The sequence below is a fragment of the Corynebacterium sp. NPDC104732 genome, from assembly GCF_055583565.1.
Genome location: NZ_JBVJNS010000001.1, coordinates 1 through 57037, shown reverse-complemented (window position 1 = coordinate 57037; position 57037 = coordinate 1). Strand labels below are relative to the sequence as shown.

At 60.6% G+C, this 57037-nt stretch carries 54 protein-coding genes, 1 tRNA gene and 2 pseudogenes (1 of these 57 cut by a window edge); 35 read left to right on the top strand and 22 right to left on the bottom strand.

Going from position 1 to position 57037, the window contains the following annotated elements; all coding sequences use genetic code 11:
- The 9 genes from ACZ6ZO_RS00285 to ACZ6ZO_RS00245 form a co-directional block, all read left to right on the top strand.
- Nucleotides 1-1985 carry the 3' portion of a DEAD/DEAH box helicase gene (locus ACZ6ZO_RS00285; protein WP_465289746.1) on the top strand. It extends 781 nt beyond the left edge of the window, so 1985 of the gene's 2766 nt are visible here — the last part of the coding sequence; its start codon lies beyond the left edge, outside the window; its stop codon occupies nt 1983-1985.
- Nucleotides 1986-1989: 4 nt separating this feature from the next.
- Nucleotides 1990-3042, top strand: coding sequence for a M24 family metallopeptidase (locus ACZ6ZO_RS00280; RefSeq protein WP_465289744.1), 1053 nt, complete (start codon nt 1990-1992; stop codon nt 3040-3042).
- 7 nt (nt 3043-3049) lie between these two features.
- Nucleotides 3050-3757 (top strand): SDR family oxidoreductase, encoded by a 708-nt coding sequence (locus ACZ6ZO_RS00275; RefSeq protein WP_182386109.1) that lies wholly within the window; start codon nt 3050-3052, stop codon nt 3755-3757.
- A gap of 10 nt (nt 3758-3767) precedes the next feature.
- On the top strand, nt 3768-5030 hold the full coding sequence (cbiE, locus tag ACZ6ZO_RS00270; protein ID WP_465289742.1) for a precorrin-6y C5,15-methyltransferase (decarboxylating) subunit CbiE: 1263 nt from the start codon (nt 3768-3770) through the stop codon (nt 5028-5030).
- Nucleotides 5031-5038: 8 nt separating this feature from the next.
- The gene (gene cobM, locus ACZ6ZO_RS00265; RefSeq protein ID WP_465289740.1) at nt 5039-5812 is read left to right on the top strand and encodes a precorrin-4 C(11)-methyltransferase; all 774 of its coding nucleotides are present in this window, start codon (nt 5039-5041) and stop codon (nt 5810-5812) included.
- Nucleotides 5800-6537: a cobalt-precorrin-6A reductase gene (locus ACZ6ZO_RS00260; protein WP_465289738.1), complete on the top strand. Its 738-nt coding sequence runs from the start codon at nt 5800-5802 to the stop codon at nt 6535-6537. Before cobM ends, ACZ6ZO_RS00260 begins: the two co-directional genes overlap by 13 nt.
- Nucleotides 6538-6672: 135 nt before the next feature.
- The gene (locus ACZ6ZO_RS00255; protein ID WP_182386105.1) at nt 6673-7416 is read left to right on the top strand and encodes a cyclase family protein; all 744 of its coding nucleotides are present in this window, start codon (nt 6673-6675) and stop codon (nt 7414-7416) included.
- 35 nt (nt 7417-7451) lie between these two features.
- Complete coding sequence (locus ACZ6ZO_RS00250; RefSeq protein ID WP_407926253.1) at nt 7452-7769, top strand: type II toxin-antitoxin system RelE/ParE family toxin; 318 nt, start codon at nt 7452-7454, stop codon at nt 7767-7769.
- Nucleotides 7770-7782: 13 nt separating this feature from the next.
- Nucleotides 7783-8058 (top strand): HigA family addiction module antitoxin, encoded by a 276-nt coding sequence (locus ACZ6ZO_RS00245; protein WP_182386103.1) that lies wholly within the window; start codon nt 7783-7785, stop codon nt 8056-8058.
- Here the strand turns inward: ACZ6ZO_RS00245 and cobJ are convergent.
- From cobJ to ACZ6ZO_RS00225, 4 genes and pseudogenes are all read right to left on the bottom strand, one after another.
- Entirely contained in the window at nt 8055-9527 is a 1473-nt protein-coding gene (gene cobJ / locus ACZ6ZO_RS00240; protein ID WP_465289735.1) for a precorrin-3B C(17)-methyltransferase, read from the bottom strand. The genes ACZ6ZO_RS00245 and cobJ overlap by 4 nt on opposite strands.
- Nucleotides 9524-10171 carry a precorrin-8X methylmutase gene (locus tag ACZ6ZO_RS00235; RefSeq protein WP_465289733.1) on the bottom strand — a complete coding sequence of 216 codons (648 nt, stop codon included), beginning with the start codon at nt 10169-10171 and terminating at the stop codon, nt 9524-9526. Before ACZ6ZO_RS00235 ends, cobJ begins: the two co-directional genes overlap by 4 nt.
- 942 nt (nt 10172-11113) lie before the next feature.
- Nucleotides 11114-11362, bottom strand: a pseudogene (locus ACZ6ZO_RS00230) (precorrin-3B synthase); the annotation flags it as partial.
- Between the two features lie 5 nt (nt 11363-11367).
- Entirely contained in the window at nt 11368-11568 is a 201-nt protein-coding gene (locus ACZ6ZO_RS00225; protein WP_182386099.1) for a hypothetical protein, read from the bottom strand.
- Nucleotides 11569-11591: 23 nt separating this feature from the next.
- Between ACZ6ZO_RS00225 and ACZ6ZO_RS00220 the strand changes: the two genes are divergently transcribed.
- From ACZ6ZO_RS00220 to ACZ6ZO_RS00190, 7 genes are all read left to right on the top strand, one after another.
- Nucleotides 11592-12842: a lipase family protein gene (locus ACZ6ZO_RS00220; protein ID WP_465289731.1), complete on the top strand. Its 1251-nt coding sequence runs from the start codon at nt 11592-11594 to the stop codon at nt 12840-12842.
- A 20-nt stretch (nt 12843-12862) separates the two neighbouring features.
- On the top strand, nt 12863-13078 hold the full coding sequence (locus ACZ6ZO_RS00215) for a helix-turn-helix domain-containing protein (RefSeq protein ID WP_182386097.1): 216 nt from the start codon (nt 12863-12865) through the stop codon (nt 13076-13078).
- A 55-nt stretch (nt 13079-13133) separates the two neighbouring features.
- Nucleotides 13134-13529, top strand: a complete 396-nt coding sequence (locus ACZ6ZO_RS00210) for a HipA domain-containing protein (RefSeq protein ID WP_465289729.1) — start codon at nt 13134-13136, stop codon at nt 13527-13529.
- Between the two features lie 172 nt (nt 13530-13701).
- Nucleotides 13702-17265, top strand: coding sequence for a cobaltochelatase subunit CobN (cobN, locus tag ACZ6ZO_RS00205; RefSeq protein WP_465289727.1), 3564 nt, complete (start codon nt 13702-13704; stop codon nt 17263-17265).
- A gap of 306 nt (nt 17266-17571) precedes the next feature.
- A complete protein-coding gene (locus tag ACZ6ZO_RS00200; RefSeq protein WP_182386094.1) occupies nt 17572-18066 on the top strand; it encodes an FxsA family protein in 495 nt (164 codons plus the stop codon).
- A complete protein-coding gene (lnt, locus tag ACZ6ZO_RS00195) occupies nt 18063-19517 on the top strand; it encodes an apolipoprotein N-acyltransferase (RefSeq protein ID WP_465289725.1) in 1455 nt (484 codons plus the stop codon). The genes ACZ6ZO_RS00200 and lnt overlap by 4 nt, the downstream gene beginning before the upstream one ends.
- A gap of 45 nt (nt 19518-19562) precedes the next feature.
- Entirely contained in the window at nt 19563-20366 is an 804-nt protein-coding gene (locus tag ACZ6ZO_RS00190; protein ID WP_465289723.1) for a polyprenol monophosphomannose synthase, read from the top strand.
- Nucleotides 20367-20414: 48 nt separating this feature from the next.
- Here ACZ6ZO_RS00190 and ACZ6ZO_RS00185 read toward each other — a convergent pair whose 3' ends face one another.
- A complete protein-coding gene (locus tag ACZ6ZO_RS00185; protein WP_182386091.1) occupies nt 20415-20798 on the bottom strand; it encodes an RNA polymerase-binding protein RbpA in 384 nt (127 codons plus the stop codon).
- Nucleotides 20799-20936: 138 nt separating this feature from the next.
- On the opposite strand from ACZ6ZO_RS00185, the gene ACZ6ZO_RS00180 reads away from it, so the two are divergent.
- From ACZ6ZO_RS00180 to ACZ6ZO_RS00170, 3 genes are read left to right on the top strand one after another with little or no spacing between them, the layout of a single operon-like run.
- Nucleotides 20937-21296: a hypothetical protein gene (locus ACZ6ZO_RS00180; RefSeq protein WP_182386090.1), complete on the top strand. Its 360-nt coding sequence runs from the start codon at nt 20937-20939 to the stop codon at nt 21294-21296.
- A gap of 12 nt (nt 21297-21308) precedes the next feature.
- The gene (locus ACZ6ZO_RS00175; protein ID WP_182386089.1) at nt 21309-22007 is read left to right on the top strand and encodes a YceI family protein; all 699 of its coding nucleotides are present in this window, start codon (nt 21309-21311) and stop codon (nt 22005-22007) included.
- On the top strand, nt 22008-22172 hold the full coding sequence (locus ACZ6ZO_RS00170; RefSeq protein ID WP_182386088.1) for a hypothetical protein: 165 nt from the start codon (nt 22008-22010) through the stop codon (nt 22170-22172).
- A gap of 394 nt (nt 22173-22566) precedes the next feature.
- Here the strand turns inward: ACZ6ZO_RS00170 and soxR are convergent, their stop codons facing one another.
- Complete coding sequence (soxR, locus tag ACZ6ZO_RS00165) at nt 22567-23004, bottom strand: redox-sensitive transcriptional activator SoxR (RefSeq protein WP_182387202.1); 438 nt, start codon at nt 23002-23004, stop codon at nt 22567-22569.
- Between the two features lie 121 nt (nt 23005-23125).
- Entirely contained in the window at nt 23126-24490 is a 1365-nt protein-coding gene (locus ACZ6ZO_RS00160; RefSeq protein ID WP_465289720.1) for an amidase, read from the bottom strand.
- A gap of 136 nt (nt 24491-24626) precedes the next feature.
- Here ACZ6ZO_RS00160 and ACZ6ZO_RS00155 point away from each other — a divergent pair, with 136 nt between their 5' ends.
- Nucleotides 24627-26000, top strand: coding sequence for an MFS transporter (locus tag ACZ6ZO_RS00155; protein ID WP_465289718.1), 1374 nt, complete (start codon nt 24627-24629; stop codon nt 25998-26000).
- A gap of 78 nt (nt 26001-26078) precedes the next feature.
- Nucleotides 26079-27227 (top strand): annotated as a pseudogene (gene chrA, locus ACZ6ZO_RS00150) (chromate efflux transporter); the annotation flags it as partial.
- Between the two features lie 7 nt (nt 27228-27234).
- Here chrA and ACZ6ZO_RS00145 read toward each other — a convergent pair.
- Complete coding sequence (locus ACZ6ZO_RS00145; RefSeq protein ID WP_465289716.1) at nt 27235-28545, bottom strand: class I SAM-dependent methyltransferase; 1311 nt, start codon at nt 28543-28545, stop codon at nt 27235-27237.
- A 199-nt stretch (nt 28546-28744) separates the two neighbouring features.
- Here ACZ6ZO_RS00145 and ACZ6ZO_RS00140 point away from each other — a divergent pair, with 199 nt between their 5' ends.
- A complete protein-coding gene (locus tag ACZ6ZO_RS00140; protein ID WP_465289714.1) occupies nt 28745-30073 on the top strand; it encodes an NAD(P)/FAD-dependent oxidoreductase in 1329 nt (442 codons plus the stop codon).
- A 54-nt stretch (nt 30074-30127) separates the two neighbouring features.
- Nucleotides 30128-30955 (top strand): bifunctional hydroxymethylpyrimidine kinase/phosphomethylpyrimidine kinase, encoded by an 828-nt coding sequence (gene thiD / locus ACZ6ZO_RS00135; protein ID WP_465289712.1) that lies wholly within the window; start codon nt 30128-30130, stop codon nt 30953-30955.
- On the opposite strand, the gene ACZ6ZO_RS00130 is transcribed toward thiD, so the two are convergent.
- Both ACZ6ZO_RS00130 and ACZ6ZO_RS00125 read right to left on the bottom strand, forming a co-directional pair.
- Nucleotides 30920-31504 carry a class I SAM-dependent methyltransferase gene (locus ACZ6ZO_RS00130; RefSeq protein ID WP_182386081.1) on the bottom strand — a complete coding sequence of 195 codons (585 nt, stop codon included), beginning with the start codon at nt 31502-31504 and terminating at the stop codon, nt 30920-30922. The two genes, thiD and ACZ6ZO_RS00130, sit on opposite strands and share 36 nt — an antisense overlap.
- 10 nt (nt 31505-31514) lie before the next feature.
- Nucleotides 31515-31955 carry a PaaI family thioesterase gene (locus tag ACZ6ZO_RS00125; RefSeq protein ID WP_465289710.1) on the bottom strand — a complete coding sequence of 147 codons (441 nt, stop codon included), beginning with the start codon at nt 31953-31955 and terminating at the stop codon, nt 31515-31517.
- Nucleotides 31956-32017: 62 nt separating this feature from the next.
- On the opposite strand from ACZ6ZO_RS00125, the gene gndA reads away from it, so the two are divergent.
- The 6 genes from gndA to ACZ6ZO_RS00095 are packed head-to-tail and all read left to right on the top strand — an operon-like array spanning nt 32018 to nt 39415.
- Nucleotides 32018-33472 (top strand): NADP-dependent phosphogluconate dehydrogenase, encoded by a 1455-nt coding sequence (gene gndA / locus ACZ6ZO_RS00120; protein ID WP_465289708.1) that lies wholly within the window; start codon nt 32018-32020, stop codon nt 33470-33472.
- Between the two features lie 6 nt (nt 33473-33478).
- A complete protein-coding gene (locus ACZ6ZO_RS00115) occupies nt 33479-34762 on the top strand; it encodes a DEAD/DEAH box helicase (RefSeq protein ID WP_465289706.1) in 1284 nt (427 codons plus the stop codon).
- 6 nt (nt 34763-34768) lie between these two features.
- The gene (locus ACZ6ZO_RS00110; protein ID WP_465289704.1) at nt 34769-36151 is read left to right on the top strand and encodes a hemolysin family protein; all 1383 of its coding nucleotides are present in this window, start codon (nt 34769-34771) and stop codon (nt 36149-36151) included.
- Nucleotides 36148-37206 carry a hemolysin family protein gene (locus ACZ6ZO_RS00105; RefSeq protein ID WP_465289702.1) on the top strand — a complete coding sequence of 353 codons (1059 nt, stop codon included), beginning with the start codon at nt 36148-36150 and terminating at the stop codon, nt 37204-37206. Before ACZ6ZO_RS00110 ends, ACZ6ZO_RS00105 begins: the two co-directional genes overlap by 4 nt.
- Complete coding sequence (locus ACZ6ZO_RS00100; protein WP_465289700.1) at nt 37199-38083, top strand: 3-methyladenine DNA glycosylase; 885 nt, start codon at nt 37199-37201, stop codon at nt 38081-38083. Before ACZ6ZO_RS00105 ends, ACZ6ZO_RS00100 begins: the two co-directional genes overlap by 8 nt.
- A gap of 3 nt (nt 38084-38086) precedes the next feature.
- The gene (locus ACZ6ZO_RS00095; RefSeq protein WP_465289698.1) at nt 38087-39415 is read left to right on the top strand and encodes a vWA domain-containing protein; all 1329 of its coding nucleotides are present in this window, start codon (nt 38087-38089) and stop codon (nt 39413-39415) included.
- A 98-nt stretch (nt 39416-39513) separates the two neighbouring features.
- Here the strand turns inward: ACZ6ZO_RS00095 and ACZ6ZO_RS00090 are convergent, their stop codons facing one another.
- The 5 genes from ACZ6ZO_RS00090 to secA2 form a co-directional block, all read right to left on the bottom strand.
- The gene (locus ACZ6ZO_RS00090; protein WP_465289696.1) at nt 39514-40068 is read right to left on the bottom strand and encodes a MerR family transcriptional regulator; all 555 of its coding nucleotides are present in this window, start codon (nt 40066-40068) and stop codon (nt 39514-39516) included.
- Between the two features lie 172 nt (nt 40069-40240).
- Nucleotides 40241-40783, bottom strand: coding sequence for a bifunctional nuclease family protein (locus ACZ6ZO_RS00085; protein WP_182386071.1), 543 nt, complete (start codon nt 40781-40783; stop codon nt 40241-40243).
- A 5-nt stretch (nt 40784-40788) separates the two neighbouring features.
- The gene (gene ftsR / locus ACZ6ZO_RS00080; protein ID WP_232843281.1) at nt 40789-41520 is read right to left on the bottom strand and encodes a transcriptional regulator FtsR; all 732 of its coding nucleotides are present in this window, start codon (nt 41518-41520) and stop codon (nt 40789-40791) included.
- Nucleotides 41521-41609: 89 nt separating this feature from the next.
- Complete coding sequence (odhI, locus tag ACZ6ZO_RS00075; RefSeq protein WP_182386069.1) at nt 41610-42041, bottom strand: oxoglutarate dehydrogenase inhibitor Odhl; 432 nt, start codon at nt 42039-42041, stop codon at nt 41610-41612.
- 123 nt (nt 42042-42164) lie between these two features.
- Nucleotides 42165-44447, bottom strand: coding sequence for an accessory Sec system translocase SecA2 (gene secA2 / locus ACZ6ZO_RS00070; RefSeq protein ID WP_465289693.1), 2283 nt, complete (start codon nt 44445-44447; stop codon nt 42165-42167).
- A 93-nt stretch (nt 44448-44540) separates the two neighbouring features.
- Between secA2 and ACZ6ZO_RS00065 the strand changes: the two genes are divergently transcribed.
- The 5 genes from ACZ6ZO_RS00065 (at nt 44541) to ACZ6ZO_RS00045 (ending at nt 48168) form a co-directional block, all read left to right on the top strand.
- Nucleotides 44541-45698, top strand: a complete 1158-nt coding sequence (locus ACZ6ZO_RS00065; protein WP_465289691.1) for a bifunctional alpha/beta hydrolase/OsmC family protein — start codon at nt 44541-44543, stop codon at nt 45696-45698.
- Nucleotides 45695-46075 (top strand): YchJ family protein, encoded by a 381-nt coding sequence (locus ACZ6ZO_RS00060; protein WP_182386064.1) that lies wholly within the window; start codon nt 45695-45697, stop codon nt 46073-46075. Before ACZ6ZO_RS00065 ends, ACZ6ZO_RS00060 begins: the two co-directional genes overlap by 4 nt.
- A 3-nt stretch (nt 46076-46078) precedes the next feature.
- Nucleotides 46079-47023: a TIGR00730 family Rossman fold protein gene (locus ACZ6ZO_RS00055; protein WP_232843280.1), complete on the top strand. Its 945-nt coding sequence runs from the start codon at nt 46079-46081 to the stop codon at nt 47021-47023.
- A 64-nt stretch (nt 47024-47087) separates the two neighbouring features.
- Nucleotides 47088-47161, top strand: a tRNA-Pro gene (locus ACZ6ZO_RS00050).
- Between the two features lie 239 nt (nt 47162-47400).
- Nucleotides 47401-48168, top strand: a complete 768-nt coding sequence (locus ACZ6ZO_RS00045) for a class I SAM-dependent methyltransferase (RefSeq protein WP_182386062.1) — start codon at nt 47401-47403, stop codon at nt 48166-48168.
- On the opposite strand, the gene ACZ6ZO_RS00040 is transcribed toward ACZ6ZO_RS00045, so the two are convergent.
- From ACZ6ZO_RS00040 to scpB, 7 genes are all read right to left on the bottom strand, one after another.
- Nucleotides 48165-49379 (bottom strand): hypothetical protein, encoded by a 1215-nt coding sequence (locus ACZ6ZO_RS00040; RefSeq protein ID WP_465289688.1) that lies wholly within the window; start codon nt 49377-49379, stop codon nt 48165-48167. The two genes, ACZ6ZO_RS00045 and ACZ6ZO_RS00040, sit on opposite strands and share 4 nt — an antisense overlap.
- A gap of 257 nt (nt 49380-49636) precedes the next feature.
- Nucleotides 49637-51229, bottom strand: coding sequence for a ribosome biogenesis GTPase Der (der, locus tag ACZ6ZO_RS00035; protein ID WP_182386059.1), 1593 nt, complete (start codon nt 51227-51229; stop codon nt 49637-49639).
- A 3-nt stretch (nt 51230-51232) separates the two neighbouring features.
- Complete coding sequence (gene cmk / locus ACZ6ZO_RS00030; RefSeq protein WP_465289986.1) at nt 51233-51931, bottom strand: (d)CMP kinase; 699 nt, start codon at nt 51929-51931, stop codon at nt 51233-51235.
- Nucleotides 51931-52857: a pseudouridine synthase gene (locus ACZ6ZO_RS00025; RefSeq protein ID WP_182386056.1), complete on the bottom strand. Its 927-nt coding sequence runs from the start codon at nt 52855-52857 to the stop codon at nt 51931-51933. The genes cmk and ACZ6ZO_RS00025 overlap by 1 nt, the downstream gene beginning before the upstream one ends.
- Before the next feature lie 202 nt (nt 52858-53059).
- The gene (bioD, locus tag ACZ6ZO_RS00020) at nt 53060-53725 is read right to left on the bottom strand and encodes a dethiobiotin synthase (RefSeq protein WP_465289685.1); all 666 of its coding nucleotides are present in this window, start codon (nt 53723-53725) and stop codon (nt 53060-53062) included.
- Nucleotides 53722-54993 (bottom strand): adenosylmethionine--8-amino-7-oxononanoate transaminase, encoded by a 1272-nt coding sequence (locus ACZ6ZO_RS00015; RefSeq protein WP_465289683.1) that lies wholly within the window; start codon nt 54991-54993, stop codon nt 53722-53724. The genes bioD and ACZ6ZO_RS00015 overlap by 4 nt, the downstream gene beginning before the upstream one ends.
- A gap of 31 nt (nt 54994-55024) precedes the next feature.
- Nucleotides 55025-55564 carry an SMC-Scp complex subunit ScpB gene (gene scpB, locus ACZ6ZO_RS00010; protein ID WP_465289681.1) on the bottom strand — a complete coding sequence of 180 codons (540 nt, stop codon included), beginning with the start codon at nt 55562-55564 and terminating at the stop codon, nt 55025-55027.
- A gap of 467 nt (nt 55565-56031) precedes the next feature.
- Between scpB and ACZ6ZO_RS00005 the strand changes: the two genes are divergently transcribed.
- On the top strand, nt 56032-56991 hold the full coding sequence (locus ACZ6ZO_RS00005) for an LGFP repeat-containing protein (RefSeq protein WP_465289679.1): 960 nt from the start codon (nt 56032-56034) through the stop codon (nt 56989-56991).
- Nucleotides 56992-57037: the final 46 nt, after the last annotated feature.

The window sequence follows — 57037 nt, the reverse complement described above, 5'->3', positions numbered from 1 at the left end:
AGCAGGACCGATTCCGGCCCCTCGGCCGACCGGAGGTACTGCAGATCCTCCGGAACCAGAAGATGCTGCCCGCTATCACCTTCATTTTTTCTCGTGCCGGCTGCGACGGCGCACTCTACCAGTGCATGCGTTCCCAACTGACACTCACCAGTCAGGAAGAGGCAGAGCTGATCGCACAGATCGTTGACCAAGGCGTGGAAGGCATCCCGGAAGAGGATCTTAAGGTGCTTGATTTCCGCCGTTGGAAACAGGCACTCATGCGTGGCTTCGCCGCGCACCACGCCGGTATGCTCCCGGCGTTCCGGCATATTGTGGAGGAGCTCTTTGTCAAGGGGCTCGTGCGCGCGGTATTTGCCACCGAAACCCTCGCGATGGGCATCAACATGCCTGCCCGAACCGTGGTGCTGGAAAAACTTGTCAAATACAACGGGGAAGCCCATGTGGACCTCACTCCGGGCCAATACACACAGCTCACGGGACGAGCTGGTCGTCGCGGTATCGACGTGTTGGGCAATGCCGTCGTCCAGTGGGCGCCCGCCATGGATCCTCGCGCTGTCGCCGGATTGGCGTCCACGCGCACCTATCCGCTCAATTCGACGTTCGCCCCGGGCTACAACATGAGCGTGAACCTCCTCAAAACCATCGGCTACGAGCCCGCGCACCGCCTGTTGGAGAAGTCCTTCGCGCAGTACCAAGCGGACGGCTCCGTGGTGGACGAGGTTCGCGAGCTGGAACGCGCCGAGAAAAAGGTGGCCGAGCTACGCGCTGAGCTCACCGCCGCCATCACAGCGACCAACCCGCCGGCGCTTTCCGACGACCCCGTTACCGAGTTCCTGGACTACATGCAAATCCGTCGTGATTTGAAGGATGCTGAGCGAAAGGCCCGCAAGCACGGCATTGAAGAGCGTTACCGGGAAGTGGTGAAAGTCCTGGCGAAGCTACAAAACGGGCAGGTTATCGCTATGCCTGGTAAGCGGCAGCCCCTACTCGCGGTAGTGGTGTCCGCGGCAAACAACGCGCGCGACCCGAAACCGTGGATCATCATGGAATCGGGGTGGTCGGGCCGGGTCGATGCCGAGAGCTTCGCTATGCCACCGATCGTCATTGGCCAGATGCGGCTGTCGCGAGATGTCACTCACCACCCGAAGCGCCACGCGAAATACGTGGTGGATCAGTTCCGAGGCAATCATTACCCACGCCCGAAGAAGATGCGCATGGAGCCCCGAACCAGAGGCAACGAAGAAATAAACTTGCTACGGCAGCAACTTCGGAAGCATCCGGTCCATCAATGGCCAGATCTGGCGCAGCTAGCTAGGATTGGGGAGCGCCTTACACGTCGCACTCGTGACCTCACCCGACTTGAAAACCAAGTCTCCGCGGCCACCGACACCCTGGGGCGGACTTTTGACCGCATCTTGAACCTGCTGGAAGAAATGACTTACGTGGAATTCGATGACAACCGTGTCCCCGTCATCACCGATGAGGGCGAGCGCCTGGCACTGATCCACGGTGAAGCGGACCTGCTGGTGGCGCAGTGTCTGCGTCGCGGTATCTGGAACGAGCTCGACCCGGCAGAACTAGCCGGGGTGGTATCCATGTGTGTCTTCGAAAACCGCAAGGAGACCCAGGGGGAAGCAGAGGCTGCGACCGATGCGATGGCCAATGCGATGAACGCCACCTACAGTATCTGGACTGAGCTGGAATCTGATGAGCGTCGGCACCGCCTGCCCATAACCAAGATGCCGGAGGCCGGGTTTGCTCTCGCCATCCACCAGTGGGCGGCCGGCGCACCACTCGATTACTGCATGCAGGCCGCGGCTGCGTCCGGGGCTGAGCTGACGCCGGGCGATTTTGTCCGCTGGTGTCGCCAGGTGATAGACACCCTTGAACAGGTCAAGAAAACCGGATACACCGACACCATCCAAATCAATGCCCGTAAAGCCGTCGACGCTATCCGTCGCGGCGTAGTAGCGATCGGATCTTAACGCGATGAACAATTTTCTTAACCGTATTGAACGCGCCCGGGAACTCGCGCAGGCCCATGACCTCGGAGGTCTGGTATTCGGGCCAAGTGCGGAACTGGCTTACCTCACGGGCGCCTGGGAGCAGACCCATGAGCGCTTCTCCGGCCTCGTCATCCCGAACACCGGCGACGCCGTCTACATCGCGCCCATGGTAGACAAGGAATCGTTGCAGGTTCCGGTCCCCATCCTGGGGTGGGAGGACGGTAGGTCCCCGTACGCACTGGTGAAGCAGATTCTGGGCACCCCCAAGACCATTGGTGTGGGGTCCGAGCTCACGGCTGCGCACCTCCTCGCTATCCAAGACGAGCTGGGAACTACCGCTCGCCTAGCAACACCGCTGCTAGCTGAGCTATACATGCGGAAGGACCCAACGGAGATCGAACAACTTGCGGCTGCGGGCCGGGCCATCGATAGTGTGCACGAGCAGGTGCCGGGCTTGCTGGTGCCGGGCCGAACCGAGTCTGAAGTCGCGACTGATATCCACCGTCTCATCCTGGAGGCCGGCCATAGCGCCGTCGATTTCGTCATTGTGGGATCGGGTCCCAATGGGGCCAACCCGCACCACAGCTACTCGGATCGGGTGCTGCAGGACGGCGATGTGGTGGTCGTCGACATTGGTGGCACGTGGGGCGATGGGTATCATTCGGACTGCACGCGCACCTACTTCCTCGGGCAGCAGCCAGACTGGTATCAGGTGCTGCGAGAGGCTCAAGAGCTCGCGGTGGCAGCGGTAAGGCCAGGCGCGACGGCAGCGCTTATCGACGCCACTGCCCGCGATCACATCGCAGCAGCCGGATACGGGGACTTTTTCACCCACCGGACGGGCCACGGCATTGGCCTTTCGCTTCACGAGGAGCCATTCATCATGGCAGGCAATGATCTGGTGTTGGAGCCAGGCATGACGTTTTCGGTGGAGCCAGGCATCTACCTGCCGGGGGAGTGTGGCGCACGCATCGAGGACATTGTGGTGGTGACGGAAGAAGGGGTAACACGGCTCAATCAGTGCCGGATTTGGTAACTAGCTCATGACAGTTCTTATTCTCGGTGCCACCAGCGACATCGGTGGTGAGATCGCCCAGCGCCTCTGCAAGGACCAGACCGTGGTCCTGTGTGCCCGCCGCCCCGAGGCCATCCCAGAGTTGCCAGAGGCCAAGGAAGTCCATGTGCTGCCGTTCGAGGCCACGGATCTTTCATCTCATCGCTTCGTGGTACAGGAGGCCACAAACTTTGGTCCCATCACGCATGCAGTGGTGTGTTTCGGGATTCTGGGTGATCACGAGCGTGCCCTAAGAGATGAAGCGCACGCCGCGGAGATCGCCACCGTCGATTACACGGCCCAGGTCAGCATGCTCACGGTGCTGGCGGATATCTTGCGACAGCAAGAGGTTTGCTCGACGGTTTACGCGTTTTCCTCCATCGCGGGGTGGCGCGCCCGCAAGGCAAATTTCGTTTACGGTTCCACCAAGGCGGGGTTGGATGCGTTTTGCCAGGGCCTTATGGACGAGTTGCATGGCACCAATGTGTCGCTGGTATTGGCCCGGCCGGGGTTCGTGATCGGTTCGATGACGACAGGAATGAAGCCAGCGCCGATGTCGGTCCGTTCAGAGGAGGTTGCTCGGGCCGTCGTTAGGCAGCGGCGTAGTGGCACTGTGTGGGTTCCCGGCCGGTTGCGGGTGTTGGCGTGGGTGATGAAGCTCGTGCCGAGACCCCTGTGGCGCCATATGCCACGCTAGAATTTTGGTTATGACCAGCCCGGCAGTAGCTCACGAAGAACCCGCCCGCCCGACACTTTCCGCGGTGGACCCCGATTTTTCGGTGCGGATTCCCTATACCGGGGTGACGGTGGTGGGGATCAATCCGGGTGGGTTCGATGACCTGTCCGGCCGGGCGCAGCGCGCGATCCACGACGCTGGAGTGGTCATCGGGTCGCCCCGCCAGCTCGATCTGCTGCCGGTGGGGCTGTCCGCGGTGCTCAAGGCGTGGCCGTCGCCGCTGGTTCCAGCTATACCGGGCATGCTGGCGAACTGGCGCTACCAAAATATTGTGGTGCTCGGCTCCGGGGACCCGATGTTCCATGGCATTGGCAGCACCTTGCAGCGGGAGTTCGAGGGGCCGTTCAGTGTGATCCCGGCGCCGTCGTCGGTGTCGCTCGCCTGCGCGGAGCTGAAATGGTCGCTGAACAGCACTGACGTGGTGTCGCTCGTGACTAATGAGGTCGCTGCGATCATCCCGGTGCTGGATAAGGGGCGGCCGTTTTTGGTGCTGGGTCGCGACCGCACCACGCCCGGGCTGATCCGCCAGCTGTTGGTTGAGCAGGGGCAGGGCGATGCTGAGGTGACGATCCTCAGTGATCTGGGTGGCCCCGACTGCACCATCGCTACGACGCGAGCCGATGAGCTGCGCGCACCCGATAGTGCCCTAAACGTCATCGCGATCACCCCGGTGGCCTCCCGCTCGCTGGTTCCCGGGTTGCCCGACGACTCCTACGACACGGACGGGCAGCTCACTAAGCAGCATGTTCGTGCCCTGACCATCGCAGCCCTCGAACCGGCGCCAGGCCAGTTACTTTGGGACGTCGGCGGTGGTTCCGGTTCGATCGCCATCGAGTTCCTCCGCTCCACTCCCGGCACCCGCGCGATCTGTTTCGAGCAGTCGGATTTACGTCGCGCCCGCATCCGCGCGAACGCACTCCACCTCGGCGTGCCACACCTTAAGGTCAAGGGCGCGTTCCCCACGACTGCCCCCACCCCAGACGTGGTATTTATCGGCGGCGGACTCACCGCCCCGGGCGTGTTCGAGAGCTGCTGGGGCGCGCTTCACGACGGCGGAACCCTGGTCGCTAATGCCGTCACCCTGGAGTCTGCATCATTGTTATACGATCTGCACGCCCAGTATGGGGGCTCGCTCACGGAAATTTCGGTGGCTCATTGCAAGGACGTTGGTGCGTTCCGTGCGATGAAGTCGGCGCTACCCGTGCTGCAGTGGAAGGTGACTAAGCAGCTATAGTTGCTTGCATGACGGTTTACTTCATCGGTGCCGGCCCCGGCGCGGCTGACCTGCTCACTATTCGTGCTGACAAGCTGATTCGCAGCTGCCCAGTGTGCCTGTACGCGGGCAGCATTGTGCCGCAGGAGGTGCTGGCGAATGTGCCGGCCGACGCGGAAGTAATCAACACCGCGCGGATGCCACTCGATGAGATCACTGCAATTCTCCAGCGTGCCCACGAAGAGGGTAAAGACGTCGCGCGACTGCAGTCGGGGGACCCGTCCGTGTATTCGGCGCTCGCGGAGCAAGCTCGACGCCTGGTGGAGCTGGAGATCGACTACGAGATCGTTCCCGGGGTGCCGTCGTTCGCGGCGGCGGCAGCGTCTCTTGGGCACGAGCTCACGGTGCCAACCGTAGGGCAGACGGTCATCCTCACCCGCGTTTCGGGTCGAGCCTCCGCCATGCCGGAGGGGGAGGACCTGGCGACGTTGGGGCAGTCCCAGGCGACGCTGTGTATCCACCTGGCGGCCCATGATATTAAACGGGTGGTGTCGGAACTGGTGCCGAACTATGGCCCCGATTGTCCAGTGGCGGTCGTCGCGTTTGCTTCCCGGCCGGAAGAACAGATCCTGCGTGGCACGCTTTCAGATATTGCTGAACAGGTTAAAGAGGCTGGGATTTCCCGGACTGCAATGATCATCGTCGGCAAGGTGCTGGGGGCGTCTGGTTTCCCGGATTCTTTCCTGTATTCCGACGATCGGCCTCGTGATGCGCACGGAAGGACCATCCCATGCGCGCACTAATCCTCGGCGGCACCGGCGAAGCCCGCGAACTGGCTCGCCTGATGATGGGCCAGGGGTGGTGGGTCACGTCCTCGCTGGCAGGGCGTGTTTCCAACCCGCACCTTCCGGTCGGTGAGGTACGCATTGGCGGCTTCGGCGGCCCCGCCGGAATGGCTCGCTGGATTTTCGAAAACGGGGTAGAAGTCGTCATCGACGCCACCCACCCCTTTGCCGAGCGCATATCGACGTCCGCTGCCGAGGCCTCCCGTGCCTCAGGTGTGCCACTCATTTGCCTGCACCGGCCGGCCTGGACTCCTGGCGCGGGGGACAAGTGGATCCCGGTGTCTTCCATGGAGGAAGCTGCGTCGGTGGTAGCTCGCGACCACCACCACATCTTCCTCACCATCGGCCGCCAGCAGCTCGAGCCATTCGCGAACGATCCGCACAATTTGTATGTGATCCGGTGCGTCGAGAAGCCATCAGTGACGTTGCCGCCGCGCCACCGATTGATCTTGTCTCGCGGCCCGTTCGACGTCGCGGGCGAAAAAGATTTGATGATTGGCAACCAGATCGACGTGCTGGTGACCAAGAACTCCGGCGGGTCACTCACCGAGGCGAAGCTGGAGGCAGCACGATCTCTCGGTATTCCAGTAGTGATGGTTGAGCGACCACCGCTGCCAGGGGGATCGCGGGCCTATGTGGTGCACACGCCGGTTGAGGTACTGCGGACGCTCAGAGAGATCTAGCATGTCGGATTTGATAGTGGAAACTGTACAGAACACCACGTTTTCGTCAGTTTGCGTTACCAAATTCGACACCCCTAACCCTCTCTAGACCGAGCGGTCTTGATAACTCTTACCCTAGTAGACCATGCTGTCTTTATGGCTACTCTTGATCTTTGGCAACTCGCAACCTCTCTACGCACCGACCACACGTTCGTTGACCTCACTCATTCCTTCCATGCCGGACAACCAAAGTTCTCGGCACTTCCAGACGAAACGCGTACTCGGCTTTTTACCGTCGCTGAGCACGGGTTCGAGATCGACCAGTACCAGTTCGTCGGCCAGTGGGGCACCCACGTAGACCCACCGGTTCATTTCGTGCAGAATGCTCGGCCCCTGGACCAAATACCGGTGACCGAGATGGTCCTACCCCTGGTCGTACTCGACTTCTCTGAGGAAGTTGCTGCGAACCATGACTTCACCCCAAGTATCGAGGATGTCCTGGCCTGGGAGGAAAGAAACTGCCAGATCCCGGAAGGTGCTTTCGTCGCCTTCCGGAGCGATTGGCACAAGCGCTGGCCAGATGCAGCAGCCATGGCCAACGCTGATACCGAAGGCGTCACTCACTACCCAGGGTGGAACGTGGAGGTGGTGCAATGGCTCGTCGACAAGCGCGGCATCTCGGCCATTGGACACGAAACCACCGACACCGACCAGGGCGTCGTCGCAGCGCAAGGCTCCTTGCCGACGGAGCTGTACGTCCTCGGCCAGGATAAATGGCAGATCGAACTGCTGGCGAACTTGGACCAGGTTCCGGAAACCGGCGCGCTGATCGTCGCATCATGGCCGAAACCGCTGGAGGGGACAGGATTTCCGGCCCGCGCTTTCGCTGTGTTGCCGTAACCACACGGTGAAGTAATCAGCCCCAGTTTGAGGCGATGGACACGTGTATCGCAATACGATACGCTAGTTGCGTGATCGTCAGTTTCCAGCACCGCGGACTGGAAGAGTACTTCAAGACCGGGTCTAAGCGAGGCATACAGCCACAACATGCAAACAAACTGTCACGTGTGCTCTCCGTCCTCGATCAAGCGACCACGATCGAGCCAATCCTTCGGATTCCTGGATATCGGGCGCATGAATTGGTCGGCGATCGCAAGGGATTTTGGTCAGTGAGGATCACCGGAAACTGGCGAGTCATCTTTCGGTTTGTAGGCGAAGATGTCGAGTTAGTCGATTACCTTGACTACCACTAAAGGAGGTTTTCAAATGTTCAACCCAGTTCACCCAGGTGAGGTCATCCGTGAGGATGTGCTCAGCGAACTAGAAATCTCCGTTGCGGAGGCAAGCCGTCGACTTGGGGTTTCCCGGGTTGCACTGAGCCGGGTTCTGCACGCACACGCTGCGGTCACCCCGGCACTCGCTATCCGTTTCGAGGCTGCAGGCGTCGGCACGGCCAAACTGTGGCTGGATATGCAGACCGCCTACGACCTCGCTCGGGCAAGGGAGGCCGGGCAGCCGGTCGTCGAAAAGCTTGTCGGCTAGCCCTCATACCTGCGGGAAGTAAACACCCGCGGCCCATCTGGCCCCTCGTAGACATGGGTAGTGGAGGCGCCGATGATGACCATGGTGCGCATGTCGACAATCGAAGGGTCGAAGTCTCGCAAATTAGTGACCACCACAGACTCCTCTGTGGATCCCACCGCACGGGCCACAATCACCGGAGTTTCCGGCGCCTGATACTCAGCGACGATGTCGCGCAGCTGTGCCACCTGCTCCCGGCGCGTCTTTGAGGCCGGATTGTACACAGCGAAAGCCATATCTGCGCTGGCCAGGGCGCGAATCCTTTTCTCAATCACCGACCAGGGCTTGAGGCGATCGGAGAGCGAAAGCATGCCGAAATCGTGCCCTAGTGGCGCGCCCACTCGGGATGCCACCGCCTGAGCTGCGGTCATGCCTGGCACAATACGTACTGGAACGTCACGCCACAGGTCATCGTCGGCGGTCTCGAGCACAGCTGCAGCCATGGCAAATACGCCTGGATCACCGGAAGAAACCACGGCAACCCGGGCACCACGCTTAGCCATATCCAGCGCCATCGCGGCGCGCTCCGCTTCCACCTTGTTGTCCGACAGGTGTCGGTGCTGCCCCTCCCGGACCGGGACACGATTGACGTAGGTGGAGTAACCAACAATGTCGGTGGCCTGCGCCAACTCGGCGGCAACCTCTGGCGTCGTCCAGCGCTCTGCACCAGGGCCGAGCCCCACGACGACGACCTCGCCACGGGGTTCCGGGGCCGGGGAGATCACGCGGGACGGCACAACCACGCAGGCGAAATACGGCACCTCGGTGGCCTCGAGGACAGGCACCACTCGTTCCCCCGACATGGTGGCGCGGATAACCACATAGGCACGCTCGGCCAAACCCGTTGTCACCAACGCCTGCTTAACCTTCTCAAACGTTCGCCCCAGCTTCATGATCACAGCGGTATCCGTCAGCGCAAGGCGATGCACCAGCTCCTGCTCCGGGAGGGTGCCCGGAAGAATCGTGATGACTTCGTCGTCCTCAGCTAGCGGCTGCTGCAACACATCCACAGTCGCGGTAATGGAAGGGATACCGGGAATTACACACGTCTGCGACGCAAATTCCGTCAGCGTGCGATGCAGGTGCTGGTATGAAGAATACAGCATCGGGTCTCCGAGAGATAGGATCGCAACCGATTTACCCTCCTGCAGGTGGCAAGCAAGCCGCTCGGTGGCATCCACGTAGAAATCGGCCAAGGCGCCAGCGTAGCCACCAGGATGGTCAGTGGCCCCCGTGGTCACCGGGTACTCCAGCAACTCATGGATCTGACCTTCGCGGAAGTGCTCGCAGGCAATCGCTGCCGCCGTTGACGGCTTACCCGGCGCAGCGTGGTAGGCCACCACGTCCGCACTTTCGATCGCTTTCACAGCCTTGAGGGTCAGCAGCTCCGGATCGCCGGGGCCAACTCCGATGCCATACAGTGTGCTCATGGCAGAATCTCCTGGTGGGTTGCCAGCGCATTAATGGCGGCGCAAGTAATCGCAGAGCCACCACGACGGCCATGCACCGTCAGGAATTCAATCCCCAAATCAGCTGCTGCGTTGGCCAGATCAGCCTTGGATTCCGCAGCCCCAACAAAACCAACCGGGATACCGAGAACTGCAGCCGGGCGTGGCCGCGACTCGTCCTCCGCCAACCACGTGAGCAAATGAACAAGAGCGGTCGGCGCATTACCGATCGCCACCACAGCGCCGTCAAGAACTGGCTTCCACAGCTCAACCGCCGCAGCAGAACGGGTCGTACCAAGCTTTTCAGCAAGCTCCGGTACTTCAGGAGAACGCAGGAAGCACAAGACCTCATTGTCAGCAGGAAGGCGCTTGCGCGTCACACCCGAGGCAACCATGTTCACATCCGTGATAATCGGCTTACCAGCCTCCAGGGCGCCCCGGGCAGCTGGGACTAACCCAGCAGAAAACTCAATGTCATCCGCTAAATCCGTCTGTCCCGCAGCATGAATCATGCGCACCGCAACCTGAGCCTGCAGTTCATCGAACGCGGACAAATCCGATTCTTCCCGGATCATGGCAAAGGACTGGCGATAAATCTCGTTACCGTCGGTGATGTACTCGTGCATGACTACTAGATTAGCGCGGTCGGATTTGTGGTTCCGGATGGCCGAAATGGGGGTAGTTTTTGGTCAAACGGCGCCAGAAATTCAGCAGCTACTAGACACCTCATACTCTCCATCGCCCCGCGCCAAGTAATCGGTGTATGCCACGCGCGGGTGCCCACATCGGCGCTCGCAGCCGGAGAAATGCGTGCGTTCACTCGCCCCGCTGGCCATCAGCTGGAGGGCGTCGCGGCGGACGTCATCCCGCGATTTTGCGCAACCCGGCAGTCCCGTGCACGCCGTGACCAGCAGGTGAGGGGAGTGGGCGTCGAAAATGAGCCCCATCGGTGCGAGTACTTTCGCTACCGCTTCGGCTTCCCCTTCGTCGAGGTCGTGGACGAGCACGCTATGCCACGGCGTGACCTGCACAGGCTTGTCGACGGCCCGCAACAGCTCCGCTACCTTGGCCGTGATCACGCCAAACGGCAGGCCCGCACCGAGGGAGACAGTGCCATTTTCGCGGTCAAACCAGCCGATGTGAGTCGGTTCTTGCGACTCAACGGCAGCAGTATCGTAGGTGTTGAACTCGGGCTTTTCGGCAACGCGCCATTTGTCGCCCCGGGTGCGTTGCCACTTCAGGGCCAGTTCGGCTAGCTCAGTGGCAGGGTTGGTGAGGACGTGCGTGGTGAGTTGCCCGCCTAGTATGAGCTGATTCGAGGGACTGAACACGCCAAAATCGGGCTGCTGTGCCAGGATCGCGCCGTCGCCACCGTCGATACCGAATAAGGTACGGCCCGAAAGTCCAGCAAGTTCCGCCTCGGCGAGCAGGGCTTGATCCAGCTCAACCACGAGTTCGTCCAGGCCGGCAAGGGGAGTGGCGATGATGTTGCGGATCTTGTCGTGGGGGATGCTGGGGACGAATCCGGCTGCGAGGACGGCCGTCGTGAAGCCTGCTTCGTCGGTAATGCCACGGATCTGCACGTTGCCGCGGGTGGTGAGGTGGATGTCGCCGTCGCCAAAGTCAGCAGATGCCTGTGCGAACTGCGCAAACTGTGTGGCGGACATCATGCCGCCGGGGAAGCGCACTCGGCCGATCGATCCATCTGAGGCGTGGTGGAAGGTTAGGGCTCCGGGGCACCCGTCGGATCGGGTGCGGTCACCAAGCCCCAGGTCGCAGGCTACTTTTTCGGTCGAAGCGTGTTGAGGCAGAGTCATAGACTCTATTTTATGGCTGTCGCCTCCCCAACGGGACGCGTCACAATACGCAGCCGAGGGTTCTTCAGCTCGCCAGACTGCGCGACCGTCTCCTGGAACACCTCTAGGAGCTGTTCGGCAATCTCGAGGCTCGGCGCCCACGTGCTGAGGTCCTGCCAATCCGGGGTGATGTCGTCGGCCGCTTGGATAAAGAAACGTGTTTCCATGGGGACCACTATAGGGTGGAGGCATGAGGCTCCGACGCTACCGGCTTTCCGACGTGCAACTGCTCGCGCACGTATCCGCCCCGTTGCGCAGGGACTTCATCCGGTTTCTCCTGCGTAGGCAGCCCGTGCGCCGCACAATCATTGACGATGTGAAGGTGCCGAACTTTGGTGGTTCGGAGCGCGTGTTCGGAATGGCCCCAGGCACTGTCACAGAGGTCGGCCCTTTGCGTTTCCTCGGTGCCCGCGAGCAGGCTCAACGGTTCGAATATGTCACCACCGATTCACATGGCCGCCAGCTCACGGCTACGGGCGGGCTGATCCGCTCAGCCGCCTCCTGGCCATATGGTGAGCGCCCGGTCATCGGGTTCGCCCCGTCCACTCAGGGTGTGGCGCAGCACTGCGACCCGTCCCACAGCTGCGCCATCGGCCTCAAGGTGTTTCTGGACAAACCGCGCGACGCCATCATGGCTTACGAACTACCTGTCATGCTCGCGTTCCTACGCCAAGGCTGCGACGTGGTGTTTATCGATTACCCGCGTGATCCCGACGCCGCTATCCAGTATTACGTCGACCACATCGCCGCTGGTCAATCACTCTATGACGCGCTGCGCGCTTCCCGGACGCTAGGCATTTCCGATACGCAGCAGATCGGATTGTGGGGATTTTCCCAAGGCGCCGGGGCAGTGGGGTGGTGCGTGGAAAACCCGCAGCTCCCGGCGCGCGCGGCAGTGGTGGGCGCCCCACCGAGCACGCTTCTCGACGTCATGTCCCACGTTGACGGTTCCCTTGTGGTTGGAACGTTGGCCTATTCGTTCATGGGGCTGATGGCAGAAACTCCCGAGCTCTGGGAAATCCTATGGCCCCTGCTCAACGAGCATGGTCGGCGCCAAGTACTTGCCAATATCGGCACCTGCGCGGGCGGAACAGTCCTGGCCAGTGGGTGGGAACATACCCGTAAGTGGACCGTAGACGGCAGATCGTTTTCCGAGGTGGTCAGCGAGATTCCGCTGGTGCGCGCGGCGCTCGAGCGACAGGAATTAGGGCACTGCCCTCCGGCGATGCCGGTGAGACTGTGGGGTTCCCGCAACGACGACGTGATCCCCGTGGAACAGGTGCAACGGCTGCGGGATAGGTGGTCGGCTTTGGGAGGTGCTGTGTCCTATACCGAATCACGGTTGGTCCGACTTCCCGGTAGGACCTCCCTCAACCACTTCCTCCCGTACTATCTTTCGGTGCCGCAGCAGATGGAGTGGTTGCTGGAGAGGCTGCACTAATTCGGAAATATATTGCCGACATGGCAGATCTTAGTTCCCCTGAAGCCACATCTATCGGCCAAGCGATACGAGACATGCGCAAGCGCTATATGCTCACCCAACAGCAACTCGCGGAAATGACCGGCATTTCGGACCGGACCCTTCGCGACATCGAAAAAGGGACAGGAACGCCCAGCATTGGAGCAGTCTTAACAGTACTTAACACTCTTGGTCTCAGAATCGAGATACTCCAGTGATCCATGTGGATGAACTGAAGTTTGTTTCTGTCGCAGATGTGTAAAAACGGGGTGTTTGCAGGACATCTCCGTCGCACAGACGCTGGCGAAGTTGTATTTGAGTACTCACCCAAATATTCCGGACCGGACATCGCACGCCAAAAACGTTTCGATCCTCCAGCAGGATGGCCGTTGGGATGTTGCTCCTATGTACGACGTGCCGTGCACAGCGTTCTACCGAGATTTCACGATGGCGTTGCCCGTCAATGGAAAAACTAAGGACTTGAAGCGCCAGGATTGGTTAGACTTTGCGCACTCGATTGGGCTACCGCCAGCGGCAGCAGCGGCGTCGATAAGGCTAGTGCTCGGTGCTGTCGCTGACATTGATCTTTCCTTGCTTCCTTTCACCGGCTCCCCTTTAACTGGTGCGGAACGTGAGCTTCGCCACCGCCGATACCAGGTCGAGGAATAGCAATCACGTACCATGAGGGGAACGCCACACGCATTGGCCGTGGGAAGTTCAAGAATCCGGTGCAAGTCCGGGCGGTCGCGCCACTGTCACAGTCAGACCTTGAGCTCCCGTTATCGCGGCGCAGCGACCAGGGCGCGAAACCCTTAACCACTGCACAGAAAGTTTGTATCTAGTGATTGCACTGCTATCCACCTCGGACACTGATCTGCTGTCTGCAAAGGCCGCGAATGAGGCCGAGAACGTCGAGTTCACGTTCGCCAACCCTATGTCCCTCAAAGCCGACCAGATTGGGCAGTGGCTTGAGGGGTGCGACATCGCCGTCGTGAGGCTGCTCGGCGGTAAGCGCGCCTGGGAAGAGGGCCTGGACGCCGTCCTCAAGACCGGCATTCCGACCATCGTGGTCTCGGGTGAGCTGGCGGTGGACGCCGAGCTGACCGAGCTGTCCACCGTCCCGGCAGGCGTCACGACGACCGCCCACACGTATCTTGCTGAAGGCTCCGCCAAAAACTTGGAGCACCTGTACCGCTTCCTCTCGGACACGATTTTGCTCACCGGCTACGGCTTCGACGAGCCGGAGCACATGCCGATGTGGGGTCACCTGGAGCGCGACACCTGGGCTGCTGACCACGCCCCGGTCGGCCCCCGCATTGCCGTACTCTACTACCGCGCCCAGCACCTGGCCGGCAATACGGAGTACATCAAGGCGCTGAGCCGCGCGATCGAAGAGCAGGGGGCGACCGCTGTTCCGATGTTCACGGCCTCCTTGCGCCAGGCGGCGCCGGAACTTCTGGCGGAACTGGCCACCATGGACGCTGCCATCACCACCGTTTTGGCAGCGGGTGGCACCAAACCTGCCACCGCACAGGCCGGTGGCGACGACGAAGCCTGGGATGTGAAAGAACTCGCGGCGCTGAACATCCCGATCATCCAAGGCCTCGCGCTTACCACGCCGCGCGCCACGTGGGAGGAGAACGACGATGGCCTGACCCCGCTGGACGTCGCGACGCAGGTGGCCGTGCCGGAATTTGACGGGCGCATCATCACCATCCCGTTTTCCTTCAAGGAATTCGACTCCGATGGCCTCATCGCCTACGTCCCAGATGAGGAACGCTGCGCGCGCCTAGCAGGGATCGCGGTCAAGCACGCAAGGCTGCGGTCGCTAGATAATTCCGAGAAAAAGATTGCCGTCATGCTCTCGGCGTACCCAACCAAGCACGCCCGTATCGGCAATGCCGTCGGCCTGGACACCCCAGCATCCACGCTGCGCGTCCTGCGCGCTCTCGAGCAAGCAGGCTACAACCTCGGCGACGTTACCCAGATCCCGGGCTACACCGAGATGGACGGCGACGCCTTCATGCACGCCATCATCGAAGCCGGCGGCCATGACCCAGAGTGGCTCACCGAGGACGTGCTGGCCAACAACCCGCTGAAACTGCCCCGTGAGCAGTACCTGGAGTACTTCGCTACCTTGCCTTCAGCAGTGCAAGAGGACATGACCGAGCACTGGGGCGCCGCCCCCGGCACGCACTACGTGAACCCGAACACGGGGGAGATCTACATTGCTGGCCTGCAATTCGGCAACGTTGTGGTCATGGTCCAGCCACCACGTGGCTTCGGCGAAAACCCGGTCGGCATCTACCACGACCCTGACCTGCCAGCGAACCACCACTACCTGGGTACCTATCACTGGCTGCGCAGCGTGTTCGGAGCCGACGCGATCGTCCACATGGGCAAGCACGGCAACATGGAATGGCTGCCAGGCAAGACCGTCGGCATGTCCGCCGAGTGCTACACCGACCAGGCGATCGCGGACATCCCACTGATCTACCCGTTCCTGGTCAACGATCCCGGTGAGGGCACCCAGGCCAAGCGCCGCGCCCACGCCGTGCTGGTGGACCACATGATCCCACCGATGTCCCGCGCCGAGTCCTACGGCGACATCACCCGCCTGGAACAGCTGCTGGACGAGCACCAAAACATCTCCGCCATGGACCCAGCGAAGCTCCCAGCCATCCGCCAGGAGATCTGGACCCTCCTCACCGCCGCGAAAATGGACCAGGACCTCGGCTGGGACGAACGCCCAGACGAGGACGTTTTCGACGACATGCTGATGCATATCGACGGCTGGCTCTGCGAAATCAAGGACGTCGCCATCCGCGGTGGCCTGCACATCCTAGGTCAACCGATCGAAGAGGAAATGCTCATTGACCTGGTGCTCGCGATGCTCCGCGCCCGCCAGCTGTGGGGCGGCGAGCAATCCGTCGCGGGCCTGCGCGAGGCCTTCGGCCTGTCCGAGTCCGGGGACGAATCCCGCGCACGGGTCGACGAAGTGGAAGCAAAAGCAAAGGCACTCTTGGAAGCTCTGTCTGCAGAAGGATGGGATCCACGGGCCGTCGATAAGCTCGATGCCCCGGAGGCAGCACGCGACATCCTGCGCTTCGCCTGCACCGAGATGGTGCCGCGCCTGGAGCAAACCCCACGCGAGATCGACCAGGTGCTGCGCGCCCTGAACGGCGAGTTCATCGAGGCCGGGCCGTCAGGCTCACCAATGCGCGGCCTGGTGAACGTCCTGCCGACCGGCCGCAACTTCTACTCCGTGGACCCGAAGTCCATCCCTTCGCGTCTGGCGTGGGAGACCGGAACGTTGCTGGCGGATTCGTTGCTGCAGCGCTACCTGGGCGAGCACGGCGAATACCCGGCCTCCGTCGGTCTGTCCGTGTGGGGCACCTCCGCCATGCGCACCTCCGGCGACGACATCGCCGAGGTCTTCGCGCTGCTGGGCGTGCGCCCCATCTGGGACGAGGCATCGCGCCGCGTCATCGACCTGTCCGTCATCCCGCTGGAGGAACTCGGCCGCCCGCGCATCGACGTCACCGTCCGCATCTCCGGCTTCTTCCGCGACGCCTTCCCGCACGTCGTGGCACTGCTTGACGACGCCGTCCAGCTCGTCGCCGGGTTGGACGAGCCGGCGACGGATAACTTCGTCCGGGCGCACGCTACCGCTGGGAAACCAGTCCGTCGCATCTTCGGTTCCAAGCCCGGCACCTACGGCGCTGGCCTGCTGCAACTGATCGAATCCGGCAACTGGCGCGACGACCAAGACCTCGCCGAGGTCTACACCACCTGGGGCGGCTACGCCTACGGTCGGGGAGTGGACGGCGTGGAGGCTCGGGACGAAATGCGCGAGGCCTACCAGCGCATCTCCGTCGCCGCGAAAAACGTGGACTCCCAGGAACACGACATCGCCGACTCCGATGACTATTTCCAGTTCCACGGTGGCATGGTCGCCACGGTGCGTGCACTGACCGGCAAGGATCCGGAGGCGTACATCGGCGATTCCACCCGCCAAGAAACCGTCAAGACCCGCACCCTGCACGAGGAATCCCGCCGCGTGTTCCGCGCGCGCGTGGTCAATCCGCGCTGGCTGGAAGCCATGCGAAACCACGGCTACAAGGGCGCCTTCGAAATGTCAGCCACCGTCGACTACCTCTTCGGATACGACGCCACCACCGGGCTCATGGACGACTGGATGTACTCCACGCTGACACAGGAATACGTCCGCGATGAGACGATGCGTGAGTTCTTTGAGAAGTCCAACCCGTGGGCGCTGCGCGACATCTCCGAACGGCTGCTGGAGGCTGCGGATCGCGGGATGTGGGCTTCTCCGAGCCAAGAAGACCTTGAGACCCTGCGGTCTACCTTCCTGGAAATGGAAGGGAACCTGGAGGAGAAATAGGACGGGGCGGTGCTGTTTTCGGCTGTGACGATGTTGCAATGACGATGATCCCAGGATGTCGATGTTTTTCATTAACCCATCCTGGAAACATCGTCAAACCACTATCAGCATCACCACCCACCGCAGCACCCACCTGGAAAAACACTCCGGGGCTGCGCTGGCCCCGGTTTTGACGATGTCGCGTTGACGATAACCCCAGGACACCCACACAGTTCACGAACCCCATCCTGGAAACATCGTCAATCCACTATCAGCAAACCCGCGCTGCTTTACAAAGACTAGCAAGCCAACCGGTAGGGTAGTAGCGTGCCTTTGATCATTGCTCTTCCCTATTTCCTTATCGAGGCCCTCGCGTTCTGGGGTGTCTCCGAGGCCATCGGCGTCGGCTGGGCGCTGCTTGCGCTGTTTCTGTGCTTCTTTGGCGGCCTATTCTTGGCGGCCTTTGAGATGAAGCGCATTGGCCGCGTCGCGCTGCACCAGCAGCAGGTTAACCCTGGTCGGCTGGCTGGTGACTATGGTTTGTTGGCCGCGGGTGCGATCTTGGTGGCTGCGCCTGGTTTTGTCACCACAGCGCTCGGATTGTTGCTCATTGTGCCGCCCACGCGGGCGTTGGCGCGGAAAGCCCTGGCAAAGAAGCTGCGTGTGAAGATTGAAAACTTAGGCATGCGTGGTTTTGAGGCAACGAATAGGTATCGGGAGCACACGGTCTATGGGTCCTTCGCGGATCCTAACAAGCCGGTGATCGACGAAGACGAGCTCAAAGGCTGGTCGGACAATGTCAAGCCGGAGGACTTTAAGTGAGGCTTCTGGCTCGGCTCGTGCTTGCCGGAATCGGCGGGTACGCTTCGTACGCTTCTTTTGCACCGCTCGGTTGGTGGTGGGCCGGCATTCTCGGCCTCGCCGCGTTAGCTGTGGCCCTGATGCCGTGGGGCGATGACCAGCCCCGTAAGCGCTCTGGCGCGCTGATCGGCCTGACTTATGGTTTGGCACTTTATGTGCCGCTCTTGCCGTGGATCGGCGAGTTTGTGGGCGCGGTTCCGTGGCTTGCGCTGGCGGTGACTGAGTCGCTGTATTTCGTGGTTTTCGGATTCTTGGCTGTGCCCATCGCGCGCTGGAAGCACTGGGGACCGCTGGCGTTCGCGCTGTGGTTCGTGGCCATGGAGTTCGTCCGATCCAACTGGCCGTTTGGTGGCTTCGCCTGGGGGCGCCTGGGCTGGGGTCAGATTGAGGGGCCGGTGGCGCAGTGGGCGTCGATAGGCGGGCCAGCGCTGGTCACCTTCGTTGCGGTCTTCGTAGGCGCGTTGCTTGCTTCACGACGCCTCATCCCCGCAATCGGCGCATTTCTGCTGGTGTGCTCTGGTATGGCGATCCCGCTGGTCCAGCCCGCTGGCGCGCCCACCGGGGAGATCAAGGTCGCTGCGATCCAGGGCAATGTGCCCCGGTTGGGCCTTGATTTCAATGCGCAGCGCCGCGCGGTGCTCGCCAATCATGCCCGCGTCACCGAAGAGCTCGAAGAGCCGGTGGATCTGGTGATTTGGCCGGAGAACTCCTCCGATGTCAACCCATTTAGCGACGATAAGGCCCGGCAGCTCATCACCGGTGCCGTGGCCAAGGTCAACGCGCCGACCCTAGTCGGCACGATCACCGTGGACGAGGTTGGGCCACGCAACACCATGGTGGTGTTCAACCCGGATGGCACGACAGGGGAGTACCACTACAAAAAGTTCCTGCAGCCCTTCGGGGAATACATGCCCTACCGGGATTTCTTCCGGCGCTTTTCCTCCTTCGTAGACATGGCTGGCAACTTCCAGCCGGGTGATGGCGACGGCGTGGTGACCATGAAGGACGTGAAGGTGGGTATTGCCACGTGCTATGAGGTTGCGTTTGATGCTGCTGCGCGGACGGCCGTCGATAAGGGCGCGCAAATCCTTGCCACGCCGACGAACAACGCCACCTTCGGGTTCACCAACATGACTTACCAGCAGATGGCCATGAGCCGAATGCGGGCCATCGAGACCGACCGCGCCGTCGTCATCGCAGCGACCTCTGGCTCTTCGGCGCTGATCCGTCCCGACGGTTCGGTCATCGAGGAAACCGCGATTTTCCAACCTGCGACGCTCGTGGACACGCTGCCACTGAAGGACAGTCGCACCATCGCAGTCCGGTACGGGCACTTCATGGAGCTGATCATGGTGGGGCTCGGGCTGGCTGCAGCGGTCCTGTCGCTGATGGTGTCGCGCCGCCACAGGTAGAATGGGCACAAGAACTGTCACCGAATAGGGGAGAAACTTAAACTAATGAGCAATCCAAGTGATCTCACGCTCGTGATCATTCCGACGTACAACGAACTGGAGAATCTGCCGCTCATCACCGGACGCGTCCGCAAGGCAACTCCTGAGGTAGATATCCTCATCGTCGATGACAACTCCCCAGACGGCACCGGCGAAGCAGCCGACAAGCTCGCCGCCGAAGATAGCCACATCAAGGTCCTGCACCGCGAAGGCAAGGGTGGCCTGCTGGGCGCTTACCTTGCCGGATTTGAATGGGGTCTGGAGCAGGGCTACACCGTGCTCTGCGAGATGGATGCCGACGGCTCCCACGCCCCTGAACAGCTCCACCTGCTGCTAGAGAAGATCGATGCCGGGGCAGACCTGGTGATCGGTTCCCGCTACGTACCAGGTGGCAAGGTGGTGAACTGGCCGAAGAATCGCTGGCTGCTGTCCAAGGGCGGCAACCTGTACATCGGCCTGATGCTCGGCTCCGGGCTCACCGATATGACCGCAGGCTACCGCGCTTTCCGACGCGAACTGCTGGAATCCTTAAACTTCGAAGAGCTCTCCGCCGCCGGCTACATCTTCCAAGTAGATGTGGCACGTCGCGCCGTCGCCGCCGGCTGGGATGTCGTAGAGGTGCCGATCACGTTCACCGAACGGGAGATCGGGGAGTCCAAGCTCGATGGTTCCTTTGTCAAGGATTCCCTACTTGAGGTAACCAAGTGGGGCCTGGCGCACCGCGGCGAGCAGGTTCGTGAATTGGCTAAGGAAATGTACGGCCTGGTCAAGTACGAAATCGAGAACAAGCGCAAGAAGCGCTTGTACTAAAAGTAAAACCCTACTCAGGTCACCTGAGTAGGGTTTTTGTGTGGCTTTCTAGCCTTGTTGTGCGGCTTCCTCCTGCTGCTGCTTGAGCAGGCGGGCAGCGTTACGACGGCGCTTGCGCAACAACTCGATGCGCTCTTCCAGGAGCACGTCCAACTCTTCGATGGAGCGACGCTCGCGCAGCATGTCCCAGTGGGTACGAGGTGGCTTGACCTCTTTCGCTTCCTGGCCTTCGCCTTCCATCAGCACGCCTACCTGGCCGTTTTTGCACAGCCAGGTGCTTGGGATTTCAGCGTCGTCGGCGAATGGGACCTCGTACACCTCACCGGTGTCCGTCTTGTACTTGACCATTTGACGTGGCGCGAGATCGTGGTCTCGGTCCGTTTCGTAGGAAACAGCGCCCATGCGGCTGCCACGAAGTACGCGATCTGCCATGTAAATTCAGTCCTTAGCTAGTGATACACCCACGAAAAGGTGACTTCCGGGCAATATTTCGCCATTATAGCGGTTTTAGGGTGTGGCTTGCACGTGGGGTTTAGCAAAGGCGAGGACGAATCGACTATGGTTTAGCACGTGAAACCGTATTCTGCTTCGTCACCCTCGTATGCAGAGACCCCACAGCCCACGACGTGTGCCTGGTGTGGCACACCGATTGAGGTTTCGGGTCGAGGTCGACCGAAAAAATACTGCAGTCATTCCTGCCGACAACGCGCCTACGAACAACGCAACAATGTTGCGGGTACGGCTATTCCCGCCGAGGCTGTGATTCTGCGGCCGGAGAAAGCTTCTCGGCTCAAGGATTCATTGTTTGAGCTGCGTTGCGCTGCAGAGGACGTTGCGACGGCCGCGTCAGAGGGAGCTGATGGAGAAGAAATCCGGCAGCTGTGCGAAGATTTAGTCGAGCTTGCTCGGTCCATCGAGAAACTACGTTAGGTCAATTCCTCCATGCAACAGACGTACAACAAGAAACTGATCATCGGTATGGTCGTGGCGATTATTGTCGTCGCACTCGCCAGCGTGGTTCCGGTTGCGTACAAGGCTTACATGACGCCCGGTGTGAAAACTGAAGGCATCCAAGTCGAGGGCGCGAAGAATGCTTCCACTGATTTCAACGGTGCGTGGCACGTAGTCAAAGCGGCTCCTGGTAACCCGACATCCGTCGGTTACACATTTTGGGAGATCCTTCCTGGCGAACGTCGTGCTACCTCGGGTAGCACTAATAACGTCACGGGTGACGTAACTATCGCACAGGGGAAGCTCAATGCGGCGAAAATTACGGTCGATATGACGACCATTCACACCGACCGAGAAAAGCGCGATATCAACGTGCGCATGAAGTTGCTTGAGACGGACCAGTTCCCAACGGCAACCTTCGCAGTCGATGAAGGCGCGGGAATTGACGTGTCGTCAGTGCCAGACAACGGGACCATCGGCAAAGTGACCGTGCCGGGAACCCTCACCATCCACGGCGTGTCTAAGCACATCCAGGCTGAGATGGAAGTGCTGCGCACTGGCGACAACATGGTCGTGGGAGCGAACATCCCAATCAACCGGTTGGATTACGGCGTGGAGACGCCAGACTTCGTGGCAGCGAAGATTGATACCGAAGGGCACCTGAACATCCGCATCGCGCTGGAGAAGTAAATGCCCACAGAGAAGCTCATCCCGTGGCTGTGGTTCCGGCTGGTGGCGTTGCTCGCGTTCTTTATCTTCGTCATGACGCAGCAGATGCCGCTCGTAGCCGGGATCACGCTGATCTTGTTTGTTCTGACAGCGTTTCAACTACGTACGGCCTACAAAAACAAATAACTGTCCGATAATGTACATTATGTCAAATAGGGCATCGGTACACTGGTTCCATGACCAGCCCACAGCCCTACCCTCCATCCGGCGCCGTGTAGTCAGTCTCCCAGCATCTACTTGGATACCTGAAGTATTTTCACGCCAGCCTGCTTGAGCGAGCATCCGAGCAGCCCAGCATTCACGTTCCACTAACACCGAGTGGCTGGTCAGCCGCCGAGCTCCTCAATCACGTCGCACACATGGAACGGCGTTGGCTCGTATGGGGTTTCCTCGGCCAACACGTAGACAATGTCTGGGGCGATTGGCACGACGGTTCGTGTCACGCCCCACACGCAACACTGAGCATGCTTCACGACGCCCTAGCCCAGAACCTTGACGTGGCCGTGGAGGTTAATTCCCATCACTGAGGGGTTCGAGTTTCACAGCCCCCAGTTCCCACATGCCACAACCGGTCCTCCGGGTTATAAAGCGAACAACTTTCCAAGCTGAGGCAGCCACAACCGATGCAGCTATCAAGGTTGTCTCGCAAGCGCTTCAGACGTTCGATTTGAAGATCCATCCGCGGACGCCACGATTCACTGAGTCGCTGCCAATCGGCTTTGGTTGGCACCGCTTCACCGTGTGGCAGCTCACCCAAAGCTTGAGCTATGTCGTCGAGGCTCAGCCCCACTTTTTGCCCCACTTTTATGAAGGCAACCCGCCGCAGGACACTTCGCTTGAATCGCCGTTGATTTCCAACGTTTCGATGACTCGCGATCAACCCTTTTGATTCATAAAACCGGACAGCGGAAGGTGCCACACCGGCGCGTGCTGCTACTTCACCAACAGAAAGCTCCATCGCATTCTCCACAACCTCTTGACTTAAAGTTAACTTTAAGTTGTAGTTTTGGGGTATATCAACAGAAACCTTCTACCACCAGCAGGAATTAACCGACCCCGCCTTTGAGATATGGCACCTACTACACGGAGTTCGTTAACCATTCGGCCACGGACACCAGAACCTCTTCCCCATTCGAAGGTCCAATGAGCTGCACCCCGATAGGCAGTCCATCCCCCGCCCAACCTGTGGTCACATGCGCAGCTGGCTGCCCAGAAATGTTGGTAAAGGCGGTAAACCCGACGGAGGACGCCGAAGCCACCATCGCCCCAATCATTCCCTTACCCCGAAGCGCTGGAATCCGGGCTGGCCGCTTCCCCAGAGTCGGAGATAGCAGGACGTCATAGTCCTCAAATACCTCATCGACAGCCTTTCCTATGGCGAGCGACCGCCGCTTCGCCCACTCGATGGCACTTGCTGGGATCAGCTTGCCAACCCGCACCACTGCTTGCGAGCGAGATTCGAGCAGTGACGTATCTTTCAGCAGCTCATACTCAGCTAGTGGGCCGGTGAAGAATTGGATCAGAAAAGGCAATGTCGGGTTCGGAAATCGTACCGTCGCGTCGGAGACCTCGTGCCCCTGCGCACGCAACAGCTCAGCAACCCGAGCAACCTCATCTCGATGTTCTTTGCAAGCTTTCCGGCCATTGGAAAAGGCCCGCTGCACCACGCCTATCCGTAAACCGGAAAGCTCGCGCAAGCAGGCGTCAACCAAGGAGCCAATCGGCTCTGCATGCCAGGAATCCGTGTCGGCCGTGCCGGAAATGACGTCGTAAAGCAGTGCACTATCTCGCACGGTGCGCGTCAGCGGGCCGACGGTCCCCAGTGCGTGCCAGAGGTCAGGAAAAGGCGCCAGTGAGACGCGTCCGCGCTGTGGCTTCAACCCGAATAAGCCGCATTGCGCTGCTGGAATACGGATTGATCCACCACCGTCGCCGGCCATACCTGCGGGCACCATCCCGGATGCGACTGCTGCGGCAGTACCACCAGAGGAGCCGCCAGTGGTGCGGGAAAGATCGTGTGGGTTGCGGACTATCCCCTTCGATTCGGTCTCCGTGAAGGCCCAGCAGCCAAACTCCGGCATTCTGGATTTCCCGACGATGATGGCTCCGGCGTCGAGAAGGCGCTGCACCGCCCACGCATTGCCGGGGTCGCGAGTGGTTTGCGTCGCCGTGCCGAAAGTGGTGGGAACCTCCGCGACCGGCATCTCGTCCTTAATCACAATAGGCACCCCGTGGAGCACTCCCCGACCGCTCGGCGGAGTTTTATCCAACTGGCGCGCCCGCGCGAGCGCCTCGTCTCGTAACACAAATGAAAGTGCGTTGAGGGTGGGGTTGAGTTCATCGATTCGCTGCAGGCACGCCACTATGCCGGTTTCTGCACTGGTCAGTGCAACTTTTTCCCGCCAACTATAGACATCGCACTCATGCCACGGAATACTGGTCATACGCCTACTATACGACACGCCAACGGTTACCAACACCAAATTGTTCTACAGGTTGGGAATTTCTTTCCATTGTGTGAGATTTTTGTGTTAGTCTCGAGAAACCCTATTCCGACTAGCTTCACACAAGGTGGTGTTTATGACCCAAGCGACAACCTCTACGCACACTGCGACACAAGTACCGGGCGCCAAGCTCGACAAAAAAACTAAGCGCCGAATCATCATTGCGTCCACAGTGGGCACCACCATTGAGTTCTACGACTTTTATGCCTACGCCACCGCCGCAGTGGCCGTGTTTCCCTTCTTGTTCTTCCCCAAGAACGAGGACCCCACTATCGGCCTGCTTGCGTCCTTCGCCACCTTCGGCCTCGCCTTCGTCGCCCGCCCCTTGGGCTCCGTCGTCTTCGGCCATTTCGGTGACCGCATCGGTCGCAAGGCAACACTCGTCGGCTCCCTGCTGACCATGGGTATTGCTACCTTCATCATCGGTTTGCTCCCCACCTACGCCCAGGCGGGAGTGGCCGCGCCAGCGATGCTCGCCCTGATGCGTTTCGGCCAAGGCCTTGGCTTGGGCGGCGAATGGTCGGGCGCTGCGCTGCTGGCTACTGAAACCGCCGAAAAGGGTAAGCGTGCCTGGGCCGCAATGTGGCCACAGCTCGGCGCGCCATTCGGATTCCTCACTGCCAACGGACTGTTCCTGATCCTGGTCACGTTCCTCGGTCACACCAACGGCAGCACCGAAGGCGCCTTCATGGAATGGGGCTGGCGTATCCCATTCCTGCTCTCCGCAGTAATGGTGCTGGTCGGACTGTACGTGCGCTTCAAGTTGGAAGAAACCCCAGTGTTTACCGACGCCCTGAACAAAGGCAAGAAAGTCAAGACCCCACTGGGTGAGGTGTTCAAGACATCCTGGAAGCCACTGATCATCGGCACCTTTGTCATGGTGTCCTGCTACACCATGTTCTACCTGGTTACCACCTGGATCCTGTCCTACGGCATTGGTAAGAAGGAACTCGGCGTGGGCCTCGGGATCCCTTACATCCACTTCCTGAAGCTGCAGATCATCTCCATCTTCGCGTTCATCGTGGGCATTCCGCTGGCCGGATGGCTCGCCGACCGGTTCGGTCGCCGCCGCACCCTGATCGTGGTGTCCTTCATCATGGTTGGGTTCGGGTTCACCTTCCCAGTGTTCCTCGCACCGTCCTCCGCCACCGAGGGTAGCGTCCTGATGTTCCTCACCTTGGGCATGTTCATCATGGGTCTGATCTTCGGGCCAATGTCGGCCGTGCTGCCGGAACTCTACCCGACCAACGTTCGGTACACCGGTTCCGGTATCGCCTACAACGTGTCCTCCATCCTCGGTGCCGCGATCGCACCGTTCGTAGCAACGTGGCTGGTCAAACACCACGGTGTCGCGTCGGTGGGGATCTACCTGATCGTCGTGTGCATGATCTCCCTCATCGCGATCTTCGCTATGAAGGAAACGAAGGACCACGATCTCACGGCTATCTAACTGTTAGCAAGCAACCCAGCCCCATCCGCCCTAAACTAAGCCACTACGACTGTCTCTTCGTCCCGTGGCTCCGCTTGGGAAGTTCTCAAGGTGTTTACGGCGCTGGGGCTTACTTCTTTTGGTGGCCCCACCGCCCATCTCGGTTATTTCAAAACCGCATTCGTCGATCGGCGCCGGTGGCTCGATGAGGCCGACTACGCAAATACCGTGGCGCTCTGCCAATTCCTCCCCGGCCCCGCTTCCTCCCAGGTGGGCATGGTGATTGGGTTTCGGCGCGCCGGTTACCTGGGAGTGCTCATGGCGTGGCTGGCCTTCACCCTCCCCTCTGCGGCCACCCTCACCGCGTTCGCGCTGTTGGTGAAGAACTCCGCGTGGGTGGATCCGCAGGCCGGTTGGCTCGCGGAGCGACTGGCCGCAGCCGTGGCGGTGGTGTTCCACGCGGTTGCTGGGATGGCGAAGAACCTGGCAGCAACAAAGGTCACTGCCACCATCGCCGTGTTGTCCGGGATCACGGTGTTGGCGCTGCCCGGTCCGTGGACGCATCTCCTCGTGATTTTCGTGGCTGCCTTGGCGGGGATGGCGTTCTGCTCGGCGAGCGAACCTACCGCGGCTGCTCACACTGCGACGGTTCCGCAGTCGGTGGCGATTGCTGCTCTCACTGTTCTTATCGTTGCAATCGTTGCGCTTCCTGTGCTGGCACGGACAACCGGCAATCACTTCCTGGAGATGGTGAACGCGTATGTCAGTTCTGGCGCGCTCGTTTTCGGTGGCGGGCACGTGGTGATGCCGCTGCTCGAGCAGCACACTGTCGCCCCAGGGTGGGTAACGCACACCGAGTTTTTGGCCGGTTATTCTGCCGCCCAGGCAGTTCCGGGCCCGTTGTTTACCTTCGCGTCCTTCCTCGGTGCTGCGGACGCGGGACTGCTCGGCGCGTTCATCGCTACCGTCGCGATCTTCGCCCCGTCCGCGTTGTTAGTGCTGTTCGGGTTGCACTACTGGGATCGGCTTTCCCACCCGCTGCGGGTGCGTAAAGCGTTCTCCGGCGCTAATGCGGCCGTGGTCGGGTTGCTTGCCGCCGCTCTCTACCAGCCGGTCTTCACGCACGGGGTCACCGGCATCGCTAGCCTCGGTATCGTCGCAACGTGCTGGCTGGGCATGGCGAAATGGGGCGTGCCACCGTGGGCCATCGCCGTGGGTGCGGCGCTCGCCGGTTGGGTGCTGCTGTAGCGCAGGCTTAACGACGCCCCGACCTGTTCCTCGTGGTCAGCGTGAATTGGACCGCGTCCAAACACCCCAGGTTAAACAGCGCTTCCAGGAGCGCAAACTGGTAGATCCACAGTCGGCGGAACACGGAGTCATAGCCCGCGGCCGCGGCCTCGCGCAGATTACTTTCGAAAACTTCCCGCTGAATGCGCAACGACTCCCGGTAGTGCTCACCGAAGTGCTTTTGCCCGATGATACGCAGCCCGGTTTCTTTATCGACGAGTTGATGAAGCTCCTCGGGCGTCGAGAAGCGCAGTGCTGGCCACAGGTAGCCCTGCAGCACTGCCAGGGCCGACCGCGAGTTAGGGCCAAACACATCGGTGGCCACCACGGTTTGCATCCCGATGAAGCCGCCCACTGTCAGCATCCGGTCGAGTGCTTTGAGGTACGAAAGCCGACCATCCTTGCCCATGTGCTCCAGTTTTTCCAGAGACAAAATGCAGTCATATCGGCCGCGCCAATCCTCCCGGGAGGGAAACGCCGCCGGCAACGTGTAGGGATGCACCTGGTTGGTTGCTCCGTTAAGAGTAATGAATTCGTCCAGGGCCACGCGATGATCCGGGTCAGAGGTCAGCACGTCCACCGTGGCACCCCGCGCCGACGCCTGCATCGCGAGCGCCCCACCGGAGCTAGGGTATTCGAGCACGTCAGCACCCTGGTCCACCACAGCTGCATCCAGCAGGCTCGCCATCACGCGCTCCTGTGCGGCAGGGAAATCGGCGCGCTCCACGTCAATTGGGGCTGACACATACGTCACGTCCACAAAGTGAGAGGCCGGCTCTTTGCCTCGCCCGGCGCCAGGCACGAAGCTTTTGGTGGCTTTCCGCACGGTGGTGGGAACTCCGGAGGCGAACAATCCACCGCACAGGGACACGCCGTCCTCTGAGGTCAGCTGCACGAGATCAGCGGGAAGTTCTTGGCCTGTCCCGCGACTCGGGGCTTTCTTCGCCAGGCGCTCCCTCCGCGGGGCGTAGCCTACCCCCAACAGTTTCTCAAGCACTTTCGTTAGATCGGGGGCCGTCCATTCCCCGGCCATAAAGGATTCTGCGAGCCCCAACCAGCCAGACTCAGCCAGGCGAACAAACAACTCGTCGTGCACCACTACCAGATCCGGGCTATCTCCCTCCACCTCGAGGCCGGCCTTGGCACAGGCAGCAGCGAAACGCTGCTCAGCACGGCGAGCCCGGAAATTGCTAATCGGCCCCGGCTCGGTGACATTCACCAGCGCAGACCAGGTTTGCTCATCCACATTGGCAAGGTGTTCAGGAGTGTATGTAGCCATCCGGGTTCTCGCCACCTCGATTCTGTGCTCAGCATCGGATGCTTCCCCAGCTTAATGTTCGACAGCGCGCACAGTGATCAGCGACACGTAAAAGCGCACCACAGTGTGGCTAAGGCAACCGTAGTGTGAGCGTTATCCCAATAGGGTTTAAGATGGAATACCTAACCATTGGATTTTTCCTATCAGGAGCACAAACTTTATGACTGAGCAGCCTTACCGCCCAGCCGGAGGACGCCACCACGTTATTGTTATTGGATCCGGTTTCGGCGGATTGTTTGCCGTTAAGCGCCTCAAGAATGCAGACGTCGATGTGACCCTCATCGACCGCACCAATCACCACCTCTTCCAGCCACTGCTTTACCAAGTAGCGACCGGCCTGCTTGCTTCCGGCGAGATCGCTCCGGCTACCCGCCAGATCCTCGCAGACCAGGACAACGCGTACGTGGTCAAGGCCCGCGTCACCGGTGTTGACATCAAGGCTCAGACCGTCACCACCCAGCTGGGTAACAACACCAAGGTGTTTGAATATGACTCCCTGATCGTCGCTGCTGGCGCCGGCCAGTCTTACTTCGGCAACGATCACTTTGCTGAGTTTGCCCCTGGCATGAAGAACATTGACGACGCCCTGGAGATCCGCGCCCGCCTTATGGAAGCCTTCGAGCGTGCCGACATGACGTTGGATCCACACCTGCGCGAGCGCTACATGACGTTCACCATCGTCGGCGCTGGCCCAACCGGTGTTGAGCTTGCTGGCCAGATCGCTGAGATGGCTAACCGCACCCTGAAGGATCAGTACCGCAACATCGATCCATCGCAGGCCAAGATCATCCTACTCGACGGCGCACCACAGGTTCTGCCACCATTCGGCAAACGCCTCGGCCGCAACGCTCAGCGTCGCTTGGAAAAGATCGGCGTCACCGTGATGCTCAACTCCATCGTGACCGACGTGACCGAGGAAGCAATCACCGTCAAGAATATGAAGGACGATTCGGTCCAGACCATCCGTTCCTTCTGCAAGATCTGGTCCGCTGGCGTCGCCGCCAGCCCGTTGGCGAAGCAGATCGCTGACCAGGCTGGTACCGAATGCGACCGCGCCGGACGCGCAATCGTCAACGACGATCTCACCGTGGGCGAATACAAGAACGTCTTCCTGGTGGGCGACATGGCTAACTGCAACAACCTGCCCGGTGTCGCCCAGGTTGCGATGCAGGGTGGCGAGTACGCTGCCGAGCAGATCATCCTTGAGCTGGGTGGCCGCACCTGCGAACGCCCGAAGTTCGAATACTTTGACAAGGGTTCCATGGCCACCGTCTCCCGTTACTCTGCAGTGGTGAAGATGGGCAAGGTCGAAACGACCGGCCTGGTCGGCTGGATCATGTGGCTGGCCGTCCACATCATGTTCCTGGTCGGCTACCGTAACCGCTGGACCGCCGCGTGGGCATGGGGCCTGAACGTCCTGTCCCCGAAGCGCTGGCAAATGACCGTCACTGATCAGCAGCGCAAGGCTCGTAACCTGATCGAGCAATAACCAACCTGTGCCCCCTAGTTTCCTACTAGGGGGCACCTTTTAGGAGACCTACCGATGCCCCGCCCTATCCCCCGCGTCTTGTCCATCGCCGGTACTGACCCCACCGGGGGCGCAGGACTGCACGCTGACTTGAAGTCCATTCTGGCCGCGGGTGGCTACGGCATGGGCGTGGTCACGGCACTGGTGGCCCAAAACACCCACGGGGTGCGCAGCGTCCACATTCCCCCGGTTGATTTTCTCCAGCAGCAACTCGCCGCTGTCTCCGACGACGTGACCATCGACGCCGTCAAAATCGGCATGCTCGGCACCACGGATATCATCCGCACGGTCAGCAACTGGTTCGCAGCCATTGACGCCCCGCTCATCCTGGATCCGGTGATGATCGCAAGCTCCGGCGACCGCCTGCTCGACGCCGAAGCGGAACAGGCATTGCGTGAACTAGCAGGTCGCGCGACGATTATCACCCCAAATCTTCCCGAGCTCGCCGTTCTCACGGGCACTGAGCTTCCCGACGCGGACTCAGCACACCAGGCCGCGCAGCGCTTCGCCGCGGAGACGGGGGCTATGGTCGTCGTTAAGGGCGGGCATTTGAGCGGAGCAGAAGCCGGAAACTGGCTTATCGACGCCACCGGGGTCCTCTCACACACCTCCACACCCCGGCTACAGACCTCCAACACGCACGGCACGGGCTGTTCGCTCAGCGCCGCGCTGGCCACCAAATACGCGCAGCTCGCCGACGCGCCCGCTGCCCTCGAGTGGGCGACGCGCTGGCTACACGACGCCATCAGTAACGCCGATGCCCTCGAGGTGGGATCGGGGCACGGCCCCGTCGACCATGGCGTGTGGCTACGCCCGCTCCAACACGGCGACGATAAACCCTGAGCTCGGCAGGAACGGCTTCATATCCCACGTGGACAGTAATAGGCTCTCCGTGAGCCCTGCCTCGGCGCAGTCCTGCAAGAACTGCCGGTAGTGGTAGCCACGATCCGTGCCGAAACCGATCACCAGTCGACCATCCTCGGCGAGCTGCCCGGCGAGCGCCCGCAACGCTGGGAGCCGACCCGCCGGAGCCAGGAACGTCATCACGTTTCCGGCAGAGAAAATGATGTCAAAAGGGCCAGCGGGCACCTCTCCCAGTGCAAGATCCCCCACCTGCCACTGCTGGTCAGGAAAATCCTGCTGCGCATGGCCAATGAGGACCGGATCAATGTCCACCCCCACCACGGTATGACCGCGTTGCGCCAGCACCCCGCCGACGCGACCGGTGCCACAACCTGCGTCGAGGATACGGGCGCCGCGCGGGGCGAGGGCGTCAAGGAAACGCGCCTCACCGTCAATGTCCTTGCCCTCCGCTTGGAAGTTCTTCCAGCGTCGGGCGTAGTTTTCTGAATGCTCGGGGTTCGCCGCCACGATCTCGTTCCAGGTACGCATAGCAGCTAGCCTAACTGGAAAGAACCATCGTGCGGAGCGTGGTGACGGCAAGCAATTTATCGCGGTGCCGACACCGAATCTCAAAGGCCTGGGTGGTGCGGCCAGCGTGAATCGTGATTGCCTCCGCCTCGATCACACCAGAACCACACGCCGACAGGAAATTGGTGTTGTTGTTCACGCCAACCACCGGCCGTCCCCCGGCCGCTGCGAACCCGGCGATAGAGCCCAGCGTTTCCGCGATACTGCAGTACACCCCACCGTTGACAATCCCGGCGATCTGAAGCAACTCCTGGGTGACCGGGATCTCCGCGGTCACTCGGTCAGCGCTGACGAACGTGAATCGCACCCCGATGTGCCGGGAGAATCCGCGATCAGCGGCGTTGAGTTGTGCGAGTTCTTCGTCGTTAAGTGGCCGGTTCTGTGCCTGGGCAAAAAGTGCAGCTAGTTCCATACCGAAGCATTTTAGACCGCTTAACCACGGCTGCACGGGACGCACCAGGTACGATGTGAACCATGACTGAGAACAATGCTCTTGCACACATCGGTGTTGTCGGTTTGGCCGTTATGGGCTCAAACCTGGCACGCAACTTTGCTTCCCGTGGCCACACCGTGGCGCTGTTCAACCGCACCTACGAAAAGACCGCAGTTCTCATGCACGAGCACGGCGATGAGGGCAGCTTCATCCCTACCAAAACCATTGAGGAGTTCGTCGCCGCCCTCGAACGCCCGCGTCGCGCGATCATCATGGTTCAGGCTGGCCCCGCCACCGACGCCGTGATCAACCAGCTTGCCGACGCCATGGAACCAGGCGACATCATCATCGACGGCGGCAATGCCCTCTACACAGACACCGTTCGCCGCGAAAAGGAAATCTCCGCACGTGGCCTGCACTTTGTCGGCGCCGGTATTTCCGGTGGTGAGGAAGGCGCACTCAACGGCCCAGCCATTATGCCAGGTGGCCCGAAGGAGTCCTACGAGTCCCTCGGCCCGCTGCTGGAATCCATCGCAGCTGTCGTGGACGGCACCCCGTGCTGCACCCACATCGGCCCCGACGGTGCCGGCCACTTTGTCAAGATGGTGCACAACGGCATCGAGTACGCGGACATGCAGGTCATCGGCGAGGCCTACCACCTGCTGCGCTACGCAGCCGGGATGACCCCAGCCGAGATCGCCGAGGTGTTCAAGGAATGGAACACCGGTGACCTGGACTCCTACCTGGTGGAGATCACCGCTGAGGTGCTCTCCCAGGTGGATGCGGAGACGGGCACGCCGCTTATCGACGTCATCGTTGATTCCGCAGGCCAAAAAGGCACCGGCCGCTGGACCGTCAAGGCCGCCCTCGACCTGGGCATTGCCACCACCGGTATTGGCGAAGCCGTGTTCGCCCGCGCACTGTCGGGTGCTCGCACCCAGCGCGCCGCCACCATCGGGAACCTGCCCTCCGGCGAGCTGTCCTCCCTGGAGGCACAGGGCGTGGACAAGGCGCAGTTCATTGAGGATGTGCGCCGCGCCCTCTACGCATCCAAGCTGGTCGCCTACGCCCAGGGCTTCGATGAGATCAAGGCAGGCTCCGAGGAGCACGGCTGGAACGTGGATCCACGTGACCTGGCCACCATCTGGCGTGGTGGTTGCATCATCCGCGCCAAGTTCCTCAACCGCATCAAGGAAGCCTACGACACCAACCCAGATGTGGAATCCCTGCTGCTCGACCCATACTTCAAGGGCGAGATGGACGGGCTGATGGATTCCTGGCGTAGCGTTGTCATCTTGGCCACGCAGCTCGGCCTGCCGATCCCTGTGTTCGCGTCCTCCCTGTCCTACTATGACTCGCTGCGCGCGCAGCGCCTCCCAGCAGCACTGATCCAGGGCCAGCGAGACTTCTTCGGCGCGCACACCTACGAGCGCACCGACAAGCCGGGCAAGTTCCACACCCTGTGGAGCGGCGACCGCAGCGAAGTTGAGGCCTAAACCTTCTTGACTACCTTCGCTGATTTAAAGCTGCCGGTTCCCCTCGTCCACGAGCTCACTCGGCTCGGCATCACCACCCCTTTCCCCATCCAAGCGGCTGCCATCCCGGACGCGCTCCAAGGAAAGGACGTGCTGGGACGCGGGCCAACGGGGTCCGGCAAAACCTTCACCTTCGGCCTGCCGATGATTGCTCGTCTCGCGCAGGCCGGGGCGTCGCGGCCTCGGCATCCCCGTGGCCTCATCCTCGCGCCCACCCGCGAACTGGTGGCCCAGATCAAAGATCGACTTGATCCCCTCGCTGCGGCGATGGGACTTCGAATCGTGGATGTTGTCGGTGGGGTCGCCATCTCCAGACACATCCAAGCCTTGGTCACGCCGGTGGATATCCTCGTGGCCACTCCGGGCCGCGCACAGGATCTGATCAACCAAGGGGAGCTGTTTCTGGACTCGATTCAGATCACCGCGCTGGATGAGGCCGACCACATGGCAGACATGGGGTTCCTCCCCCAGGTGCGCAAGCTACTTGATCTGACTCCCAAGGATGGGCAACGCCTGCTGTTTTCGGCGACGTTGGACGGGGACGTCGATAAGCTTGTGCAGCGGTACCTGACCACGCCGGTCACGCATTCCACCGCGCCCGTCGAAGCGGCCGTCGACACCATGACGCACTACCGGCTCCTGGTCGGCGACCGAGACTCCCGCAACGGCATCGTGCTGCGCATCGCCGCTCGCGACGGTAAGACCATCATGTTCATGCGCACCAAACACGGTGTGGACCGGCAGGTAAAGAAGCTCCGGCGGGTTGGAATCAATGCGCTGGGGATCCACGGCGACAAAGGACAGACCACCCGCACTACCGCCATCGAAGGGTTCACCTCCGGCGACGTTCCCGTGCTGGTGGCTACCGATATCGCTGCCCGCGGCATCGATATTTCCGGCGTGTCGCTCGTGGTGCACGTGGACCCGCCCGCAGAACACAAGGCCTATCTGCACCGTTCGGGGCGTACGGCCCGCGCGGGAACTTCCGGGGCCGTTGTCACGTTAGTAATGCAAGAGCAACGTGATGAAGTGGAGAAAATGTGCCATAAGGCCGGCGTGAACGCGTCAGAAATCGATGTGGTAGCTCGCCCTGGTGAGCTCACCCGACTCACCGGTGCCCGCACGCCATCAGGTAAACCTCTGCCACCACCGGGCCACAACCAGCCGAAGGCCACAACCCCGAGCAAACCTCCTCGCCGTCGCTCGAAGAAGAAAACACCCATCGCTAGACCCCGGGGCAAACGTAACTGACACCTCATGGACATACTCATCAGCATTGCGTCATTGCTGGGCTTTATCGCTCTCACCTCCGCCACAGGTTTGTTCGTGGCCATTGAGTTCGCACTCAGTGGCCTGGAACGCTCCGCGGTAGCAGAACACGTTCGGACCAAAAACGACGGGCTCGCACGCGCAGTTCAGCGCGATTACAACAACCTATCCTTCGTCCTCTCCGGCGCACAGCTGGGCATTACCATCACCACGCTGGCCACAGGTTTCCTTGCCGAGCCGATCCTCGCCCGCTATTTCACCCCAGTGCTGGAGCTGATAGGGCTGAGCCAATCCGCCTCCACCGCCACAGCCCTTGTCCTCGCCATGATCGTGGCGACGCTGCTGTCGATGGTGTATGGCGAGCTGGTGCCCAAGAACTTTGCTATCACCAAGCCTATCGTGGCAGCGCGATTCGCGACCCGCCCCGTGCGGGTGTTCAACATCGTGTTCAAGTGGTTCATCCTCGGTTTGAACTCCACCGCCAACGCCGTGCTGCGCAAACTCGGCATCGAACCCGCTGACGAGCTCGCCTCCGCCAGGTCCGCCGAAGAACTGCAATCCTTGGTCCGCAACTCCGCCGAGCACGGCGAGTTCTCTCAGGCCAAAGCGCGCCTGGTTACGAACTCCCTCGAGTTTGGTGAGTCCAGCGCGGAAGATTTCATGACTCCGCGCTCCACGATCGAAGCACTGAGCGTGGACGATACGGTGTCAGATCTGCTGACGCTTGCCCGCGAGACCGGACACTCCCGTTTCCCTATCATCGACGGAGACCTCGACGACACCATCGGCATGGTCCACGTGAAGAATGCTTTCGCAGTCCCCGCCGAACGCCGCTCTACTGTAACTTTGCGTTCCATCGCCCGCCCCATCCCAGTGATCCCAGCCAGCTTGGACGGTGACGCAGTCCTGGAGGCCGTGCGTTCGGCAGGCTCACAGGTGGTGCTGGTGGCCGACGAGTACGGTGGCACCGCGGGCCTCGTCACCATAGAGGACGTGGTGGAGGAAATCCTCGGCGAGGTGTACGACGAATACGACGATGTCGATGCCGAGCGGGACTTCATCCGTGATGGCGCTGCGTGGACGGTCGCGGGGCTGGCCCGGGTAGATGACCTGCCGGAAACCGTGGGCTACTACCCTCCCGAAGGCTCTTACGAAACCCTCGGTGGCCTAATCATGAGCGTGCTGGGACGCATCCCAGAGGAGGGCGACCTGATGGTGCTTCCCGACGCCGAAAACGACGCTTTCAACGAGTTTGAGTCTGGTATCCGGGGCCGATGGACCGCACTGGTCACCGCGATGGATGGGCGCCGCGTCGATCGCGTCACCCTCCAACCGATTTCGATTGAACGCGCAGAGGAGCTACAACGATGAGTTTTGGATCCGCTATCGCGCTCACCATTGGTTTGCTCGCTCTCAACGCATTCTTTGTGGGTGCCGAATTCGCCCTCATCACGTCGCGACGTGACCGGCTCGAAGCGCTCGCCGCTCAGGGCAAGAATCGGGCCCGCCAGGTGATTGCTGCCTCCGAGGACCTGTCGATGATGCTCGCCGGCGCCCAGTTCGGCATCACCATCGCCTCACTGATTTTGGGTAAGGTTGGTGAGCCAGCGATCGCCCACTTGATCGAGGTACCGTTCCACGCGGCGGGGCTTCCCGACGGACTCCTCCACCCACTATCTTTTGCCATTTCGTTGCTGATAGTGACGGTGCTGCACATCTTGCTCGGTGAGATGGTGCCGAAAAACATCGCGATTGCCGGCCCGGAGAGCGTCGCTATGCTGCTCGTGCCTGCTCACGTCGTGTTTGTGCGGTTTACCCGCCCGCTGCTGCACGCGATGAACGAAATGGCACGCCTGACATTGAAGTTGTTCGGTATTGAGCAGCGCGATGAGCTGGACGCTACGGTCAATCAGCAAGAGTTGGCGTCGATGATCCGGGAATCACGCTCCGAAGGGTTGCTGGACGCCGAGGAATCCGCCCGTTTGTCGAAGGCACTCCGCTCAGACGCGCGCACGATCAGTGAGGTACTCATTCCGATGGACAAAGCGTGCTGCCTATCCTTCGGGGCGTCCGGTCCCACGCTTGGCTCGCTCATGGACGCGGTGAATGCCACCGGCTATTCCCGGTTTCCCGTGCTGGCGAAGGGCGGCAACCCAGTGGGATACATCCACATCAAGGATATTTTGGATCGTATCGACGACAACGCCCATGAGCGCGAAATGGTGCTGCCGCGAGCTAGTCTGCGCCCGCTCACCACGTTGGAAGTTGGCACCACCTTTGATCAGGCCTTAGCCACCATGCGCAAGCGGCGCGCGCACATGGCGCAGGTCCGCGATGCCGGCAAGCTCATCGGCCTGATTACCCTTGAGGACCTGATTGAAGAATACGTCGGCACCGTGCGAGATTGGACGCATAAAGGTGCTTGAGTTACTTTCTCCCAGCCAGTGGCATCCCTTGCTGGCGGAGCATGAGGTCCGCGCCGAGGAGCTGACGCGGGGCCACCGCGAGCGTCGTAACGCTGGTCGCACCCACCCGGTGTGGGACTTTCTGTTCAACTACTACCCGATCAAGCCGGCCATCCTCGCCCGCTGGCACCCGGGTTTCGGGCGTGCGCTGCTTATCGACGACACCGAGCCTCCCCACGTGAACTGGCGGGATTACCACGTGATTGAAACCGTGCAGGGTCCCGCGGTCACAGTCGATGGTGAAGCACTGTGGCAGCGCCGAGGTACGGCTTTCAACTATATTTTGGATCTGCTGCAACGCACCCAGACGAACCCCGCACACTTTGACTGTTTTGGCCTCCACGAATGGGCGATGGTGTACCGCACGGACACCCCACGTCATTCTTTGCCGTTGCGGCTCGGGCCGGAAGGAACAGCGGCGGTGGTGGACTCGCATCACATTCGCTGCACCCATTATGACGCGTTCCGCTTCTTCACTGAGCCTGCCCGACCGCTCAATTTCCGGGTGCTCACCCGGGAGGACCAGCCGGAGTGCGACCAGCGAGGATGCCTGCACGCTGGAATGGACTTATACAAGTGGGCTTATAAACTTGGCCCGTTGGTCCCAGGTGACGTGTGGTTGGAGACGTTCGAGCTAGCCCGAGACATTCGACAGTTAGATATGGAAGCCTCCGCCTATGATTGCCGGAGCGTTGGACTGGGCGTGGTTCCGATTGAAACTGCAGAAGGCAAGGCTGAGTACGTGACACGCCAGCGAGCCTTATCCCAACGCGGCGTGCCTTTAAGGCAAAATTTGATAGGCGTACTGAGTGATTTTAGTTCCGAATTCGGGAGTTAGAGCATGGGCCGTCACCGTTCGCCGGAATCACACTCCGGCATAGCCAAGGAATTGATTTACGGCGTGATTGCCGTCATCGTCGTGATCGTATTGCTGGTGGCATGGTTTATGCTGCGTAATCGCACGGCCGAACAACACCAGGGCGTGGCTGAATGCCCGGCCGGTCAGCTGAGCATTTCCACAGCAGCGCTGCATGGTACTCAAGCACTGAGTGCCATGCAGGATGAATTCTTGGACAGCAAACCTAAAGTCCAAGACTATTGCATCACTGGTTTTAACAACACTGATCTCAGCAACGCCTCCCTGATCTACACTGAGGAATCAGACGCCACCACAAAGGATGCGTTAGCTGAAGCTGGTCAGAGCATAGCCAGTTCCATCTGGCCGACATTAGCTCTTCGTGACGTCGGCATTGCCTACCCCAGTGGGACGCCGGCCCCCGAGGATTGGACCGCAGCGCAGGATGTCGCGTTTGTGACCGAACGTCAGCTCGCCGGAGCCCTAGCAGCCCAGGCGATGAATATCCCGAACCCACACGTGATTCCGCAGGAACGGGCAATCGCGGAGAACAAGGCGTTCGTCACCTCCGGCAACCCCCCAGCTGGCTATGAGCTGACCGTCCCGCTGCAGCCACAGGTAGTGCAGCTGCCTATCCGGGTACTTGCAACAACAACATCGCCACAGGTGAGCGAAGAGCAATCTCGGGCGGCGGCGGAGTTCGTGAAGTTCGTTAGCGAGCGTCAGGCCCAGCTTTCGGGGGATGACGTCGACAAGCTGCATGCCGCCTTAACCTCCGCGCCAATGCCCGTTGCCGCCGCCAGCGAGCCTTCCGACACCTTGATCGTCTTGGACACCTCAGAAGCAATGGGGCCGCACTATGATGCAGTCGTCGCCGATTTGGCGCGGCGTGCCCGTGAGCTCGGAGAACAGGGCAAAGCCGTTGGCGTGTGGAACTACTCGTCGCCACTTTCTCGGGGCGCGACCAAGGGCTGGCGAGACAATGTACCGCTCCTCGAAGGCGCCGGTAGCGACCGCGCGGTCACGGCGCTGACTAATTTCGGCACCGGAGGCGTGCCACAGACGCATGCGGCGGTGTACAACGCCTTGCTGCGGGCGAAGGATTTTTCGGCGGAAACCTCCCGGCCGGTATCGGTGCTGCTGGTGACCACGGGGACTGCCGACGCCGGATCCGTGGGGCCGCTGGCGGAGGCGCTCCGTGGGTTGGACGGCAGCGCCGTCACTTTGCATATCCTGCATGTGGGCGACGGACCGGAGGATACCGAGCTTCGTGATTGGGCCACCGCGCACGGCGGCAGCGTCGCGCAGTTTTAGGGAGCGCCTAGAAATTTAGCGTACGGATGGGATTTCCAAGGCTTGGATCATCCCATCCGTACGCTAAATCTTGGGAGAAACGAGGATGCGGGAGGTTCTTATCCGACGTTGCGACGGCGACGACGTGCTGCGAGCTCGTCCGCGAGGACTTCGGATTCTTCGTCGATCCGCTCCGATGGGAACTGGGAGATCGTACCGGTCAGTTCCTTCATGATGCCCGGCACTGCGATACCGAACACACCCTGACCGCCACCGAGCAGGTCGATGACCTCTTCATTAGAGCGGCATTCATACACGGTGGTGCCATCCGAGACGAGAGTGATGTTGGCGAGGTCATCAACACCGAGGTCACGCAGCTTTTCGACGGCCAGTCGAATGTTTTGCAGGGAGATACCAGTATCGAGGAGCCCCTTCACGATTTTCAGGACGAGGATGTCCTTGAAGGAGTAAAGTCGCTGGGAACCGGATCCGTGCGCGCTTCGGATTGATGGGACCACGAGTTTGGTGCGGGCCCAGTAATCGAGCTGGCGGTAGGTAATTCCTGCGACCTGGCAGGCGATGGGGACGCGGTATCCGACTTCCTGGTCAGGTCCGACATCAAAAAGTGAGCCCTGGACTGCGCGGTCTTCCAATTCGTCGCTGCGGTAATCCACGTAATTTCTCCCTTGTAGTTTTCCTCTACTTATCTTTAAGCAAGGTTAGACCAACGTCAAGTGTTCACCACGCGACACGCCCTAAACTTAAACCTCAACTTTAGAGTTTAGGGCCACACTGTCACTTTGTCACCTTTAGTCACACAAGTGTTATTAGAAAACGGGAGTTTCGCTAGGATTCGCCACGCAAGTCATCCTCAGAAACGCCGAGGCTCCGCATCAGCTCTTCAAAATCGGCATCCGCTTGCTCGTCCCCCGGTACCTGCTCCCCCACAGCCGGAGAATCAATCACAACGTCAAAGTATGAGGCAAGATCCGCCGGCGCCACGAACAGGGACGCCTCAGTGAGCACATCCTCAGCCACCACAATCGGCGCGCCAATAATGCGCGCTAGCACAATGGCGTCGCTTGCGCGGGCATCTACTTCTTCCCCGCCGTCCAGCATGATGTTGGCGTAAAACACGCCTTGATGGTGGCTCACGATCCGAATTTCTGTCACGCCCCCGCGCCCCGCGTATGATTCAGCGAGCAAATCGTACGCATTCGGGCGCCGTGGTGGCATACCGTTATCCCGAATATCCAGTTCATCCGCGGCGGTGGCAGCTACCCACAGTGGCAGCACCCGATCCCGCTGCGCCCACCGCAGCAAGACACATGGAAACATTTCAGGACCAATGGGGGTCACCCCGTGATACTCCACCGCGACGAAATTCATGGCGACTAACCCAGCTGATCCCGCAGCGCGCTCTTCACCAGCGAGGCATGCAAGGACACGACCAGCGCCGTCATCTGCTGCGACAGTTCTGCGGCCTGTTCCCGAGCAGTATCGCTCTTAGATTGTGCGATAGGCCCGGCGACCTGCCCGATGAGGTCGGCCTGACGCTGAGCAGTGTTGCGCAGCGACCGCAGCTGGCGAACATCAAAGCCGAATTCCTTAAGCGCCGCGCAGGTAGACACAACACGCACGTCATCTGCGGTAAAGAACCCGGAACGGTCCGGGCGGATCAAACCAGCAGAGGCCAGCAGTGCCACTTCCTCGGCGCTCACGCCAGCGCCAGTGGCTACATCGTCATTGGTGAGGCGGGTGGCGGACGGTGCCCGAAAGTTCTCCGGGCTGATGATCGGGCTCGCTTCCTTTGCCGTCAGCATCGTGGTGACGGTGCCATTGTCCATGGCTTCGAGCTGCTCCCGGATTACCTTCAGTGGCAGGTAGTTATCCCGCTGGGTGATCAGAATGTAGCGAAGTCGCTCCACGTCCGCTTCGGTAAAGCGGCGGTAGCCAGAGGCGGTGCGCTGTGGCGACACCAGGCCCTCGGCTTCCAAGAACCTAATTTTGGAGACGGTGATGTCATCAAACTCTTGCCGCAAGCGGTCCAGAACCACACCGATGGACATGGTCTTAGGCGATCGAACCGCCGAACGAGACGAAGATGACTTTGGTACAGCGCTCACGCGTTACTTCTCTTCAAACTAGGAGGGTCAGTAGGACAAAGTAGACGCACCCAGCATGGATGATGCAAGATGCGCCTAATAATTAGAACTTAAGCCTTTGGGCCGGCGAGGAATACGAGGCGGAACTTGCCGATCTGCACCTCATCACCGGTGGCAAGGATCTGGGAGTTCTTTGGCTCGCGGTTGACGTAGGTGCCGTTGAGGGATCCAACGTCAACAACCTCAAATTCGCCGTCGTTCATACGGAATTCAGCGTGACGACGGGACACGGTGACATCATCCAGGAAAATGTCCGATTCTGGGTGACGGCCAGCGGAGGTGGTCGCCTGATCCAGCAGGAAGCGGGATCCAGCGTTCGGGCCACGCTTCACCACAAGCAGGGCTGCGCCAGCAGGCAGGTTATCGTTACCGGCGACTGCTGGAGAGGTGCCAGCGCCGGATTCCATTTCCTTCAGCAGGTCAGCACGGAAAACAGAGGTGGTCTCGACTTGTGCGTCAGGAATACCGGTGTTGTCACTCATTGTTTCTAAACCTCCAGGTTATGAAGTACACCTTTTAAGTAATGGCTCCATCATAGCGGTTGTTCGTGCACCAGGTGCATCGAACGTCCCCTATTTAAGTCAACTTACATGAATTTGTGCTGGTTATTTAAATATTGAACGGAAGCCGTTGATAAGCGAATTTCCGGATTCCGCAAGCGGATTGTCGCCCACCATGTACGTCCAGGTCGCCGATGGCCGCGCCAACCCAGCGTCGTCGAGATGCGCACCGGCGGCGTCGATAAGCACGTCGTTAAAGGAGCTCACCGCCTTATCGACGGCCTCCTGCGCGAGCGCCTTGAACTCCATCACGGCAATGCGGTGGAATTCATCGATAGGGGTCTCACGAGCGATGGCGCGCAGGTGGATCGATTCGCGGACGTCGTCAAGCAGGGCCAGGTGGTCGCTCCATGCCCGGTCCAGGTGGAAGAGCATGATGTCGCGAGCGGCTTGCTCGGTGATGGACGAGGGCAGGTGTGACAGTGATGCGGCCCGCTCCGGGCTCCGCTCGGCCAGCTCTTCCCAGGCACGCGGAGTGTCCAGAAGTCCGGCGCGCCGCTCGTCGATGATCGCGCGCTGGTCAGAGATGAGCTTGTTGTATTTCCAGGTTTGGGCGTGGATCTCCAGCAGCTGCCCTTCGGTCACGCGCTGGCAGTGATCAACGAATTGCTGAGCACGTTTCGCGGTGATCCGGCCGTCGGGTTCAGGGGTCACTGTCAGGTTCTCGCCCGCCCCGCCCGCGAGCACCATATCGTCCTCCAGGGAGACGAAGAACAACGAGCTGCCCGGATCCCCCTGGCGTCCCGCGCGTCCGCGCAGCTGATTATCCAGGCGGGAAGACTTGTGGCGCCCAGTTCCGATCACCGCGAGGCCACCGAGGGCGACAACCTGCTCTTTATCGGACTCATCTGCGCCACCAAGCCTGATGTCGGTGCCACGGCCAGCCATCTGGGTAGACACCGTGACCCGACCGATGTCACCGGCCTCAGCAATAATTCGGGCTTCTTCGGCGTCATTCTTAGCGTTGAGCACCGCAGGAGAAATGCCATACTCCTGCAGCGCCTCGGCGAGCTGCTCGGACTCGGCCACATCATGCGTGCCCACCAGCACGGGTCGACCGCTGGCATGAAGGTCGCGAATTTCCGTCACGATCGCACGCTGTTTCTCCGCGGCAGTGGCATAGATCCGGTCGGCTTCGTCGAACCGCTGCAACTCGCGATTGCGGTCAATCACGGACACTCGCAGGCCGTAAAACTGACGCAGCTGGTCAGTAGCTTCCACGGCGGTACCAGTCATGCCGCACACCAGCGGGTAGCGCCCCATGAGGGTTTGGAGGGTAATCGAGTCCAGGATCCGGCCCCCCTCGGTCACCGCGAGGCCTTCCTTAGCCTCCACCGCGGCCTGAATACCGTCAGGCCAGCGCTGCAAGTCGGCCACCCGCCCCTTGGAAGCGTCGATGAGCTGTACTTTTCCTTCTCGGACGATGTAGTGCACGTCGCGGATGAGCAGTGCCCTAGCGTGAAGGGCAAGGTTCACGTGAACGAGGGTGGTGCCCACGTGCTCGTCGTCGAAAAGCGAGGCGATTCCGAGCGCTTTTTCCACACGATGCGCGCCATCGTCGGTGAGGAAGACCGTGCGCCCATCAGCATCGATGGTGAAATCCCGCTTTTCTTGCAGCGTTTTGACAATCTGGGTGATCTGCCCGGTGGGAGCCGCGCCGGGCTCGGATCCTGCCAAGACTAATGGCACGAGGGCTTCGTCGACGAGTACCGAATCAGCTTCGTCCACGATCGCCACGTCGGCGCCATGCTGGACGGTCTGGTCCCGACGGGTAATAAGCTGGTCGCGCAGCACGTCGAACCCAATCTCGTTGACCGGACCGTACACGATGTCGCAGGCATAGGCTTCACGACGCGCCACCTGGTCCATCGCCTCGGTGATGCTGGCGACGGTCAGGCCGAAGAATTCCACCAGCGGGCGGTTCCATTCGGCGTCACGGTGAGCGAGGTAGTCGTTGACGGTGATCGCATGAACTCGCTTGCCCATGAGAGCGTATCCAGTGGCGGCCATCGCGCCGACCAGGGTTTTCCCCTCACCGGTAGCCATGTGCACAACGTCACCCTCCAGGAGCCGGAGCGTGGCCTGAGATTGCACTGCAAAAGGATTCACGCCGAGCGTGCGCTGTGTCGCAACCGACAGCACGGCGAGGAATTCCGCCGGGTCACCTAGTTGCCCTCCGGCAGTCAAATCACGTGCGCGCTGCACCAGCTCATTATCGCTGAGCTGGGATAACTCGGACGCGGCGACATTCGACTTATCGACGATCGCCTGGCTCCGTTTCTGGTTCCGGCCCGATTTTCCACCCAGTGCTTTCCATAACCAATCCATGGCCCAACTCTATCCCGCCGCGCCCAAAACATGCATAAACAACATTCGTTAGTATTGCAACCAATCACTGTCATCAACCAAGGGAGAATCGTCTTGCACTCAATTAGTGTGACCTTCCCGAGCAGTGCGGGGTACACCCTCGCCGGCACCATCGACATGCCGGAAACCACTCCCAAAGCGTGGGCACTGTTTTCGCATTGCTTCGCCGGTAGCCGCTTCACCCCAGCAGCTGCCCGCACGTGTAAATGGCTCGCCGAGCACGGCATCGCCTGCCTGCGGTTCGACTACCCTGGCCTCGGCCAATCCGAAGGCGATTTCGCGGATTCCTCCTTCAGCATGAATGTGGCTGACCTGCATGCAGCCGCCGCGTGGCTCGAGGAGAATTACGAAGCCCCCCAGCTGCTCATTGGTCACTCACTCGGCGGCGCCATGGCGATCAAGGCAGCGAAGGACATGCCGTCGATACGCGCGGTGGCAACGATGGGCGCGCCATTCGACCCAGCACACTCAGTGCTGCACTTCGCCGACAAGATCGGCGAGGTGGATGAAACCGGCGCGGTCCCGGTCACCCTTGGCGGGCGCGAGCTCACCATTTCTCGCAGCTACCTGGAAGATCTCGCCGAGATCAACCCGGAGGCCTACATCGGCCGGATGCGCAAGCCGCTGCTTATCTTGCACTCGCCGATTGACCAGACCGTCGGCATTGATTCCGCACAGAAAATTTACCTGGTCGCGCGCTACCCGAAGTCGCTGGTGTCCCTGGACAAGGTGGACCACCTCATGACCCGCGACGGCGCCGCCCAGTACGCCGCAAGCATCATCTACAGCTGGTTCCAAAAATACCTCGCTGCTGCGCCCGAGGTAGAACCCCTTCCAGAGCACACCGCCGTGGCCCGCTCCACCCAGTCCACCAAGATGAGCGCCGCGGTCCGCGCCGGTGCCCGCGAACTGTTCACGGACGTGCCCCGCGCCCAGGGTGGCAAAGACCTCGACATTTCCCCTCAGGAACTGCTGCTGTCCGCGCTCGCCGCCGACACCAACAACGCCGTCCGGGCGGCCGCGACCGCGCAGCGCATCCGCACGCTTGACGACGTCCAGGTCACCGTCACCTACGAAGGCGACGCCATCACCCGGAGCGTCACGCTCGTCGGCGACCTGTCTGACGAGGATCGCGCAACGCTCGCGGCTGCGGTGACCACTGGGGGCGTCGAGAAGCTGCTCGGGGCCACTATAAAGGACACTATTTCGTGATCAGCGACGCCACCCGCTGCCCCTGTGGCACCGGACTGACCTACGGGGAATGCTGCGCTGTGTTCCACCGCGGCAAACCCGCCCCGACCGCGGAGGCGCTCATGCGCTCTCGATACAGCGCTTTCGTGGTCCACGACGCCGACTACCTGCTGCGCACCTGGTCTCAGGACACCCGGCCGACGGAACTCGGATTCGATGACAACATCACCTTCTACCGACTCGACGTCCTCGCTACCACGGGCGGCGGACCACTCGACAGCACCGGAACCGTCGACTTCGAAGCACACTACCGCGTGGGAAAACAACGAGGCAGCCAACGCGAACACTCCCGATTCACCCGCGACGGTGGCAACTGGATCTACGTAGAGGAAGGCTAACCCGTGACCTGCATTTCCGTGTCCGCTGTGATCCTTCACGACGAAGCCGGCCGCGTCCTCACCGTCCGCAAACAAGGCACCGACCTTTACATGTTCCCCGGCGGGAAACCCGAACCCGGGGAAACCTTTGAAGAAGCCGCGCTCCGAGAGGCCTTCGAGGAACTCGGAGCCCACATCACCGACATTCACCCATTTGGCACCTTCACCGCGCCTGCCGCCAACGAAGCAGACACCCACATAGCAGCCGAAGTATTCACGGCACTGCTGCTCGAATCCCCAGCGCCGTGCAACGAAATCGCGGAAATCGCCTGGGTGCAGCCCCAAGAACCTCACGTTGCGCTAGCGCCCCTCCTCGCCGACCACGTATTCCCAGCCCTACCCGATCCGGTGACATCAGTGACTGTGTTCTGCGGTTCAGCGCTCGGCAACTCCCCCGCCTTCGCATCCTCGGCGAGCGCCCTCGGCCAGGCCCTCGCCGACCACGGCCTCGAGCTCGTCTACGGCGGCGGGAAAATCGGCCTCATGGGCACCATCGCCGACACCGTCATCGCCGCCGGCGGCCGCGCCTCAGGGATTATCCCCACCGGCCTTGCCGACAAAGAACTCGCCCATCCCGGCCTCGCCCACCTCGAGGTGGTAAACACCATGCACGAACGCAAAGCACGAATGGCCGAGCTTGGCGACGCCTTCGTAGCCATGCCCGGCGGAGCAGGAACCCTAGAAGAACTCTTCGAAGCATGGGTCTGGCAAATCCTCGGCATCCACCACAAACCAGTCGCCCTCTACGGCCGCGACTTCTGGGCTCCCCTGCTGGACATGCTCGCTCGCATGCGCGACCAAGGATTCATCGCAACCTCTTTTGTCGACGCCCTCATCGTCGCCGATACCCCTGAAGAACTGCTAAAACGCATCCACACCTGGACCCCACCACGAGCTAAGTGGAGCTAATTGTTCACCACGATGATCGATGGTGTAACCTACTTCTAGTTTCGTTATCGCAACGAAACAGCCACGGGCTGTGGCGCAGCTTGGTAGCGCACTTGACTGGGGGTCAAGGGGTCGTCGGTTCGAATCCGGTCAGCCCGACAACAAGCCTGGCTGAGGAACAAATTTGCTCCTCAGCCAGGTTTTCTGTTGCTTGCCTTTCCTGGAGGTTCTTAGGATCCCGAGATCCCCGGGAAGTGAAACCCGGATCTCGGCCCCACAACCCGCCCCAAAGCCACTATTTACCCCCTCTCCACCCCGAGACCCGGGAAACGCTTCCCGGGTTTACCAGCAATCGCGGCTCCCTCCGCCACTGAGTACACCTGCGCTAAAGTCAGGGAATGACCTCGACCCCATTTCCTTCCCGCCGTGATAACCCCAAATTCACCGGAATGGCTCACCGGCAATACACGGCTGCGGCTTTTCATAGTGGGGCCGAAACGTACGCAGACATTCGCCCTGGCTACCCCGCAGAAGTGATCGAGCTCCTCGAACCACACCCGAAAGGCCCCATCCTCGATGTTGGCGCGGGAACCGGCAAGCTCACCGAACAGCTCCCAGGGGAAGTATGGGCCCTGGATCCGAGTGCGGATATGTTGGGACGGCTTCGCGCGTCGTTAAGCGTGCCCGTGTGGCAGGCCACGGCGGAGGCCACCGCCCTGCCCGACACCTCAGTGGCGGCGGTCGCGAGTGCGCAGACGTGGCACTGGGTGGATCCGGAAGCGGCGTCCAAGGAAATGGCTCGGATAACAAAACCGGGTGGGCCGCTGGTGTTGGTATGGAACACCCTGGACGTGCGGGTGCCGTGGGTGCACCGGCTGACGCGGATCATGCACGCCGGAGACGTCCAGAAGCCTGGCTTCCACCCGAATGTTGCAGCGCCGTGGCGCCTGACCAAGGAACTTCGCCTCGAGTGGGAGCAGGTTCTACAAGCTAACGATCTGTTTCGACTCATGGCCACGCGTGCATACTGGCTACGCAATGGGAGCAAGGTCCGGGAGAAAATGACCTCCAACTTAAGCTGGTACCTTTACGAGCACCTAGGGTTCGATCCAGAGCAGCCTATAGCGCTGCCCTACCGCTGCGACGCGTTCCGGTACGAGCGTTAGCCCGCAGGGTAGTAAGCAATACGGGAGAATTGCTTGTCGTAGGCGAAGATGCCGCGGGCGGCGCTCTGGATGTCGCGAGGCTCGTTAGCACCAGCGACCACGCTGTGCTCCGAAATGGTGTGACCGTCCACCAACGAGATGGTGCGGATCACATTCGTGCCATCTGTGTCATCGCCCGAAACGAAAGTGAGATTGTGGCCGTCGGTGGCAGTACCCTTAGACACCACCCGTCCTGGAACGCTCCAAGTTGCAGCAGACACGCGGTCATCCACCGAGTTCTCCACGCGAACATCATTGATGGTTTGTGCGATGTCAATGAGCATGCCACCCGTGTTCGGCTGCACCAGCATCGCCTCTGGCGCGAGCGGGGTCCCACCACGCGTGATCTCGATCTCGGCGGCACCAATGGTCACCTTCAGAGTGTCGTCCACCACGATGCGGGCGCCGTTACCCGGCACCATCGCCTCGGCAGCACGTGGCACAGTCACTGTCCAGAGCGATGCCGGGTGCTCGACAGTCCCAGCAGCCACCTCAATCGCACCCGCACCTGTGGAGCGCGCCGAGTAGAGTACGCCGTCGGCAAAGCCGAACGCCTCCGGGACAAAACCGGCATTCAAGGGTTCGCCAAAAGCTGCCACCGCTGGGTTGAAGGGGGCCCACTCGCCTGCGTTTTGTCGGCATGGCAGCGCCCCTCCCAGGTCAACCCGCTGGCATTCCAGCGAGGGATCCTGCCACAGCAATGCGCCGTCGCGCATCGAAAACGCAGCAGTGCCGGCCTGGTTGAGTACTGAGCTTTTAAGTCCCACGAGCATGACGTCGCCGATCTGCAGTGGCGCAACAGTATCCGCGCCGAACATCGGCCCCAGCCGCATGCCATCGATGTGTTCATCCACTGCCACAGACCACGCAGCATCCTGAGCGAGGTTCGCCAGATCGCCACCGACCACCCCATCCTTGGCTGGTTGGACTGCCATATCCATCACCTGAGTGGATGTGGTGGACGGGAACGCAGAAGTCACCTCTGAGGTGGTCTGCCCCGCAACCGAGCTGAACAGAGAGGAATTGCTGCGGTGTGCCCCGGAAGGGAGCTCATCCGCGCGACTGACAGCACATCCGGCAGCCGTGACGACGACGGCAGCGAGTCCAACCATGGCTAGTGCACGCTTGGCGCGCGAAGGTCGGGTGCTCACTGCGGGGTGCTGTACGTTCATTACTTCCTTTTGTGTCCTCTTGAGGGTGTTTCCATAGTGTTCAATCGGCAAGGTTAAGAAAGCGTTAACAAAACGGAAAATAATCTGCCTCACACTCTAGGTCAAGTCAAATAACTTGACTTTAAATCACTTGATCACCAGACGTTTCACGTGAAACATTGGACACTTTAAACACTTAACACTCAAAAGTCACATTCAGGTAACAGGAGTCACAAAAAGGGGCCGCTGAAGCGGCCCCTTACACACCACGCAACGCGCTACTTGCGCACGCGTTTCTCTCGAACACGCACCGCGATCCTCACTGGAGTACCCTCAAAGCCGAAGGCCTCACGGAACTTTCGCTCGAGGTAGCGACGGTATCCCGCCTCCAAGAAGCCCGTGGTAAACAGCACGATCACCGGCGGTCGAGTGGACGCCTGGGTTGCGAACAGCACCCGAGGCAACCGTCCCCCACGCATCGGTGGCGGATTCTGGGCAATAACAGCCCGCAACCAGTTGTTGAGTTGACCCGTGGATACGCGCTTGTCCCACGCCTCCAGCGCCTCGATCATCGCTGGCTCCAGCTTCTGCAGTGCGCGACCCGTTTCAGCGGAAATGTTGATCCGCTTCACCCATGGCAAATGATCGAGCTGCAGCTGGATTTCCCTATCCAGCAGTTCACGGCGATCCTCATCCACCAGGTCCCACTTGTTGAAAGCGATCACCAGAGCGCGTCCAGCTTCGATCACCATAGACAGCACGCGCTGGTCTTGTTCGGAGATGGGCTGGGAGGCGTCGATAAGCATGACGCACACCTCTGCCGCGTCGATCACGCCACGGGTGCGCAGCGACGCGTAGTACTCGTGGCCCTGCGCGTGCTTTACTTTCTTACGCAGACCTGCGGTGTCAATGAACTTCCACAGGTGCTGGTCGAGCTGCACCAGGGAGTCCACCGGGTCAACGGTCGTGCCGGCCACGTTGTCCACCACGGAACGCTCTTCGCCCGTGATCTTGTTCAGCAAGGACGACTTACCAACATTCGGCTTGCCTACCAGCGCCACACGGCGCGGCCCCTGCACGATGGATGGGTGGCGTGGCTCATCCGGGAACAGCTCAAGAATCTTGTCCAGCACATCGGCGCCACCACGCCCGTGCTGCGCCGACACTGGATATGGCTCCCCCAGGCCCAACGACCAGAACTCCGCCACATCTGCCAGCAGCGTATCCGAATCCGCCTTGTTGGCCACCAAAATAACTGGTACTTCAGCGCGCTGCAGATTACGAGCCATCACCGCATCGGTTTCCGTAATACCGACCTTGGTGTCCACCACCATGACGATCACGTCTGCAGTCGCCATCGCGGTTTCCGCCTGGCGCGCAATCGCAGCGTGAATGCCCTTCGCGTCCGGATCCCAGCCACCGGTGTCCTGCACCCAAAAGCGCCGGCCAGACCACTCGGCAAGGTAGGAAATACGGTCGCGGGTCACGCCCGGCCGGTCCTCCACCACAGCTTCCCGACGCGCCAGGAAGCGGTTCGTGAGCGAGGACTTGCCTACGTTTGGTCGGCCAACAATGGCGACCGTGCACAGATTCTCTTCCTGGAAGGACGGACCGATGCCGAACTCGCGCTCGACTTCTTCCCAATCTTCCTCGTCAAAATCTTCGCCGACATCCGGGTCGCTGAATTCCGACTCGTTGAAATCCTTCAATCCGAAGTCCGCGGCGTCGAACTCGGAGGAGGCCCAGCCACCACCGGGCGCCACCTCAAGCTCATCAGAGTATGCGCTTTCAGCTGCGATCTCGCCACCCTGGGTGTGATACACGAAAGCGGTATCTGGCTCGTTGTCAAAATCTTTTTCCTTGGAGCTCATTTCCTAGGCTCCTTCCTGTGAGACGCGGGCCAACTCAATGAGAGAATCAACCACCTGGTCAAAAGTCATATCGGAGGTGTCCACGATCGCGGCATCCTCTGCGGGGCGCAGCGGAGACACTGCGCGGGTGGAATCGAGTTCATCGCGACGCTGAACATCTGCGAGCACAGCTTCGAAATCAACTTCACGACCAGCAGCAATGTCCTGGTTGTAGCGACGGCGCGCACGCACCTCAGCGGACGCGGTGAGGAACACCTTCGCCGGGGCATTCACCAGCACCGCGGTTCCAATGTCCCGCCCGTCAACGATGCAGCGGTGTGCTTCGGCAGCCAGTGCGCGCTGCAAGGCCACCAAATTCTCACGCACCTGCGGATATGCCGACACCTGAGAAACGTGTTGGGTCACCTCCGGGCCACGAATCTCGCGGGAAACATCTTTCCCGGCCAAGAGCACCTCGGTGGAGGCAGGGTCGTCGTTCACCTGCAACGGCAGAGCCGCAGTCGCCTTAACGACGGCCATTTCATTAGCAGGATCAATTCCACTGCGCAGGACGTGCAGGGTAGCAACGCGGTACATCGCGCCGGTGTCCAGGTACTTTGCACTGAGCTGCCGCGCGACGGCGCGGCAGGCCGTGGATTTACCTGCACCGGAAGGGCCATCAACCGCCATAATCAGGCCATCGCCTGGCATGTTGGAAATCATCACATCTCCACCGCCTTGTACAGGGAAGTGAGTTCGGCGTCGTTAAGCGCGCGAATCGCACCTGGGGTCTGCTCGCCGAGCTGCACGGTGTGAATCTTGGTGCGCACCAGGCGCTCGACCGGGAAGCCGGCGGCCTTGAGCAGGCGACGCACAATGTGCTTACGGCCTTCGTGCAGATCAACGCGGACAATTGAGCGTCCCTGCCACACCTCGATGATTTGGGCGTTGTCTGCTTTGGCAAGGCCGTCATCAAGTTCAATGCCCTTCTTCAGGGCCCGGACGTCCGCTGGCTTCATTTCCCCTACCACGGTGGCGAGGTACGTCTTGTTGACCTCGTAGCGTGGATGCATGAGGCGGTTCGCCAGCTCGCCATCGTTGGTGAGCAGGATGAGCCCCTCGGTGTTGGCGTCCAGGCGACCGACGTGGAAGAGGCGCTGACCAGCGTCCAGCTTCTCACCGACGATGTCGCCGATGCATGGGCGCCCCATGTCATCACTCATGGTGGACTGCACGCCGAACGGCTTATTCAGCGCGAAGTACTGCAGATCCTCGTTGAGCCGGATACGCACGCCATCCACACGCACGACGGCGGTGTCCGGGTTAATGCGCATGCCCTGCGTCATAACGATCTTGCCGTTGACCTCGACGCGGCCCTGGTCAATGAGCTTCTCCGCCATGCGGCGCGACGCCACACCAGCCTGGGCAAGGACCTTTTGCAGGCGAATACCTTCCCCATTTTGAGGTTCCACGACATGCTGGGAAGAAACATGCTGATGACGGGCAGGCTTGGCCTTAGAGACATAGATGCTGGCAGCAGTTTCTTTGGTTCGATTTTCGCCACGGCGCGGGCGAGCAGAGTTGTTGGCACCCTTACGGTGCTGCCGTTTCTTATCCGGTGTGCCGTCTCGGCGAGCGGGAGGGGTCACAAGGAGTGTCCTATCTATGCGGTTATAAATATCGCCCACGAGCCTAGCCGATTCGGCGGGAATTTGTCACATCTGCACTGGTCGCGGCGGGCCTTCCCGCACAAGTGCGAGACCTGGAATTCGAGACTGGGAGTAGCCGTAGTGAAAAACGGGCAAAACTAGGGTTTTATTCACCGAGTCTCGAATTCTAGGTCTCGCACTCTTACAACGAACGGCGCCCCAGCTCTTCGGGGATCTCCAGTTCCAGCGCTACCTCAGCGATCCGGCCCAGGCACCCCTGGGGTAGCGCGCCGAGGAATGGTACGCCTGTGACCACGGGGAATTCGGCGAGGTTCAAAGCGGTAGCCAGATCAGGCTGCGTTGGAATAGACCCACCAATGAGGCCTAGCACCTTAAGGCCCCTATGTCGGGCTGCTTCAACAGTGAGTTCCGCGAGGTTCAGCGATCCCAGCCCGGTGGAGGTGACCACGATGAGTGGCGCGCCTAGTTCCTTCGCCAAGTCGGCCAGCGTCCAATCATCCGCTAGCCGCACGAGCAGTCCTCCCGCGCCTTCTACGAGAACGACTCGGTTCGGTGCATCAAACTGCTGGATCCACTCCTTGATCTGCTGGATGTCGGCCTGCGCTATCCCCGCCCGGCGGGCGGCAAGGTTCGGTGCCAGCGGCTCCGGGTAGCGCGCGAACTCGTGGGTGGAAAGCCCCGTGAGGGCGGCGACCGTGTTGGCGTCGCCCTTTCCGTCGGGCTCGCCGGTTTGTAGTGGCTTGGTCGGGACGACCTCCCAGCCTTCCTGCTGCAGACGAAGCGCAAGCGCCACCGTTGCGATGGTCTTGCCAACGTCCGTGTTGGTTCCAGTCACGCAGATAATCATTGGTTTTCCTCGTTTGCTTGGACTGCTGCTTGGATGGCGCGACAGATCTGTTCCACTTCCGCGCTGCTTGAGATAAACGGCGGCATGCAGTAGATCAGCTTGCCGAACGGCCTGATCCAGACTCCGTGTTCTACCGCCGCGTTTGTGGTCTTGGCCATGTCCACCGGGTGCTTCATCTCCACCACGCCGATGGCACCGAGAACGCGGACGTCGTGGACGCGAGGGTCACTCTTCAAAGGAGTTAGCCCAGCCTTGAGCTCCGCTTCGATTCGCGGTACTTGGGATTTCCAGTCCCCTGCCTCGATCAGCCCGACCGCGGCATCCGCCACCGCGCAGGCCAGCGGGTTGCCCATGAAGGTCGGGCCGTGCATGAGAGCGCCGCCGCCCTCGGTCGTTTGGATAGCTCTTGCCACCTCATGTGTGGCGAGCGTGGCCGCGAGCGTCATAAACCCTCCGGTCAGGGCCTTGCCCACGCACATAATGTCCGGTTTCACGCCTGCAGCCTGGCACGCAAACAAGCTTCCGGTGCGCCCGAACCCGGTGGCGATTTCATCAGCTATGAACAAGATGCCGCGTTCGGTACAGAGCCTGCGGATCTCAGCCACAAGGCGAGGCGAATGGAACCGCATTCCCCCAGCTCCCTGCACGACCGGCTCGATGATGATCGCAGCGATAGTGTCATCGATCGCCGCGTCCAGTTCCTGGACATAAGCGCTAAAATCATCCCCACTAGGCGGCGCCGACACGAACTTCTGCTCTGCGAGCACGCCCCGCCACAGCGCGTGCATCCCGCCTTCCGGATCACACACCGACATCGGTGCAAAGGTATCGCCGTGATAGCCACCCCGCCAGGTCAGCAGTTTGGTCCGCTCTGGATGACCAATTCCGCGTTGGTATTGCAGCGCCATCTTGACCGCAACTTCCACCGACACCGACCCGGAATCGGCATAAAACACCTTGTCTAGGCCAGTGAGCCGGACCAAACGCTCCCCCAGTTTTACCGCCGGTTCGTGGGTGAGCCCACCGAACATCACGTGGCTCATCCGGTCAATCTGATCCTTCGCTGCAGCGACGAGTGCTGGATGAGAATGGCCGTGAGCGGCGGCCCACCAGGAGCTCATGGCGTCGATAAGCACGCGCCCGTCGGTAAGTGTGAGGCGCACGCCGCTTGCCGACGCCACCGGCAGCGGATCCACCGGCGCAGGTGTCGGGGCATAGGGGTGCCAGAGGTGGGCTTGATCGAAGGCGACGATGTCTGCGGGCTGCATGAGAACTCCGTTTCTTAAACGGTGTTCAAGTCTAGTATTCCTCGTCGATCGAATCCACATCGGGTAGCAACGGGGCTAAATCCGGCAAGCGATGCAGCCCATCAATACCCAACAGCTCCAGGAACAACTCCGAGGTCTCGTACTGGCGCGCGAGCCCCTCGGATTCCACCTCCCGGATCAGTCCGCGCAGCTCCAGCGTGCGCATCACACCATCCACGTTCACCCCGCGCACCGCAGCGACCTGCGCACGCGTCACCGGCTGCCGGTAAGCAATAACGGCGAGCGTCTCCAACGCGGCGCGGGACAGCTTTGTCTGGCTGCCATCAAGCACAAGCTTTTCGACGACCCCAGCATTCTCCTTACGGGTATACAGCCGCCACCCCTCTTGCGTTTCCCTCAGGTCAATACCGCTACCCCGCTGGTTAAGCTCATCCCGCCACTGCCGAAGCACCGCAACGACGGCCAGCTCTTCAGCATCGAGCACGCGGGCGATCACGGCAGCAGCGATCGGCGAATCGACCACAAGCAAGATCGATTCAACCTGGGAGCGCAGCTGGGAAATCGGAGTCATAGGTAAGCAGTGTAGCGACACAGCACCACAGGACAGGGAAGGACATAGAAAACCGCGGGGCTGTTTTAGCTCAAACAATTTCCCGAAAACCAATACTAAATAACCTATTAAAGCCTATACTGTTACATGTGACGATTAACGCACAATGTCAATACGTCAACAAGTCATTACAACTGACCAGGACCCACTCATGACAGCAACCATAAAAAGCTCGGAGCCACACTAGCCGTGCTCGCCACCGTTTGCTTTAACCCGATCCCCACACACGGGCAAGAGATCGATCAATCAGCCAACGAAACAGTCGCGACCGACATTTCGCAGCTGCGCCACCCTGCAGAGCGTGACATCTACGATGTTGACACTTCCGACTGGGACTTTAGCGAACCCGGAATGAACAAAAACAACATCGACAACCACTACTACCCACCGACCTCGGCGAGCCGAAACCAGAGATCATTAATGGGCAGATGCGCTCCGACCGCATCACCCTCCCAGGCACCGTCACCAAACACGAAGCCGACCAAGCCGAAGTAATGGAAGCCAAAGAGCAGCAACCCCAGCTGCGGGCCATGACAGCAGATAACTGCCGCACCTACTGGCCCCGCCCCCACCAAGTCTGCGGCGCCATTAAAGCAAAGTACGAATCCCTCGCCGTCGCCTGGGCAGGCCAAACACCCCTCTCCTTCCTAGGACTACCCAAATCAGGGGAACTAACCAACCCTGACGGGGTGGGTAAACGCACCGAATTCGACAACGGATTCATCTACTGGCACCCCGATACCGGAGCATGGTCGCTCACCACCCACAACTCCATCGTCTGGGCACGCAACGGCTGGGAACAAGGACGCCTCGGCTACCCCACCTCCGATGAGATCGGTACCGGCGATAACGTCGGACGCAAGCAATCCTTTCAACGCGGACGTATCTACACTTCCCTGTCCGGGGTAGTGTCCATTGAAGGCAAGATCTTAGAAAAGTGGATCGAAACGGGTGAAGAAAAAGGCCCCCTCGGTTACCCAGCCACCGATGAAGAGGGCCCCCCAGACGGTGTGGGCCGGTTCAACCGCTTCGCCCTGGGCATGATCTATTGGCATCCTAAGCACGGAGCACATCCGATACAGGGCTCAATTCTTGAAATTTGGAAGACCTTAGGGTTTGAACGTAGTAGATTCGGGTACCCGACCGGCGACCCCTTCCATATCAATGAATACGAGAGTACGCAGGACTTCGAAGGTGGCTCATTAAATCCGCTTGAACTGTTCACTAATGCCGGCACAGAACTAATCGACGGGAAGGAATTTAACTCTTTTGTAATCGAACTATTGACACACAAAGGAGTATTGCGTTCTGATATCCCCAATCTTCAATGGACATCGGATGGGCTGTGTCAAGTTTTGTTGACGGTTAGACCCGTTTGTTTTGGTTAGGCTGCAAGGGCCTCGGGGAGTAATTCGGGGCTGGGGGTCAGGAAAT

What these genes read in the sequence shown, in the direction of transcription:
- ACZ6ZO_RS00105 (WP_465289702.1), top strand. Translation starts at nt 36,148, where the DNA reads ATGAGTTTTGGATCCGCTATCGCGCTCACCATTGGTTTGCTCGCTCTC.
- cmk (WP_465289986.1), bottom strand. Translation starts at nt 51,931, where the DNA reads ATGATTTCCAACATGCCAGGCGATGGCCTGATTATGGCGGTTGATGGC.
- ACZ6ZO_RS00185 (WP_182386091.1), bottom strand. Translation starts at nt 20,798, where the DNA reads ATGGCAGATCGCGTACTTCGTGGCAGCCGCATGGGCGCTGTTTCCTAC.
- cbiE (WP_465289742.1), top strand. Translation starts at nt 3,768, where the DNA reads ATGACCAGCCCGGCAGTAGCTCACGAAGAACCCGCCCGCCCGACACTT.
- thiD (WP_465289712.1), top strand. Translation starts at nt 30,128, where the DNA reads ATGCCCCGCCCTATCCCCCGCGTCTTGTCCATCGCCGGTACTGACCCC.
- ACZ6ZO_RS00250 (WP_407926253.1), top strand. Translation starts at nt 7,452, where the DNA reads ATGGACACGTGTATCGCAATACGATACGCTAGTTGCGTGATCGTCAGT.
- ACZ6ZO_RS00130 (WP_182386081.1), bottom strand. Translation starts at nt 31,504, where the DNA reads ATGCGTACCTGGAACGAGATCGTGGCGGCGAACCCCGAGCATTCAGAA.
- ACZ6ZO_RS00260 (WP_465289738.1), top strand. Translation starts at nt 5,800, where the DNA reads ATGCGCGCACTAATCCTCGGCGGCACCGGCGAAGCCCGCGAACTGGCT.
- ACZ6ZO_RS00170 (WP_182386088.1), top strand. Translation starts at nt 22,008, where the DNA reads ATGCCCACAGAGAAGCTCATCCCGTGGCTGTGGTTCCGGCTGGTGGCG.
- odhI (WP_182386069.1), bottom strand. Translation starts at nt 42,041, where the DNA reads ATGAGTGACAACACCGGTATTCCTGACGCACAAGTCGAGACCACCTCT.
- ACZ6ZO_RS00140 (WP_465289714.1), top strand. Translation starts at nt 28,745, where the DNA reads ATGACTGAGCAGCCTTACCGCCCAGCCGGAGGACGCCACCACGTTATT.
- ACZ6ZO_RS00085 (WP_182386071.1), bottom strand. Translation starts at nt 40,783, where the DNA reads ATGAATTTCGTCGCGGTGGAGTATCACGGGGTGACCCCCATTGGTCCT.
- ACZ6ZO_RS00225 (WP_182386099.1), bottom strand. Translation starts at nt 11,568, where the DNA reads ATGGAAACACGTTTCTTTATCCAAGCGGCCGACGACATCACCCCGGAT.
- ACZ6ZO_RS00235 (WP_465289733.1), bottom strand. Translation starts at nt 10,171, where the DNA reads ATGCACGAGTACATCACCGACGGTAACGAGATTTATCGCCAGTCCTTT.
- ACZ6ZO_RS00015 (WP_465289683.1), bottom strand. Translation starts at nt 54,993, where the DNA reads ATGCAGCCCGCAGACATCGTCGCCTTCGATCAAGCCCACCTCTGGCAC.
- bioD (WP_465289685.1), bottom strand. Translation starts at nt 53,725, where the DNA reads ATGATTATCTGCGTGACTGGAACCAACACGGACGTTGGCAAGACCATC.
- gndA (WP_465289708.1), top strand. Translation starts at nt 32,018, where the DNA reads ATGACTGAGAACAATGCTCTTGCACACATCGGTGTTGTCGGTTTGGCC.
- cobM (WP_465289740.1), top strand. Translation starts at nt 5,039, where the DNA reads ATGACGGTTTACTTCATCGGTGCCGGCCCCGGCGCGGCTGACCTGCTC.
- cobJ (WP_465289735.1), bottom strand. Translation starts at nt 9,527, where the DNA reads ATGAGCACACTGTATGGCATCGGAGTTGGCCCCGGCGATCCGGAGCTG.
- ACZ6ZO_RS00110 (WP_465289704.1), top strand. Translation starts at nt 34,769, where the DNA reads ATGGACATACTCATCAGCATTGCGTCATTGCTGGGCTTTATCGCTCTC.
- ACZ6ZO_RS00160 (WP_465289720.1), bottom strand. Translation starts at nt 24,490, where the DNA reads ATGACCAGTATTCCGTGGCATGAGTGCGATGTCTATAGTTGGCGGGAA.
- ACZ6ZO_RS00175 (WP_182386089.1), top strand. Translation starts at nt 21,309, where the DNA reads ATGCAACAGACGTACAACAAGAAACTGATCATCGGTATGGTCGTGGCG.
- ACZ6ZO_RS00255 (WP_182386105.1), top strand. Translation starts at nt 6,673, where the DNA reads ATGGCTACTCTTGATCTTTGGCAACTCGCAACCTCTCTACGCACCGAC.
- ACZ6ZO_RS00005 (WP_465289679.1), top strand. Translation starts at nt 56,032, where the DNA reads ATGCGCTCCGACCGCATCACCCTCCCAGGCACCGTCACCAAACACGAA.
- secA2 (WP_465289693.1), bottom strand. Translation starts at nt 44,447, where the DNA reads ATGGATTGGTTATGGAAAGCACTGGGTGGAAAATCGGGCCGGAACCAG.
- ACZ6ZO_RS00045 (WP_182386062.1), top strand. Translation starts at nt 47,401, where the DNA reads ATGACCTCGACCCCATTTCCTTCCCGCCGTGATAACCCCAAATTCACC.
- ACZ6ZO_RS00220 (WP_465289731.1), top strand. Translation starts at nt 11,592, where the DNA reads ATGAGGCTCCGACGCTACCGGCTTTCCGACGTGCAACTGCTCGCGCAC.
- ACZ6ZO_RS00155 (WP_465289718.1), top strand. Translation starts at nt 24,627, where the DNA reads ATGACCCAAGCGACAACCTCTACGCACACTGCGACACAAGTACCGGGC.
- der (WP_182386059.1), bottom strand. Translation starts at nt 51,229, where the DNA reads ATGAGCTCCAAGGAAAAAGATTTTGACAACGAGCCAGATACCGCTTTC.
- scpB (WP_465289681.1), bottom strand. Translation starts at nt 55,564, where the DNA reads ATGACTCCGATTTCCCAGCTGCGCTCCCAGGTTGAATCGATCTTGCTT.
- ACZ6ZO_RS00245 (WP_182386103.1), top strand. Translation starts at nt 7,783, where the DNA reads ATGTTCAACCCAGTTCACCCAGGTGAGGTCATCCGTGAGGATGTGCTC.
- ACZ6ZO_RS00275 (WP_182386109.1), top strand. Translation starts at nt 3,050, where the DNA reads ATGACAGTTCTTATTCTCGGTGCCACCAGCGACATCGGTGGTGAGATC.
- ACZ6ZO_RS00145 (WP_465289716.1), bottom strand. Translation starts at nt 28,545, where the DNA reads ATGGCTACATACACTCCTGAACACCTTGCCAATGTGGATGAGCAAACC.
- ACZ6ZO_RS00125 (WP_465289710.1), bottom strand. Translation starts at nt 31,955, where the DNA reads ATGGAACTAGCTGCACTTTTTGCCCAGGCACAGAACCGGCCACTTAAC.
- soxR (WP_182387202.1), bottom strand. Translation starts at nt 23,004, where the DNA reads ATGGAGCTTTCTGTTGGTGAAGTAGCAGCACGCGCCGGTGTGGCACCT.
- ACZ6ZO_RS00190 (WP_465289723.1), top strand. Translation starts at nt 19,563, where the DNA reads ATGAGCAATCCAAGTGATCTCACGCTCGTGATCATTCCGACGTACAAC.
- ACZ6ZO_RS00280 (WP_465289744.1), top strand. Translation starts at nt 1,990, where the DNA reads ATGAACAATTTTCTTAACCGTATTGAACGCGCCCGGGAACTCGCGCAG.
- ACZ6ZO_RS00040 (WP_465289688.1), bottom strand. Translation starts at nt 49,379, where the DNA reads ATGAACGTACAGCACCCCGCAGTGAGCACCCGACCTTCGCGCGCCAAG.
- ACZ6ZO_RS00095 (WP_465289698.1), top strand. Translation starts at nt 38,087, where the DNA reads ATGGGCCGTCACCGTTCGCCGGAATCACACTCCGGCATAGCCAAGGAA.
- ACZ6ZO_RS00215 (WP_182386097.1), top strand. Translation starts at nt 12,863, where the DNA reads ATGGCAGATCTTAGTTCCCCTGAAGCCACATCTATCGGCCAAGCGATA.